The organism is Methanosarcina sp. MSH10X1 (assembly GCF_004099695.1).
Lineage (GTDB): Archaea > Halobacteriota > Methanosarcinia > Methanosarcinales > Methanosarcinaceae > Methanosarcina.
The window spans coordinates 115343-173013 of record NZ_SCHL01000005.1 but is presented as its reverse complement, the minus strand read 5'-3'; the positions used below and the strand labels follow the sequence as shown (position 1 = coordinate 173013).

The 57671-nt window shown below is 42.2% G+C and carries 47 protein-coding genes and 1 pseudogene (1 of these 48 cut by a window edge); 23 read left to right on the top strand and 25 right to left on the bottom strand.

What is annotated here, in order from left to right; all coding sequences use genetic code 11:
* Nucleotides 1-265: 265 nt before the first annotated feature.
* The 11 genes from EQO05_RS06340 to EQO05_RS06290 all read right to left on the bottom strand — a co-directional run bounded on the left by EQO05_RS06340 (nucleotide 266) and on the right by EQO05_RS06290 (nucleotide 13829).
* Entirely contained in the window at nucleotides 266-979 is a 714-nt protein-coding gene (locus EQO05_RS06340; RefSeq protein WP_240664399.1) for a winged helix-turn-helix domain-containing protein, read from the bottom strand.
* A 482-nt stretch (nucleotides 980-1461) separates the two neighbouring features.
* Nucleotides 1462-1869 carry a DUF1699 family protein gene (locus EQO05_RS06335; protein WP_095644032.1) on the bottom strand — a complete coding sequence of 136 codons (408 nt, stop codon included), beginning with the start codon at nucleotides 1867-1869 and terminating at the stop codon, nucleotides 1462-1464.
* 1138 nt (nucleotides 1870-3007) lie between these two features.
* Entirely contained in the window at nucleotides 3008-3490 is a 483-nt protein-coding gene (gene fae, locus EQO05_RS06330) for a formaldehyde-activating enzyme (RefSeq protein WP_128504813.1), read from the bottom strand.
* A 387-nt stretch (nucleotides 3491-3877) separates the two neighbouring features.
* Nucleotides 3878-4171, bottom strand: a complete 294-nt coding sequence (locus EQO05_RS06325) for a hypothetical protein (RefSeq protein WP_128504811.1) — start codon at nucleotides 4169-4171, stop codon at nucleotides 3878-3880.
* Between the two features lie 166 nt (nucleotides 4172-4337).
* Entirely contained in the window at nucleotides 4338-7196 is a 2859-nt protein-coding gene (locus tag EQO05_RS06320; protein ID WP_128504810.1) for a PKD domain-containing protein, read from the bottom strand.
* A 543-nt stretch (nucleotides 7197-7739) separates the two neighbouring features.
* Entirely contained in the window at nucleotides 7740-8504 is a 765-nt protein-coding gene (locus EQO05_RS06315; protein ID WP_240664394.1) for a winged helix-turn-helix domain-containing protein, read from the bottom strand.
* A 456-nt stretch (nucleotides 8505-8960) separates the two neighbouring features.
* Nucleotides 8961-9251, bottom strand: a complete 291-nt coding sequence (locus EQO05_RS06310) for a hypothetical protein (protein ID WP_128504806.1) — start codon at nucleotides 9249-9251, stop codon at nucleotides 8961-8963.
* 654 nt (nucleotides 9252-9905) lie between these two features.
* Complete coding sequence (locus EQO05_RS06305) at nucleotides 9906-10148, bottom strand: hypothetical protein (protein ID WP_128504804.1); 243 nt, start codon at nucleotides 10146-10148, stop codon at nucleotides 9906-9908.
* A 480-nt stretch (nucleotides 10149-10628) separates the two neighbouring features.
* The gene (locus EQO05_RS06300; protein ID WP_240664392.1) at nucleotides 10629-10847 is read right to left on the bottom strand and encodes a hypothetical protein; all 219 of its coding nucleotides are present in this window, start codon (nucleotides 10845-10847) and stop codon (nucleotides 10629-10631) included.
* 220 nt (nucleotides 10848-11067) lie between these two features.
* On the bottom strand, nucleotides 11068-12441 hold the full coding sequence (locus EQO05_RS06295) for a hypothetical protein (protein ID WP_128504802.1): 1374 nt from the start codon (nucleotides 12439-12441) through the stop codon (nucleotides 11068-11070).
* On the bottom strand, nucleotides 12438-13829 hold the full coding sequence (locus EQO05_RS06290) for an McrB family protein (RefSeq protein WP_128504800.1): 1392 nt from the start codon (nucleotides 13827-13829) through the stop codon (nucleotides 12438-12440). Before EQO05_RS06290 ends, EQO05_RS06295 begins: the two co-directional genes overlap by 4 nt.
* Nucleotides 13830-14189: 360 nt before the next feature.
* Here EQO05_RS06290 and EQO05_RS06285 point away from each other — a divergent pair, with 360 nt between their 5' ends.
* From EQO05_RS06285 to leuS, 5 genes are all read left to right on the top strand, one after another.
* On the top strand, nucleotides 14190-17057 hold the full coding sequence (locus EQO05_RS06285) for a M1 family metallopeptidase (protein ID WP_128504952.1): 2868 nt from the start codon (nucleotides 14190-14192) through the stop codon (nucleotides 17055-17057).
* 421 nt (nucleotides 17058-17478) lie between these two features.
* Nucleotides 17479-17811, top strand: coding sequence for a DUF1622 domain-containing protein (locus tag EQO05_RS06280; RefSeq protein ID WP_128504799.1), 333 nt, complete (start codon nucleotides 17479-17481; stop codon nucleotides 17809-17811).
* 35 nt (nucleotides 17812-17846) lie between these two features.
* Nucleotides 17847-18182, top strand: coding sequence for a DUF1622 domain-containing protein (locus EQO05_RS06275; protein WP_128504797.1), 336 nt, complete (start codon nucleotides 17847-17849; stop codon nucleotides 18180-18182).
* A gap of 420 nt (nucleotides 18183-18602) precedes the next feature.
* Complete coding sequence (gene thrC / locus EQO05_RS06270) at nucleotides 18603-19820, top strand: threonine synthase (RefSeq protein ID WP_128504795.1); 1218 nt, start codon at nucleotides 18603-18605, stop codon at nucleotides 19818-19820.
* A gap of 36 nt (nucleotides 19821-19856) precedes the next feature.
* Nucleotides 19857-22760 carry a leucine--tRNA ligase gene (leuS, locus tag EQO05_RS06265; protein ID WP_128504793.1) on the top strand — a complete coding sequence of 968 codons (2904 nt, stop codon included), beginning with the start codon at nucleotides 19857-19859 and terminating at the stop codon, nucleotides 22758-22760.
* Between the two features lie 186 nt (nucleotides 22761-22946).
* Here the strand turns inward: leuS and EQO05_RS06260 are convergent, their stop codons facing one another.
* Both EQO05_RS06260 and EQO05_RS06255 read right to left on the bottom strand, forming a co-directional pair.
* Complete coding sequence (locus EQO05_RS06260) at nucleotides 22947-23789, bottom strand: nitrilase-related carbon-nitrogen hydrolase (protein ID WP_128504792.1); 843 nt, start codon at nucleotides 23787-23789, stop codon at nucleotides 22947-22949.
* Nucleotides 23790-23940: 151 nt separating this feature from the next.
* Nucleotides 23941-24591 (bottom strand): hypothetical protein, encoded by a 651-nt coding sequence (locus EQO05_RS06255; protein ID WP_128504950.1) that lies wholly within the window; start codon nucleotides 24589-24591, stop codon nucleotides 23941-23943.
* A gap of 569 nt (nucleotides 24592-25160) precedes the next feature.
* Between EQO05_RS06255 and EQO05_RS06250 the strand changes: the two genes are divergently transcribed.
* From EQO05_RS06250 to EQO05_RS06225, 6 genes are all read left to right on the top strand, one after another.
* Entirely contained in the window at nucleotides 25161-25646 is a 486-nt protein-coding gene (locus EQO05_RS06250; protein WP_205793721.1) for a pyruvoyl-dependent arginine decarboxylase, read from the top strand.
* Nucleotides 25647-25952: 306 nt separating this feature from the next.
* Nucleotides 25953-26990, top strand: a complete 1038-nt coding sequence (locus EQO05_RS06245; RefSeq protein WP_128504788.1) for a deoxyhypusine synthase — start codon at nucleotides 25953-25955, stop codon at nucleotides 26988-26990.
* 63 nt (nucleotides 26991-27053) lie between these two features.
* Nucleotides 27054-27575 carry an ArsR family transcriptional regulator gene (locus EQO05_RS06240; protein ID WP_128504786.1) on the top strand — a complete coding sequence of 174 codons (522 nt, stop codon included), beginning with the start codon at nucleotides 27054-27056 and terminating at the stop codon, nucleotides 27573-27575.
* Complete coding sequence (locus EQO05_RS06235) at nucleotides 27575-28363, top strand: MarR family transcriptional regulator (protein WP_205793719.1); 789 nt, start codon at nucleotides 27575-27577, stop codon at nucleotides 28361-28363. Before EQO05_RS06240 ends, EQO05_RS06235 begins: the two co-directional genes overlap by 1 nt.
* A gap of 100 nt (nucleotides 28364-28463) precedes the next feature.
* On the top strand, nucleotides 28464-28694 hold the full coding sequence (locus EQO05_RS06230) for a hypothetical protein (protein ID WP_128504783.1): 231 nt from the start codon (nucleotides 28464-28466) through the stop codon (nucleotides 28692-28694).
* Between the two features lie 14 nt (nucleotides 28695-28708).
* Complete coding sequence (locus EQO05_RS06225) at nucleotides 28709-29245, top strand: metallophosphoesterase (protein WP_128504781.1); 537 nt, start codon at nucleotides 28709-28711, stop codon at nucleotides 29243-29245.
* Nucleotides 29246-29409: 164 nt separating this feature from the next.
* Here EQO05_RS06225 and EQO05_RS06220 read toward each other — a convergent pair whose 3' ends face one another.
* The gene (locus EQO05_RS06220; RefSeq protein ID WP_128504779.1) at nucleotides 29410-29631 is read right to left on the bottom strand and encodes a hypothetical protein; all 222 of its coding nucleotides are present in this window, start codon (nucleotides 29629-29631) and stop codon (nucleotides 29410-29412) included.
* A 954-nt stretch (nucleotides 29632-30585) separates the two neighbouring features.
* Here EQO05_RS06220 and EQO05_RS06215 point away from each other — a divergent pair.
* Nucleotides 30586-30846 (top strand): annotated as a pseudogene (locus EQO05_RS06215) (IS110 family transposase); the annotation flags it as partial.
* 50 nt (nucleotides 30847-30896) lie between these two features.
* Here EQO05_RS06215 and EQO05_RS06210 read toward each other — a convergent pair.
* Both EQO05_RS06210 and EQO05_RS06205 read right to left on the bottom strand, forming a co-directional pair.
* A complete protein-coding gene (locus EQO05_RS06210; RefSeq protein ID WP_240664390.1) occupies nucleotides 30897-31811 on the bottom strand; it encodes a YcdB/YcdC domain-containing protein in 915 nt (304 codons plus the stop codon).
* A 13-nt stretch (nucleotides 31812-31824) separates the two neighbouring features.
* Nucleotides 31825-32517 carry a hypothetical protein gene (locus EQO05_RS06205; RefSeq protein WP_128504777.1) on the bottom strand — a complete coding sequence of 231 codons (693 nt, stop codon included), beginning with the start codon at nucleotides 32515-32517 and terminating at the stop codon, nucleotides 31825-31827.
* A 1799-nt stretch (nucleotides 32518-34316) separates the two neighbouring features.
* Between EQO05_RS06205 and EQO05_RS06200 the strand changes: the two genes are divergently transcribed.
* On the top strand, nucleotides 34317-34523 hold the full coding sequence (locus EQO05_RS06200; protein WP_164888481.1) for a hypothetical protein: 207 nt from the start codon (nucleotides 34317-34319) through the stop codon (nucleotides 34521-34523).
* Nucleotides 34524-34706: 183 nt separating this feature from the next.
* Here EQO05_RS06200 and EQO05_RS06195 read toward each other — a convergent pair whose 3' ends face one another.
* The 7 genes from EQO05_RS06195 to EQO05_RS06165 all read right to left on the bottom strand — a co-directional run bounded on the left by EQO05_RS06195 (nucleotide 34707) and on the right by EQO05_RS06165 (nucleotide 42313).
* Nucleotides 34707-35276 (bottom strand): RPA family protein, encoded by a 570-nt coding sequence (locus EQO05_RS06195; protein WP_128504773.1) that lies wholly within the window; start codon nucleotides 35274-35276, stop codon nucleotides 34707-34709.
* Complete coding sequence (locus tag EQO05_RS06190; RefSeq protein ID WP_128504771.1) at nucleotides 35277-36548, bottom strand: replication protein A; 1272 nt, start codon at nucleotides 36546-36548, stop codon at nucleotides 35277-35279.
* A gap of 335 nt (nucleotides 36549-36883) precedes the next feature.
* Entirely contained in the window at nucleotides 36884-38722 is a 1839-nt protein-coding gene (locus EQO05_RS06185; RefSeq protein WP_128504769.1) for a cation:proton antiporter, read from the bottom strand.
* Between the two features lie 245 nt (nucleotides 38723-38967).
* Nucleotides 38968-39582, bottom strand: coding sequence for an ABC transporter permease (locus tag EQO05_RS06180; protein ID WP_128504767.1), 615 nt, complete (start codon nucleotides 39580-39582; stop codon nucleotides 38968-38970).
* Complete coding sequence (locus EQO05_RS06175) at nucleotides 39579-40250, bottom strand: ABC transporter permease (protein ID WP_240664388.1); 672 nt, start codon at nucleotides 40248-40250, stop codon at nucleotides 39579-39581. The genes EQO05_RS06180 and EQO05_RS06175 overlap by 4 nt, the downstream gene beginning before the upstream one ends.
* Before the next feature lie 14 nt (nucleotides 40251-40264).
* Complete coding sequence (locus tag EQO05_RS06170) at nucleotides 40265-41392, bottom strand: ABC transporter ATP-binding protein (protein ID WP_128504765.1); 1128 nt, start codon at nucleotides 41390-41392, stop codon at nucleotides 40265-40267.
* 27 nt (nucleotides 41393-41419) lie between these two features.
* Nucleotides 41420-42313 carry a glycine betaine ABC transporter substrate-binding protein gene (locus tag EQO05_RS06165; protein ID WP_240664386.1) on the bottom strand — a complete coding sequence of 298 codons (894 nt, stop codon included), beginning with the start codon at nucleotides 42311-42313 and terminating at the stop codon, nucleotides 41420-41422.
* A 922-nt stretch (nucleotides 42314-43235) separates the two neighbouring features.
* Between EQO05_RS06165 and glmU (EQO05_RS06160) the strand changes: the two genes are divergently transcribed.
* The 4 genes from glmU (EQO05_RS06160) (at nucleotide 43236) to glmU (EQO05_RS06145) (ending at nucleotide 48898) form a co-directional block, all read left to right on the top strand.
* Nucleotides 43236-44453 carry a bifunctional sugar-1-phosphate nucleotidylyltransferase/acetyltransferase gene (gene glmU, locus EQO05_RS06160; RefSeq protein WP_128504762.1) on the top strand — a complete coding sequence of 406 codons (1218 nt, stop codon included), beginning with the start codon at nucleotides 43236-43238 and terminating at the stop codon, nucleotides 44451-44453.
* Between the two features lie 18 nt (nucleotides 44454-44471).
* Nucleotides 44472-46325, top strand: a complete 1854-nt coding sequence (gene glmS / locus EQO05_RS06155; RefSeq protein WP_128504760.1) for a glutamine--fructose-6-phosphate transaminase (isomerizing) — start codon at nucleotides 44472-44474, stop codon at nucleotides 46323-46325.
* Nucleotides 46326-46403: 78 nt separating this feature from the next.
* On the top strand, nucleotides 46404-47708 hold the full coding sequence (gene glmM, locus EQO05_RS06150) for a phosphoglucosamine mutase (RefSeq protein ID WP_128504758.1): 1305 nt from the start codon (nucleotides 46404-46406) through the stop codon (nucleotides 47706-47708).
* Nucleotides 47705-48898 carry a bifunctional sugar-1-phosphate nucleotidylyltransferase/acetyltransferase gene (gene glmU, locus EQO05_RS06145; protein ID WP_128504756.1) on the top strand — a complete coding sequence of 398 codons (1194 nt, stop codon included), beginning with the start codon at nucleotides 47705-47707 and terminating at the stop codon, nucleotides 48896-48898. The genes glmM and glmU (EQO05_RS06145) overlap by 4 nt, the downstream gene beginning before the upstream one ends.
* 199 nt (nucleotides 48899-49097) lie before the next feature.
* On the opposite strand, the gene EQO05_RS06140 is transcribed toward glmU (EQO05_RS06145), so the two are convergent.
* The gene (locus EQO05_RS06140) at nucleotides 49098-49583 is read right to left on the bottom strand and encodes a hypothetical protein (protein WP_240664385.1); all 486 of its coding nucleotides are present in this window, start codon (nucleotides 49581-49583) and stop codon (nucleotides 49098-49100) included.
* 1334 nt (nucleotides 49584-50917) lie between these two features.
* Between EQO05_RS06140 and EQO05_RS06130 the strand changes: the two genes are divergently transcribed.
* Together EQO05_RS06130 and EQO05_RS06125 are read left to right on the top strand one after the other, a co-directional pair.
* Entirely contained in the window at nucleotides 50918-52036 is a 1119-nt protein-coding gene (locus tag EQO05_RS06130; protein ID WP_128504750.1) for an AAA family ATPase, read from the top strand.
* Nucleotides 52037-52417: 381 nt separating this feature from the next.
* A complete protein-coding gene (locus EQO05_RS06125) occupies nucleotides 52418-52678 on the top strand; it encodes a hypothetical protein (RefSeq protein WP_128504748.1) in 261 nt (86 codons plus the stop codon).
* Nucleotides 52679-52897: 219 nt separating this feature from the next.
* Here the strand turns inward: EQO05_RS06125 and rnz are convergent, their stop codons facing one another.
* A complete protein-coding gene (rnz, locus tag EQO05_RS06120; RefSeq protein WP_128504746.1) occupies nucleotides 52898-53815 on the bottom strand; it encodes a ribonuclease Z in 918 nt (305 codons plus the stop codon).
* Nucleotides 53816-54214: 399 nt separating this feature from the next.
* On the opposite strand from rnz, the gene cobA reads away from it, so the two are divergent.
* The 4 genes from cobA to EQO05_RS06100 all read left to right on the top strand — a co-directional run.
* Nucleotides 54215-54982 carry a uroporphyrinogen-III C-methyltransferase gene (gene cobA, locus EQO05_RS06115; protein WP_128504744.1) on the top strand — a complete coding sequence of 256 codons (768 nt, stop codon included), beginning with the start codon at nucleotides 54215-54217 and terminating at the stop codon, nucleotides 54980-54982.
* 20 nt (nucleotides 54983-55002) lie between these two features.
* Nucleotides 55003-55806, top strand: coding sequence for a uroporphyrinogen-III synthase (locus tag EQO05_RS06110; RefSeq protein ID WP_128504742.1), 804 nt, complete (start codon nucleotides 55003-55005; stop codon nucleotides 55804-55806).
* Between the two features lie 19 nt (nucleotides 55807-55825).
* On the top strand, nucleotides 55826-57025 hold the full coding sequence (ahbC, locus tag EQO05_RS06105; RefSeq protein ID WP_128504740.1) for a 12,18-didecarboxysiroheme deacetylase: 1200 nt from the start codon (nucleotides 55826-55828) through the stop codon (nucleotides 57023-57025).
* A gap of 247 nt (nucleotides 57026-57272) precedes the next feature.
* Nucleotides 57273-57671, top strand: partial view of a molybdopterin-dependent oxidoreductase gene (locus EQO05_RS06100; protein ID WP_128504739.1) — the 5' portion only. It continues 267 nt past the right edge of the window; only the first 399 of its 666 coding nucleotides appear in the window; its start codon is at nucleotides 57273-57275; its stop codon lies beyond the right edge, outside the window.

The window sequence follows — 57671 nt, the reverse complement described above, 5'->3', positions numbered from 1 at the left end:
TTGCGTTGCGCCGGTCGATCACGCTCCGGTTACACCGGTTTCGATAAAGCATTAGTTTTTGATCAAACTTTTTTGAAAAAGTTTGCGATAAAACCTTTTGAGAAAAGGTTTTCGCTCAAGCCTTTTTTGAAAAGGCTTGCGGTCAAAGATGTTTTGAAAAGGCTTGCGGTCGAGCCTCTACAAAAAGGCCTGGGACTAAATATTTGTTAGATGTTTGCGGGATTTTTGAGATGAGATTGCTGGTTCCTGATTTTTAATTACCAGTTTATTTTTGTGGTACTTGAGTAATCCGGGTAGAATTTCTGAGCAGTTCGTTAAAGAGCTCGTCTCCGAACTTAAGAGCTGAGGGATCATAGCTGATCAGGCTTTCCCTATCGAAATGCTTCTGATTTTGAGGGAAAAGGGAAATCATGACAAATCTGTCGGTTACTGTAAGATTTGCGATTCTTAGTTCTCCTGAGTAGAGGAAAAATCTTATGTTTTCAAGTGCAAGCATACTCCGGAAGTCCTCGAGATAGTCCTGGTAATAGCGTTGAAAAACAGGTTCGGACATAAGAAAAGAAAACTCCACTCCACCTTTTGCAAGTTCCTGGCACAAGGAAATAAGTGAAGGATCGAAGTAGGCTATGCATTCAAAAATACGATTCGATTTAGAGAGGTTGTCAACAATTTCCGGGTCAAGCTCAAACATCCGGTCCAGGTCGGGCTGAATCAATTTACAATTCCTTAGCTCTCCAAGCCGCTTTCGGAAAGCCGGGGGAATTCCCTGAAGGTTTCTCTCAGCCCAGTAGTCAAAATTGTCCTCAAAGACTTCAACTATACTGACAAGAGGCTGCATTTTTTCAACAAGGACTTTTCCTATCAGCGAAAGTTTATAGTTTTTATCTTCCTGAACAACAAGAGATTTTTCTTTTAGTTTTTTTATCTGAGGCAGAATAGCAGTGGATGTTACGTCAAGGGCTTCCCTGATTTCATCCATGTTTTTCGGTCCGTCCTTTAGAAAGAGTAATAGCTGCTTTCGTTTATCGGAAAGAAAAATCAGCTCTAGAAGTTCTAATTGCAACCCTTCAGTCTCCTCTTGAGTTTTTGTGGCTAAAGAGATTAGAGCCATCAAAGGTATATAAGTTACTACTGTTTCCTACTTTTTTGTTTAAATAGAGTGCTGACCTTATTTCCCGAGATTATGCTTCGGTACAGGGAATGGAGCAGGAAATGAGGAATAAGCAAAAAATTACTTATCATATAAAAGTGACAGGACAGAAAAATCTATAATTAAAAAACGTATGAAGTCTCCCTGTCCTGGGAAGCTTACGCTACTGTCCAGGGCTAGGGAGCCTTTTCAGGCTCCGTTTAATGTTTAAGCTGGAATCTGGATAATAGAGATATCTCGGAGATTTGATACTATTTATATGGTTTTACCTGCACTCAAGAGTTTAGTGGAAATCCACGTATGAGATTTATTCAGGCAGAAGCTTCCTTGGTCAAGATATAAGCAACCATTTCAGGGTTGAGTTTGCTCTCCCTTGAGACCTTTTCCTCAATTCTCTCAGCAGGTGTGCCCTCTGATTTCAGTTCCCTTATCTTCTCAATTACTGAAGAAGGAATACTGTAATACTCGTTAATATCCTTCCTGTGCCCCCATACATCGCCTTCAATGAGCTGGATTCTCTGCATTTCAAGGAACATCTCTATGGATTTTGAAACCGTGCGCCTGTAAGATTTAGGAAGCTGTATGACCTCAATTTTCGGGCAGGTTTCAACCAGTGCAAATATATCCTTGTTCGAAGGCCTGAAAGCCAGATGAACAACACGTTCATTAGGATTGAGAGTAAATATTTCCTCTCTGGAACTAACTACTCTAATTTTCATGTATGTAATTCCCCCACTGTAAAGTTCTTATGTTTTTACCTCAATATAAACTACTTATACTTATTATAAATATTTATCTGCCAGCACTTTTATTTTTTATACAGTATTTCCGCCTTCAATCTGCAGTCTGATCCTTTCAAATGCTAGAAAGAGTGCAGAAAGGATAAAACGTGCAATATTATCATAATTCAGAAATTTTAGTTCCCGCAGTAACTTTCCCGGCAAAGAAATCTAAGGAAGAAAGTATCAGGGAAAGAACGTATAAAATCTTAAGAAACTATCGTTTCTGTAATCCACTCATTCCCGGGTCTTTTTCCGAAATTCGCCTTTCAACCTGTAATAATCTTACAGTCTGCCGGTCATAGAGAATAACCCTGGCACTTAATGTGAGAAACCGATTAGATAGAGCTTACTACAGTACCCATAATCTCCTGGCAGGCAGTAATATTCTGAATTTGATAATGGGTACCCGACCTCAAGAGTGCAGAGAAATAAACCTGTCCTGAGGATACTCCTGAGCCTGTTAAAATACCGGGAAATTGAGAGATTCTGGCAATAAAGGGTAATAGGTATAACCTTCAATATCACGAACCTGGAAAGGAAAGCCCTATGCTATTATATAATACTTAACGTCAGGCCTCTGGCAGCTTTCACTTCAAAAAAAGAACCAGAAGAAAATCAGAAATTGAAACCGCGACACGGGAAATAACTTTGGAAGAGTGATGGTTTCAATTTTCGAAATTACCCCAAAGAGTACTCAAAAGAGGAAAGAATAAGTACCCGAAATCCCCCCATAATGGAAAAGCAGGGAAACATGCCTGCTGCAAGTGTCCTTTTCCGGTTAATTAGTAGCAGAGACTTTGAAAGAAACTTTACCTATAGGGCCCATTTTCACTGAAAATTTTCTTGAAGATAGTTTAATACCGGTTGCTCAAACCCGGAAACAGAAGTATAACCTGCCATCATGGCCCACATCAGAACTTTCGTGACTCTGCGACATTATCTACCCGGAAAACTCCAGTTAAAAATCCGTAACTCTTACCGTTCCGTATCTGCTACATAGAAAAGAAGAAAGGTTGAATAACATTTCAACCCAAAACAAATTCTTTTAAAATTTAAATTGTACTGAACAATAAACTCAGGCAAACGGATGCTTTGCAGAATCTTTTTTAACAAGCGCTTCTCCGACAGTCGGCCTGCCTTCCATTGCCCTTGCTATTGCAAGCTTTGTTGCTTCATAGTTGTATTCGTAAACTTTGTCTTTGTCTTTTGCATCCCATTCAATAAAAACGGAAACGATAATAAAAATATCATCAGCCTGTTCTTCAGGGAGCACGCCATCAGCCACAGAATCCATAACCGCCTTTGCGACTGCGGCCTGAGCCGGCCCGAACATGAGGGCAGCCTGTGATACATTCTTTATTGTCACCTTGTTTACGAGCAGGGTTACGGGTTTGGGCTGGAGATTCGGTTCAAGGACTGCAAGAAGTGGTGTATGACCCTGCCTGGGCATTGCAAGCGAGTTCATAAACGCTGCTTCGACTGGCCCTCCTCTGGGCCCGATGACCAGGTCTATATGTGCAATTTCCGGGCCAGAACCTATGAGAGCTTCCCCTACCATACTTTTTAGAATATTTTTAACCAGATTAAACACCTCACTTATCTTCAACGGAAAAACCGATACCCAATATCACCGGTGAGAAAGGAATTGATTTTATATTGATTTTTATATAAATAAGAGCAAATCAGGTATCAAGCACAATTGTTTCCTCTATGAAGAATTGTTTCCTCTATGAAGAATTGTTTCCTCTATGAAGAACAGTTAGCCTGTTTAATCCTTATACACACATAAATAATTTACCAGCTGTTTTGACAGTAAAGGGAAGATAGATCCGGTTAAAGGCAAAAAACATAAGTGAATCTAATAGAAAAATCGGAAATGCTCTAACAGAGCTTCCAGAGGCAAAGTTATCCGATTATGGAATAAAAGGCTGGACCTTTAAACTTGCTATTTAAAAGATACCCCCGAAAGAATTTCAAGCCTCTTGCTCCAGTGATCCAGCCCTTTTTTTGCCTCATACCAATCAAGGAAACTGCTTTCTTTAATCATCTTTTCGGTTTCGAGCTTTGTTCGAAGTTCAGCAGAACTGAGCCCGAATTTCGCCTCGAAATCCCTGCAAATTGTAGAGTAACTTTTAATCTTGTACCTGGCAACATGCTTTTCGTGCTCAATAGCCGAGCGGATAGCCTCAGTAACTTCTTCAGATGAGAAGTCAGTTTCGATATTAAGCGTGAAACTCATACCTATCCCCTTTAATACTAGACGATTATTCCATTAAATAGTTATTGTAAATAACTAATTGTTCAAGTTAGGCATTTTAAATTTGGAACGTTTATCTTTCCTGGAGCCTCAGGTGTCAATCTTTTTCATCTCTCAAACATTCCTATCTTCAAGCCTTCCTGTGTGTTTATTTTATTTTTTCTCTTATGGCAAGAGCTATGAAGAGTATTAGCATCAACCCGATAAAGGGTCCTATTGCACTTGAGAAACCTGGCCAGTCTTCTTCAGATACCAGTCCTCTGGTGATAAGATTTTCAGGTTTTTCTACCGATTCATTCTCTACCGGGGACTCAGGGCTTTCCCGGATACTTTCATTTACTTCATCAGGCTCAACTGTGGTTGTCCTGCCAAAAGTGATTGCGAATGGAGAGAAACCCGGAGTTCTGGCCCGGTAGTAGATATACCGGTTATCTTCTCCTGTTTTCTGGGTATTAAGAGCGTTCCACCCTCCATTTGAATACCTCTGAAGGAAAACAGTTGAGTTTTCGGTTTCATTTACCGGGATTTCAGCTTTGCTAATTTTGAAACCTATGACAGCGTTTTCTATATTTTCCGGGTTTGCAAAATTTTCATTACCTACCCAGATATTCATATATTTGTAAACTATTCCTCCAGGCTCTATCGGAGCCAGAACTGACCTGTCCTTTAGCTGTTCAACTATTGTTGTTGTCTTTCCCAGGGTCTTTTTTGCATCGAACTCCACAAAATCAATGCTGGTGGCGTTCTGTATAAAATCGAACCTTATGCGGTTCCCGGCTGTAACGAACTTTTGACTTAATACGCTGGTATAAATGTTGCTTGCTGGCTCAGGGGAACCACCTCCGCCAGGAGCGGAGCCGGTCTCACCGAAACTCCAGCCTTCTGTACCCGAAACCCGGCTATTGCTTCCACTGCCCTCGCCTTCCTCAGTGACAGTAATATATTCTGTCCAGGCGAAAGCATTATTCTCGTACGCATTACTGACGTTAAGTGTTACGGAGTAATTGCCGATCTCATAATACGTGTGAATCGGGTTCTGGAAAGTAGATATATTGCCGTCCCCGAAGTCCCAGAACCATGAAGTGATATTGCCTGTAGACATATCGGTGAACTGAACGGTCAAGGGAGCTTCTCCTTGTATGGGAAAAGCCGTAAAACCGGCCTGAAAGCTATCTTCTACTGTGATATAACCGGTTTTTATAATATTTCTCCAGGAGATGCCACTGCCTGCTCTGAGGGTAACGCTGTAAGTACCAGGATGTTTAAATTCGTAAACAGGGTTTCGTTCGTTTGAATCTACCTGCCCGTCCGAGTTAAAATCCCACTCCCAGGCTACCGGATTTCCACCGGAATTGTCCTTAAAATGAACCGTAAGCGGAGCTTTGCCTGAGGTTATGTCGGATTTAAAATCGATTCCTGATGTATCGTCCACAGGAGAATTGACTACAGGAGGATTTGATGGAGGGTTAACAACCGGAGGATCTACAGGGGAGTTAACAACCGGAGAATCAATTACTGGAGGATCAACCGGATCTACAGGAGGATTAACAACCGGCGGATTGACTACAGGAGGGTTAACAACCGGAGAATCTACAGGAGGATCCACCGGATCATCCGGATCAACTGGAGGATTTGCAGGTGGATTCTCCGGATCAGCTGGGGAATCGACCGGTGGGTCAACAGGATCAACTGGATCATTTGGAGGATCAGCAGGAGGATTTACAGGTGGATTCTCCGGATCAGCTGGATCATTTGGAGGATCAGCAGGAGGATTTACAGGTGGATTCTCCGGATCAGCTGGATCATTTGGAGGATCGACAGGTGGATCATTCCTGGGGAGCACGTTAATTGGAGAAGGGGCTTTCAGGGTATTCGAGCTTGACCCATCGGTTACTGTCAGCTTCACTGTATAAGTTCCTGTTCTGGAATAGATGTGATTTGGGTTCCGCGAAGTCGAGGTAGCCCCATCTCCAAAATCCCATGACCAGGCAGTTACACCTCCTGTGGAAGTATCAGTAAACTGAACGGTCAAAGGGGCTTGTCCTTTTCTGGGGGAAAACGTAAAACCTGCCCGGAGATCGGCGCCTCCAACAGTAATATAATTCTCCTTTTTAATATCGCTCCACCCATTGTCGTTGCCCGCTTTCAGGGTAACGGTATAGGTTCCGGGATTTTCAAACTCATAGACAGGGTTCCGTTCGTTCGAATCGACTTTTCCGTCAGAATTGAAATCCCACTCCCAGGCTGTAGGGCTGCCTGTAGTGAGGTCACTGAATTGAACTTTAAGCGGAGCTTTGCCTGAAGTTACGTCGGATTTAAAGTCAACGGCAGGAGCAGGACTGGAACTTACGTTAACGAAAAAGGGATTCTCCGGACTATCGGAACCATATTCATTCGATACTGTCAGGCTCACTTTATAAATTCCGGCTTCTACATATGTATGGCCCGGATTCCTGGATGCAGAGGTTTCGCCGTCTCCGAAGTCCCACAACCAGGAGGTTACATTGCCAGTCGAAGTATCAGTGAACTGAACATTAAGAGGAGCCTTTCCTTCTGTCGGGAAGGCACTAAAACTGGCATCGGGCACTTCTCCGGCAGTGTTTTCTTCGACTGTAATATAATTTGATTTTACAATATTATCCTGTACGACGCCGTTGCCTGCTCTCAGAGTAACATCGTAGTTTCCGGCGGCAGGAAATTCATAAACAGGATTCTTTTCGCTTGAGTCGATAGTCCCATCCGAATCAAAATCCCATTCCCAGGTTGTGGCATCACTGCTTGAACTGTCCTGAAAATTCACTGTAAGAGGGGCCATTCCTGACACAGGAAAAGCAGTAAAATCCGCAATGAAAGTAGCGTTCTCATCTCCTGAATTGTCCGGGTCTGCGGGTTCTTCGGATAGGTTTGTGTTATTTGTGCCTGAATCCTCAGACGGGCTTGCATAAGCTGAAGCCGAAGCCAGGAATACTAAGCCAAGAAGTATTAATATCGTAATTGTTTTTTTCAATTCATACACCCTGCTTATTTTCTGCTCTTGCTGAAATTTTGCTGAAATCTCGCTCCCCCATGTAAGATCCCGGCTCCCTTTTCAGGTTCGCTTAGCCGGATGTCTGAAAGAACGTTTTTTAAAATTATCTAACTGTTAAAGACACAGTATTTCTGTGTATTTAACTGCGGATGAAGGCAAATCTCGACAATTATTAAATTCATTTCACTTCAAACTCGTTTTAGTAAAAAGTTATAAGGTTTATAGAAAGAGATAATGTAGTCTTCTCCTACAGTATCTTATCCTTATCCTTACCTGAATGGACTATAACTGTAGAAGGGAATTGCTATAGGAAATATTAAACTTTTTGATTTGATAAAATTCGAAAGAATATTTCCTGAAGCCTGAAATCTTGAGTTATTCCGGAACTCTTCTTTTACAGAGGCATCTCAGGCAAGCAGTTTTGTCCGAAGTTTCGGTCTGATTTCTGCAGTATTTTTCAGGCTGGAATACTGCAAAATCAATAATTAAAAAGAATCTTAAAAACCTTCGAAATCCGGAAAATTAGATCTCTTTTACCTGAACAGCTTCCTTTTGTAGATGCAAAAAAAGGTCTGTACCCCATTTTAGGGCTTCAGGCCTGGAGCTAAACAGGCTTTCGTGTTCAAAAAACTTCACCTGGGGAAGAATGGTAAGCAGGAAGAATCTGTCTGTAACCGTAAAGCCTGCAAGTTTCGGGTCTTTCGGGAAAAGGGTTAGGTTGACATGTTCAAACTCTATAAGGGCCCGCAGATCTTCGGGGAAATCGGTTTTAAATCTTTTTAGCACGGGCTCGGTGAGCATTATGGAAACTTCAGCCTCTTTTTTTGCAATTTCCAGGTAAAGCGGGATAAAAGAGGGATGGAAATAAGAACTGAAGCCCAGGACCTGCCTTGAAAGGAGGAGGTTTTCCACGTATTCAGGGTCCAGTTCAAACATATGGCTCAGGTCCGGACGTATAAGTTTGCAGTTTTTCAGTTCCCCTATTCGACCTTGCAAAACCGAAGGAATTCCTTCGAGGTTTCGCCGTGACCAGTAATCAAAATTATCTTCGAGTACTTTGAGAGTTTCTAGGAGAGGTGGCATCCTGTCCACAATTGCTTTCCCCATGATCGAGAGCTCATAGGTATGGTTTTTCTGCAGGACCAATTTCCTGTCCTTAAGTTTTTTAAGCTGAGGCAGAATCGAAATGGAATCTACACGCAAATGTTCCTGGATTTCATCTATGGACCTGGGCTTATCTTTGAGAAAAATAAGAAGGTCCCTGCGCTTCTCAGACCGAAAGATCAATTCTGTTAACCCGATTTTTGTGCCTATCCTAAAACCGCCTAAAAAAGTTTACAAAGCGAAGATGGTATGGCAGTTATATATACATTTCCATTAAATATATACACTTAAGAGGTTAGCTCGAGACAAAAACAGATGCTAGTGACCTTCTTTAAGTAAATCAGATATATATAACTGTATAATAATCATATATTGGTCTTAGAATAATCTTAAAGTAATCCCGGGATATTCTGGAATAATCTTAAGATATCCTTATATTACTCTTAAAATCTTCAATAACCTGAAAAGTATATATAAGTGTGTTATAAAGAATAATAGATTCCAAAAATAGAGTTGAGAAAGGGGAAGGGGCTTCAAGCGACTTTAAGATTGCTTTTTAAATTCGTTATTAGGTTGTCTTTTCGACTAATTTTTTGACTATTTTTAGATTAATTTTTCGCATGACCATAGCCCGAGCGGTCAGAGCTTAATACATTTGAGTAGAGCCAGTTTTTTCTTCCAGTGGTCAAGCCCTCGCTTTGCAGCATACCACTCAAAATATTTATCATCGCCAAAAAGTTCGCCGGCTTCGAATTTTTGTATAAATTCCGTGGAGATCAGGTCGTACTGGTCCTCAAATTCATCGCAAATCATGGAGTAGCGATCTATCTTGTACTTCGCGAGATGTTTCTCATGTTCTAGAGCCGAGCGAATAATCTCGCTTGCTTCCTGAAGCGAGTAATCGTTATCAATCTGCAAGGTAACATCCATATGTATCCCGTAGAAGAGTTATTGCTGGTACTAAAAAATGATCCTATATTTCTTTTTCTATTTGTGAATCAGAGATTTCCTTCCGGTAAGAAAATCCCGATTAATTCTTTTTTTCGAGTCCGGAGCTTATTTTCTCCGTATGTATTCACAAACTAATAACCTTTTACCTCCTTTGAGAGAAAATACCATTAAAAGGTTTGCATTGACCTTTGTTTTAAATTAGAACCATTAAAAGCAAAGGAAAGTAAGGAACGGCAAAGAATAGCAAAAACAGTCAGGATGAAAGAGATGGAAGGGGTATAATAATCAGAAAATAATTGAATGAAAGAAATCAGGGAAATAAATTGAATGAAAGAAATCAGGGAAATAAATTGAATGAAAGAAATCAGGGAAATAAATTAAGTGAAAGAAATCGAGGGAAATAAATAGAATGAAAAAAAGCCAGTGAAATAGGAAGAATTGGCATGGTTTAAAGAGATAAAAGGAATTGAAAAGAGTTAGAATGCGCAAAAAGGAATAGGGGAGGATAAAGAAACGAGAAAGGATAAGGAAAGGAGAAAATCGAAAAAGATAAAAGAAATAAAAAAAGGAAAAAATTCAGAACAGATAGTTTTTGTAGAAGGTGTGGAACTTTAAATCAAAGCCACACAGTCATCAGTTCTCGGCTGCTACAACGGGGATTTTCCCGGAATTCTCCAGGTTCTTGTAAATGAACGCCGAAGCGTATGCAAGCAGCATGAATTTAAAGCCCTGGATAAAGTCCAGCTCTACAAACTTTAAAATCATGTACACGAAGAACGCAAACTGTACCGCACACAGGACCATTCCGGCTACTGTGAGCATTTTCTGACGGCTACTACTATCACTACTATCTGGATCATCGGATTCTTCTGACATTTCGTTTCAAACCTCGCAAATAAAGGTGCTAAAAGTACTCTTTATTTCGCTCGTTTTTCTGTTGTTTTATTTTTTAATTGCCCTAATTTGTTTTTGTGTTTTGTCAATCAGGCTTTACTGTTGGCAGCTTTCAACCGGCTCAAAATTAAATGGAGTCCCCAGCAAGAGCGTGGAAGCTGGCTTATTACGGAGCTCCTAAAATGAGACAAAAAGCTGAAAACTTCAATGGATGCATCTGAAGGTTCAGTTCTACATTGATCCCCTGGTGCAGCATTATTTGAAAAAACACTCTCCGAATTAGAGACTTTTATACAGTATTCTTATTTGTGAAGGATGGTATATATAGTTTGCGAAGGAGGGAGGGGGATTGAGGAGGATGATAGTGATTTTTAAGTTGAAGTTTTGGGTTAGATGTCAATTGCTGATGTAATTTTTAGGGTTTTGCTCGATATATTGAGGACTCATTTTGCTGCACACCAATCAAAAAAAATCGTTGTCATCTCCAAGTTCTCCGGAATTGAATTTTTCCATAAAAAGTTCTGAGTTCATCCCGTATCTTTGTTCAAAACTCTCACAAATATCCGAGTACTTTTTTATTTTGTATTTAACAACACGCTCGTTGTAAATAAGTGCTTCATGGATGACCTCACTTACCTCCTTAGGTGTGAAATCACCTTTTATACTCATAGAGAGAGTCATATTTCTGTCACCAAATACAAATTGTGCTTCATTTTATAATAAGATAATTAGGACATTGGATTTTTCTATAATAAGATAATTGGAACATTATCTTTTCCTTAATAAAGAATATCTCTGAGGTCAGAAGCTTGAAAATGCACTAGGTTTATAAACGGTGAAGATAAAAGGTTGAAGTAATTAGAAAAACAGAGATTGAGAGAAATTCAAACAAATTCTATGTTTAAATTGGACATTGTCGTTCAATTTCAGAGAGATAGGTAACAATTAATCTTCTCAGATCATTCAATTTCGTTTTATTCAAAGGAACTCCCAATAAAATTATCCTGCTTTTAGTATTTGAAAAGGGGAAAATATAATCTAATTCTGAGATATAGGGTTCACCGTAAGGATAACATAAAATTCCAATTTTGTTTTCATATTTTGTAAAAGCAGCGTATGCAAGTAACTGGTGTACGTCTTTTCTGTGTTCTTCTTTTAACTCTTCAGTACCGCTTTTTAAGTTAAAGAGATGAGATTTGTATTTAGCATCTATTACGACATCCAGGTTACTCTTCATTAAAATTATATCAGGTTCTAGATAACTGAGACCCCAGAGTGGACTAAAATGTGAAGAGCGTCTAATTTTATAATTGTTTAACTGGGTTGCTCCGATTTCTAAAGAAACTTGTTTGAACACAAATTGAACATATTTCTCAAAGAGAAGAGAAAAATCAATTCTCCATGAAGTAATCTCTTCAAAGTTTCTTTTCAGAATTTTGTTCCCTTGATCCTTTAGCCTTTTAATAAGAACGGGATCTGAAAGATGTATTTTCAGATCACTAGTCTGTTTTTCAGGAAACTCATATAATACATTATCTAAATGAGTAAGAACGTCACGATATTGATATTTAATACTCAGAGGAGTCTTGAACGAGATAATTTCTCCCTTTGCAATGCTATAAACGTATTTCAGTTCAAAAAAATCACTATGGAAACTGTTTAGAACATTGTCATGACAGGGAAAAAGCAGCCTTTTCGCAGGATCAAATTCTTTTTCAATATAGTCCTTCCAATCAACCTGAGATTTTGGATATCTATATACTCTCTTGATCGTTTGGAATTTATTCCATTTTATTTTTACTGCTTTTTCGAATAATTTTACAAACTTTATAGCCTCCAAATATAGAGGAGGCCTCATATTATTCTGCGATAAAAGAGGAATTGAATGCTTGAATTCAGGAAGTATTTCACTTTCTAGTATATTTATAATTTCAACATATTCCGAAAATTGGCCAGTTGCAGAGGTATACCGAGGTTTAACTGCAAAATCTCCTATTTGCTTTCCAGTATCTGGTGATCTTAGTGGAATCGCACCAATAAAACGATCCGTTTTAAAGCTTAAAGAAACTTCCTTTCCGCTCCCCTCAATTTTAGGGATGACCTGAAGGAAATCAAAAGAGTCTTTGTTATAATCAATAAATTTCTGTAAATATTCAGATAAATATCTCTTATCAGCTTTCTTAAACCACTTTTTAACGAGTAATATCCCTGAAATAGATGGAGATCTGTCAGCAAGGCAAGGAATCTCAAAAAAGACGTTTTCCTGAGAATTCATTCAAACAAAACCTCTTCTATTTGGTCGTAAAAATACTTGGCAAACTCATCTCTTGCATTTAAGAGTAGACCTTCAGCAAGGTACTCTCTAATAAGAGGAAGCAGTTCATACCTAATCCGATTTTTCATCTCCTCTTTGTCCTTAGCGAGAAAATAGGCTTGTCCTGGTTGTAGGGATAACTCCTCACTATTTGCATACCAATTAAAGATTTCATTGAACGCCAAAAAATCTTCTTTGAAAAACTTGTTAGTTTCTGTAGATTCAATCATATGAGGTTTTAGTGTATACCATGCAAATCTCCGTCTTAAAGCAAAATCAACAACAGCCAGACTGCGGTCCGCAGTGTTCATTGTGCAAATAACATAGTAATTAGAAGGTATGTTAGTTACCCAGTACTTACCGCCGATATCAATCTCTACTGAATTGTCATTTAACTGATATTCAAAAAGGTAAAAAATTGGACCTAAAACGTTCGATAAATTTGCCCTATTAATTTCATCTATAATAAGAGCAACTTTTATCTTAGGGTTATCCACCGCTGTTTTTAATGATTCGTAAAATATACCTCTCTGCTCTACATAAGAAACCTTCCCAGATTCTAGATCTGGTCTTATACCATAGATAAAATCACTGTAGCTCGTTTCTGCATGAAATTGTGTAAAGAAAGTTTCTGCATCAAGCTTTTGTGAAATTATCTTTGCTAATCTCGTTTTTCCAGTTCCAGGAGCCCCTTGCAGAATCACAAACTTTCTTTTTAAAACAAGATTTAATGCTTCTTCTTCATCATTTATTATTTTACCTCGTGAAATCTCAGTTATTGCTCTAGAGACGTTTTTTCTTTGTTCTGCATTTCCTGGAAAATTTCTCAATTGGGCATAAGCCGCAATAAATCCAGCTATTATCTTTTTACCTGCTTCAGACTCAGGATTCCAAATAATTTCGGTAGCCAATTGAAGTTTTGAATAGCTCTTTAAAGTTTTCCATAAGTTTGGAATTTTTGATGTTAATTGTTTTGGTAAGCTTGATTCTATATCTAAAAAAGAGGTTTTGCAGAAACCATTTTCACTTACAATTGAAGAAAATAATCTTCTCACACCGGGTAAGCTTGCAAGTTCATAGTCATTTTTAAACCCAAGCGAGCCAACGATAATTGAGATTAACCAAGGTTTATCCTCTTTATCTGGAAAAATTACCAGAGACAAATCATGATAAGGACCAGATGGTTCTTCTTCGGGGGAAATTAGACCAAAAAACGCTCCACCTTGACTGAGAGCCTCTTCTTTTGTGTTACTCCTAAATATGTAATCATTAAAATTATCTTTATTTTTTGCCCCATAATACTCGGCCAATTCTTTGACAAATTTGATAGTAGTTTCAATTTTGCTCATCATATCATCTTAGACCAAAAGCCTTGAAAGATAATTTTAAGTTTAACTATTTTTGAGTAATAAATAGTTGTCTCTTTTATCCTTTTTTAAGTTTGTAAGATAACGAAAAGGGATATAATCTAGAGTAACCGGAGAATCGAGAATTAATTATATCATAAAAACTAAAAAGCCATCAAGCAACTATTTTTAGTTCAGAAATTGATTTATTAAAACGTGTATTAATTTGCGGCAGATTGCCTAAAATAATTTTGCAAACTAGAGACAATTTTCCCTCTTCAAAACTACATCTTTAAATCCCATCCCTACCTTTTCTATCCCATACATAACTCTCATAACTTATTCGGTGACTTTTATATGGAAATGAAATGCAAGCTTTGCAAATATTATCCTGAGGATTTCGGGGAACTTACGGTTGACGTTTTGCATATGGATCTGGTGTTTGATGTTTATGATGACAGGACGAATGTGAAGTCCGTACTCAGGGTGAGGACAAAGGATAAGCCTATCGAAAGGCTGGAATTGAACTGCAGGGACCTTGAGATTCGGGCTGTGAGCTGCATACAGTGTGAGGTTTCTTACAGGTACCGGAAGGATGATGCGATTCTTGAGATTAATTTCAGGGATGAGATTCCGCCGCTTACTGAGGTTGCGGTTGTTACGGATACGGTTTGCAGGCCGACTAAAAATATCCTTGAGGGGCTGTACTATGATGAGACGCCGGCAGGGGCGCCTCCGCAGCAGATCACGCAGTGCCAGCAATGGGGGTTCCAGAGGATTGTGCCGTGCATTGACGATATGGCTGCAAAATGCACATATACAACTGCCATTATTGCGGATTCGCGGTACACGAACCTGATTACGAACGGTGATGTCGTTGTTGAGAGGCATACCGTAAAGCCGGGGCGGGACAGGATCGTTTACGACAACTCGGTCACGCCGATGGCGACATATCTCTTTTTCCTTGGAGTGGGAACTTATGCGACATTTAAGAGGGAGTTTGAGTACCCTGACGGCGGCACTTTCATGCTGGAACTGCTCGCGCCGCCGGCGTCCGAGGCAGCCGCAGCCGAAAAAGCACTTGATATCCTGCACGATGCGGTGATGTGGGTATATCTTTTCACGGGGCCCGAGCAGTTTGATGAGGACAAGCTGCCTGTCAGGAAAGAGATCTGGGAGCTTGTCCGCAGGCGGGAGAAAATGAAACTTGAGGCAAAGCCTGACGCTGCGCTGGAAGAACTTGAAGAGCTCAGGTACAGGCTTGCCGAACTTGACGGGACTATCGCTCCGGGATACAGGTACACAGGCACGGTATACAGGGAAATCGGGATGCAGAATTCGGACTTCGGAGGCATGGAAAACGTCGGGAATACCACGATTACCACGAACAAGATAATGCCCTTCCCGCAGATGACGGATTCCGCTTTCGAATATATGGTAAGGGTCAAGGTGCACGAATATCACCATAACCAGAATGGGTCCGAGGTCACAGGAAGAAGCCCCTTTGAGATCTGGCTGAATGAAGCTGTAACCGTCCATGTCGAAGAACAGCACCATGCCTTTTTCTTTGGCGAGGATTACCAGAGGCTCGGCAGGGTACTTGAACTGCTTGCGCCTGTCTCCGGCACATTTGCCCTGGATTCGGGTGCGGCTTCCATGCCGATCATTCCTGATGGTTTCAACGACCCTAACGACCTGATCACTTCAGTCACTTACGTAAAAGCCCCTGAATACGTGCGCATGGTCGAGTCCCTTATAGGGCAGCAGACCTTTGTCAGGGGTCTGGACAGGTACTTCAAAAGGTTCCAGCACTCCAACGCAAGCACTCAGGACTGGATCGAAGCTATGGAAGAAGAAAGCGGACAGCCCTTAAAAGAAATGTCCGAAACCTGGCTGAAACAGACAAAGTTCCCTGTAATCGAGGTTTCAGCCGAATATGACAGAGCTGCGCGGAGATTCAAATTCCTCCTCAAACAAAAGTTCCCAGCCGGAGGAAAACCATGGGAATTCCCATTCAGGGCAGCCCTTGTGGACGAGAACGGAAACGATCTTGCTGAAATCCTGGAACGTATCAGTGGGGAAACTGCCGAACTTGTGATTGAAAATGTGGATATGCCCGCATTCCTTTCCCTCAACAGGGGCTATACTTTCTACGGAAAACTTGTATACAGGGCAAGCCAGGACGAACTCCTGATGCAGGTTCGAAGAGACCGGGATACCATAAGCAGGTTTACGGCATTTTATACCCTGGTTGACAGGGAAAAGCTCAGGCTCCTCAAAAACCCCGAGTCAAAGCCTTCTGAAGAGTTTATCGAGCTTTACTACAGACTTCTGAACGACCGGCAGCTTCTCGAAAAAGCCGGTGGGCAGTTCCTGACCATTTTCGAGTCCGTAGAGGATGAAGAATTTGCCCACAGGTACCAGGCGCTTTATGATGTAAGGCAAACCCTCCTGAAAGCCGTTGCCTGGAAGTACAGGAACTCTGTGATCTCTGCCTACCGCTTCTTTGAAAACGTCTCGGCGTCGAGGGATTCGACTCTCGAAGAGGTAGCAAGAGCGATCAAGAGCAGGCAGGCTAAAAACGTCTGTCTTGGCATTCTTGCAACCCTCGACACTCCTGACATTCATGCCATGATAAAACAGCAGTTCGAGACCGCAACCTGTACAACGGACCGGTTGAGCGCGTTTTCTGCGTACCTGAACAGCTCGGCACCTGACAAGGTTAAGATTTTGAGAGCCTTTGAAGCGGAATCAAAGAAAAACCTTGTTGCCTGGGAAGCTTTCCTTTCCGCAATAGGAAGCAACAGCAGCATTGATGCCGTGGAACTGGTAAGGGAAATGGAAAGGTCGGAAGCTTTCAGGATCGAGCAGACAAATGACCAGCGTGCTCTTTATGGCAGCTTTGCGCGAAATAGGAAAAAATCGCTCCAGACCGAAGAGGGCAGGGCTCTCTTTGCGGAAATCTTGAAAAAGCTTGCTCCCGTAAACGAATACAGTACAGTCAACCTGCTAAATGCCTTTGCAAACATCGACCTCATGGAGACAAAATACCATATCCCACTGGTAAAAATCCTGGCAGACCTTCTAGGAGAACTTGACCCTCAAAAATACCCGAGCGTGTATAATAGAATCCGAAAACTCCTGCTTGGAGCTCCTAAAGCTGTCAAAACCTACAGTATAGAGCACGGAGAAATTTCGGGTCTGCAATTGGGAAACGCTGACAGGGAATAAACCTTAAATTAGAACCTTTTATTCAAAGCCGTTTTTCTGCTCCGGGAAGAATAAAAACCCGGAGCAAATTTCCTGCTCCGGAAACAATAAATGCCGGAAAAAGTTTTACCTCATGCGTAAACTCACATGAACCGCTTTTTCTAAATCTTTTGCATAGAGGTTCATATGCCGGGAATATTACCTGAAAAACCAGATTTCCAGAAGAATAGGCAGATATTTTATTAGAGCGAATATAAATAAAAAGCTCAGGGGAAATTCTCAAAGCTGCGTGCAGAACTTCCTTAATCGAGGCTTTTATGCTGGACCCGGGTTTAATCTTAAGCCTCTATAATGTCAGGACCCCATACCTTAAGATTCTATGATTTAAGACTCCGTACCTGAAACTCTGTAACTTAGACTCCGCATTTCTGGAAGGGGAAGTATGATACTGGAATTTATTAACGTAGTTCTGGAGATCTTCGTGCAGTACTTCGAGCTTGTCAGCGCACTCATTATAATATATGGGGGGCTGAGAACTATATTTAGAATCTTACGTATAGAGGTATTTAAAAAGCCTGGAAGTTATCAGAGAATAAGAAAGGAATTTACAGACAGGATATTGCTCGGACTTGAACTCCTTATTATTGCAGATGTGCTTGAAACCCTTAGAAGACGCTCACTGGATGATATCCTGCTGCTTGGGGCTATTATTTTAATTCGGATTCTTCTTAGCCATTTCCTCAGTAAAGAAGAAGAGGAATATAACTTTGACTGAAGCTGAAAATTGAGAAATAATGTGAGAGGTGCAAGATGGTCTCAGAACACATAGAGACATTCCTGCTGGTCTTTGAACTGTTTTTTGAGGCAATAGGAACGGTTATTATAATCTATGGAGGCTTGAAGGCAACAGTTCAGATTTTCCTTCACGAAGTATTTAAGAGGACATACAATCTGGAAAAAATTAGAAAAGAACTTACAAACAAAATTCTCTTCGGGCTTGAATTTTATATTGTAGTTGCCATTCTTGGAACTTTGAGAGACCCTTCCAGAGAGGAGCTTTTACTTCTGAGTAGTATTGTCCTTATCAGAACTGTGCTTGGCTACTTTTTGAGCAAAGAAATGAAAGAATACAGGTTTGGAGAATAATACCGGATTTTTAAGTTCCAGTTAAAAGCTAAAACTAATTGAAATTGATCTGAATTAAATTTAGCCTTTTCGGGCACTTAAACCGAATTCATGGCTGTTATTTTACTTATGGAGCAAACCTGTTCCAGAAGTCGTCTTTTGAATTTCTTTCAATACTTCAGGGCTTGAGTAATTACATAAAAAGCAGATTTTTATAATATGCTCTAAAGCCAGAAACAGTATAATTTAAAAGCAAGTAGGATGTTAAGGATACAAAATATTATTAAACTCTAATATTATACTAGTCCGAAATTCAGAATTATACTAGTCCGAAATCCAGATTATGCCGAATTAAACCTCAGGTTATGCTAACCTGAAGCGGGCGCAATATAAAGCCCGATATAGGAACAATTCTAAATTATCAGAAACAGGAGCAATTTAATGTATCACCTGAAATGTATCGAATGCGGTGCAGAGTATTCAAAAGATGAAATAATCTATACATGCAGCAAATGTGACGGGCTGCTTGATGTAATTTATGACTATTCCTCAATTGAAGTTGACATGGAAAAATTAAAGACCGAATGCCCTTCGGTCTGGAAGTATGCAAAACTTCTTCCTGTAGAAAGGGAACCCGTAACTATCAGGGAAGGCGGGACTCCTCTCTATAAATGCGACCGCCTGGCTGAGAAGATAGGGATTAAAGAGCTCTATATAAAGCACGAAGGCATGAACCCTACAGGCTCATTTAAGGACAGGGGAATGACTGTAGGAGTTACGAAAGCCCTTGAGCTTGGCATGAATACGGTTGCCTGTGCGTCTACCGGAAACACCTCTGCAGCCCTTGCAATCTATGGAGCAAAAGCCGGGATTCCCGTAGTTGTACTTTTGCCTGCAGGAAAAGTCGCTCTCGGAAAAGTGGCTCAAGCCCTTATGCATGGGGCAAAGGTGCTCAGTATTCGTGGGAATTTTGACGACGCGCTTGCCCTTGTACGCACCCTCTGCTCCCAGGAAAAAATTTATCTTCTGAACTCGATCAACCCCTACAGGCTTGAAGGCCAGAAGACTATCGGTTTTGAAATTGCAGACCAGCTCGGCTTTAAGGTACCTGACAGGATTGTGCTCCCCGTAGGAAACGCAGGAAATATTACAGCTATTTATAAGGGCTTCAGGGAGTTTAAGCTGCTCGGCATAACCGATTCGCTCCCGAAGATGACCGGAATTCAGGCCGAAGGCTCCTGCCCCATTGTAAAAGCCATAAAGGACGAAGCTCCGGAAATTACTCCCGAGGAAAACCCCGAGACCGTTGCAACTGCAATAAGGATCGGGAATCCGGTTAACGCGAAAAAAGCCCTGAGCGCGATCAGGGAATCCGGCGGGACTGCGGAATCTGTTACCGACGAAGAGATCCTTGCAGCCCAGAAAGACCTTGCAAGGCTTGAGGGCATAGGTGTCGAGCCTGCAAGTGCAGCCTCGGTTGCAGGGCTCAAGAAACTGGTTGATCTCGGCGTTATAGGCAGGGATGAAACCGTTGTCTGTATCACCACAGGACACCTGCTTAAAGACCCACAGACCGTAATTGACGTCTGCGAAGAGCCGATTGTAGTGGATGCCAGTATAGAAGCCATCCGGAAAGCTATCTTCGGAAAGGCGGAATAAAACCTGAAAAACAATAATCGATAGGCGTGAACACGAATGGAGCAGGATTATAAGCCTCACGAGGTCGAAAAGAAATGGCAGAAAAGGTGGAATGAAAGCCAGATTTTCCAGGCCGAGCCCGACAAACGAGAAAAAATTTTTATAACCATCCCCTACCCCTACCTGAACGGGAATCTGCATGCAGGACATACCCGGACCTTTACCATAGGAGATGTTGTTGCAAGACACAAGCGGATGCTCGGGTATAATGTGCTCTACCCCATGGGCTTTCACGTCACAGGCACGCCCATTGTGGGGCTTGCCGAACTGATTGCAAACCGGGATCCCCAGACTATGGACGTTTACGAACGCCTTCACGGGATTCCCGGAGACATTCTGCCAGCGCTTGATACGCCGGAAAAGATTGTTGACTACTTCAAGCGTGAATCCGAGAAAGCCATGCGTAATATCGGGTACTCTATTGACTGGAGGCGCAAATTTACCACGACTGACCCGACATATAAAAAGTTCATTGAGTGGCAGTATATCAGGCTTGAAGAAAAAGACCTCATAGTAAAAGGTTCCCATCCGGTAAAATGGTGTCCGAATGATAATAACCCCGTAGAAGATCACGATATCCTGCACGGGGAAGAAGCAACCATTGTCGAGTATACCCTGATCAAGTTCCGATGTAAAGACCTGGTTCTGCCCTGTGCAACCCTCAGGCCGGAAACGACATACGGGGTAACTAACCTGTGGGTCAACCCCGACGTGACTTATGTAAAAGCGAAAGTTACGCAGAACGGAAACGAGGAATTCTGGGTGGTCAGCAAGGAAGCTTTCAGGAAACTGACCTTTACGGACCGGACAGTAGAGTATATTGAGGACGTACCTGCAAAATCCATAATAGGAATAAAACTCACAAACCCGGTTACCGGCGATGAGGTAATCTCCCTTCCCGCAGCTTTCGTCAAGCCTGAAAACGGAAGCGGAATAGTAATGAGTGTGCCTGCCCACGCTCCTTTTGATTATCTAGCTCTTCGCGACCTTTACGATGTTGACCTGAACGAATACGGGATTACCGACGATCTAAGGAATATCAGACTGGTTTCCCTTATCAAAGTGCCTGAGTTCGGGGAGTTCCCTGCAAAGGAAATCGTTGAAAATATGGGGATTGAAAGCCAGAAAGACCCGAGAGCTGAGGAAGCTACAAAGATTGTCTACAGGCGGGAGTTCCACGGAGGGGTTCTTAAGGAGATTACAGGAAAATATGAGGGGCATCCTGTTTCCAAAATTAAGGATATTCTTACCAGGGACTTCATCAGCTCAAATTCAGGGGAGGTCTTTTACGAATTCAGCGAACCTGTAGTTTGCCGCTGCGGCACACCCTGTGTAGTAAATATGGTGAAAGGTCAGTGGTTCCTTAATTATTCGAATCCCGAATGGAAGGCAAAGGTTTACAGATGCCTGAGTGAGATGCGGATCATTCCCGCAGAGTACAGGGTAGAGTTTGAAAACAAGGTTGACTGGCTCAAGGATAAAGCCTGTGCCCGCAGGAAAGGGCTTGGAACCCGCCTTCCCTTTGATAAGGAATGGTTGATTGAATCCCTTGGGGATTCGACAATTTACATGAGCTATTATATCATTGCCAGGTTTATCGAAAGTGGTGAACTGGAGCTCGAACAGCTTACCCTCCCATTCTTCGATTACGTACTGCTTGGAAAGGGCGACCCGGCGACAGTCAGTGAAGAGACCGGGCTTAGTCCAGAGCTGCTTGAAGAAATCCGCAGGCATTTCAATTACTGGTATCCGGTTGACCTGCGCTCTTCAGGAAAAGACCTTGTCCCGAACCACCTGCTCTTTTTCCTCTTTCACCATGTAGCCCTCTTTGAAGAGGAAAAGTGGCCGAAAGCTCTTGCAGTAAACGGCTTTGTTTCCCTTGAAGGGCAGAAAATGAGCAAATCCAAAGGCCCGATCCTCACAATGGAAAGCGCAGTCAGCAATTACGGTGCGGATATAACAAGAATGTACATTCTTTCCACAGCCGAGCAGACACAGGATGCAGACTGGCAGAAGACAGGGATCGAATCTGCCAGAAGGCAGGTGGAAAGGTTCTACTCCTTTGCAAAGGATGTTATAGAAAGCGGAAAACGCGCAAGTCTCAGCACGGAGCTGAAACAAATTGACCGCTGGATACTTTCCAGAATGCAGAACTATATCCGGGAAACTAACTCTGCCCTTGACTCCATCCAGACAAGGGAAGCAATCCAGAATTCTTTCTTCCTGCTGATAAACGATGTCAAGTGGTACCAGAGAAGAGGTGGGGAAACCCTGCTTTACTATGTGCTGGACAACTGGGTCAGGCTTATGTCCCCTTTCACCCCGCACCTCTGTGAAGAAATCTGGGAAGCGATGGGGCACGAAGACCCGATCTCCCTTGCCCAGTACCCGCTCTATAATGAAGACCTGATAGATGACGGCGCGGAGCTTGCCGAAGAAATGATAAAGGGTACCCTGGAAGATGTTGAGGAAATTATAAGGGTAACAAAGATGACCCCGCAGACGGTTCATCTGTATACGGCTCCTGCCTGGAAAGCCGAAGCCATTCAGTGTGCCTGCGAGATGCAGCTTGAAGGTTCCCTTGAGGTAGGTACCCTTATAAAAACCCTGATGGCAAATCCCGAACTCAAACGTTTCGGTAAGGAGATCCCTAAATTTGTACAGAAGCTTGTCCCTGAATTCAAAAGCGGCGGCGCAGACAGGTACGAAATCTTTGCAGGTCCCGGACTTGATGAACAGGCTCTACTGAAAGAATCCGCCTCCTTCCTGGAAAAGGAAATCGGCTGTCCGGTAGAGGTTCACAGTGCCGACTCACCTGCCTTTGACCCTGAGAAGAAGTCAAGGTTTGCCGAGCCTCTGAGACCTGCAATCTATATCGAGCAGGCAAAAAAAGAAGAATGAAATAAGGAACAAACTACTTAAAAGGCCGGATGTCCCGTAAAATCGGCTTATCTTATATCGGGGGAACCTGGATAGAATCCCCCGAACAATTTTTTTCCGTTTTCAGGGCTTTTAGTGGTTACTAAAGCTTGAATGAGTTTTCTATATCCTCAGTGGCATGAAACCCGCAAAAAACAAATCCGGAAATCAATAAAGCTCAGGTCTCCTGTCGTCAAAAACAGGAATAGCTTTTCTAATCTCGTCTTTTTCGGGAAGGTCAAGATCGTAAACTATTACGCACTCTTTACTACCTGCATCGGCTTTTACCTCACCCCAGGCGTTGATTATCATTGAGTTTCCGAAATAGGTGCAGTCAGGAGCCGAACCTGTGCGGTTGCAGGCAATATGCGGGATCTGGTTTTCGATTGCTCTTGCCTTTGCAAGTATTTTCCAGTGCTCGGATCTGGGATTCGGGAAAGCTGCAGCCGTTACAAGGAGATCGGAGCCGGCAAGAGCGAGTTTTCTTGCAATTTCGGGAAAACGAAGTTCGTAACAGATCTGAAAACCGATTTTCAGGTTTCTTTTTTTCAGGGTTATGGGCTCGATTGAATCTCCCGTGGAAAAATACCTGTTTTCAGCCTTGAAAGGATGAGTTTTCCGATAGCTGCCTGCTAAGGTTCCCGATTCAAAGCAAAAGCCGAGATTGTAGTAAGATGTTGAATTCCCGGAGCCGGAAGGAGTGAATTTCTCAGAATCCGCAGGCTGCCTGCTGCAGGAAACTTCTTCCGAAAGAACTTTTTCAATTAAGGAGCCAAGGATAATGCAGTCGTTGGCTTCGGAAAAACATGCCAGGTTTTCGAGAATCGGGGAAGGAAGGGTTTCTGCTGCATGTTCAAAATGTTCGTAGCAAAAGCCCGTTGAAAAGACTTCAGGAAAAACTATAAATTCGGCTCCTTGTCTGACGGCTTCAAGAGCCATATAGAGGGCTTTTTCAAAGTTTTTCTGCTTCCTGCAGTGCAGCACATCCATCTGGATACAGGCAACTTTCATGTCGAACCACCAGCCAGTACCAGCAAACAGCTTGAGCCCTGCTGGCATAGTATTCCAAATCTAAAGCGATGAATTTACAAAATGATTTTACGGAAATGAGTTTCCAGAAATGAATTTGAGAAACTAATTACAATTAAATTAACTGAAAATTTTAGGGGAGCAGGGTAGTTTGCTTACTCTTTGCAACCAGACCCTCAAGGTCGATCCTGTTCTTAATCAGCCCTGCAAGCACTTCGTTTGCAAACCTGGTTATCTCTTCCCTGCTTTCCCGCATTTCATACGCGGGGTCATCGGCAGGGATCTCAATCTTTGTAATATCGGTTCTGGCTTTCTTCAGATGCGCATCCTGTGCTTCACAGACTATGCCGGGCTTTTCCAGGTACTGCTCAAGATGTTTTTGAGTAATCCCTATAAGCTTCAACTCCCTGCGGAAACAGGGTCTTTCAAACAATCTTGAGACAACATATACTCCCACAGGAATTCTTGAATCCAGGTTGATTTTAAGAAGCTGGATCCTGAGAATGGAATATATTTCTTCGGGATCGGAAAATCCGGGAGACCTGGGACCCCTGCTTTTTTCCGACATAGGCTCTGCGGCTTTTTCAGGCAGGGAATAAATTTTCGATGGGGGAACTTCTCTTTCTTCCAGAATTTCAAGATCCCTGAGCGCTCTCAGATAGCCTGTAAGAACCAGGCGGTGTTCATCTATGCCTCTGGCTTTCAGTTCTCTGGAAAGCCCGCTAATCGAGAGCTGCCTGCCTTCAAGTAGTTCCAGAAGTTTAAAATTGAGTTTTTCTTCCATCTGTACCGACATCACGTTTTATTACTTTTATTGCTGTTAATTAATTCACCGGAGCTCAGGCCGGAAAAACCTGCCTTTCCGGGGCAACCGGGCAAATAAGCCCTTTATTTCTCCTGAACCTTTGAAAAACCTCACCATTTTTTGTCTAAGAGGCAATTAAGCAAGAAAATTGCAGGGAGTAATACACGATGTAATTATCCTGCATAATATAAAGCTTATGAGAGAGCCTGCAAGGCGGAATACAGAGAGTTTGCGAAGTAACTGGCAGACTTAAATAAGAGAGATTAGTCAAGCTGTATAGATAAAACTCAGGAGAGTTTAGCCTGAGAAAAGTAAACAGTGAATCACGTAAAATGCAGGTGTCAGGCTAACGTAAATAGTAACTCCCTGGGAAGAAAGTGCCTGAAATAATGTAGTGAGTGTGAGCTTCTTATGCTCATTGTTATCTAAATAAAGGAAAGCTGAGAGATTTTCCAGCAGAGCTAAAGGGCAACGCTTAAAAATGATAATTGCCATCTGGATTAAGTTTAAATTGAGTAGTTTTTAAGGATGCAAAAATGATTACGAAGTTGATTCCCAGAAAAGTATTCTTTACAAGTGGAGTTGGTATACACCCCGAACATCTTGAATCATTTGAAGTTGCACTCCGGGACGCTGGTATTGAAAAATTTAATCTTGTAACTGTAAGTTCTATCCTGCCTCCTAACTGTGAGATCGTATCCAGGGAAGATGGCCTTAAAGAGTTGAGTCCCGGAGAAATCGTGTTTTGCGTAATGTCCAGGGTCTCTTCCAATGAGCCAGGGAGATTGCTTAGCGCATCGGTAGGGTGTGCACTCCCGCAAAAAATAAACACCCATGGTTATATTTCGGAGTATCACGCCTATGAAGAAACCGCACAGGACGTTGGGGATCATGCGGAGAAGCTTGCCAGAAGCATGTACAGCACATGGGCAAATGAAGCACCTCTCAGGACTCTCAGTTTTCCCAGGTCATATTCAGTAGGCGAAAGTGGAGACTGGATGACCGTGATTTCTGCAGCAGTTTTCGCTATCTGAACATAAACAGTTAGATGTAAGTCACTACCGGGATAATTACGGATACCATTGAGGGAATATTAAATTACTCTTCATGGTGTCCATTTCAGGTTCTCTGCTCCTGATCAAACCTGGCAAATTAGTTTTCCTTAAGAAAATTCACCGCTGCCGGTTATCATCCAGTGAAAGAGTCCGCATATATTGATATTTAATAAAAAATATATAATTATTTACCGCTACTTGGATTTCTTACCGCCTGTTGCCGAATGCCTTCAGGTATTGGAAATCACATGCAAACTATGTTTATCTGCTTATCAGGAGAATGGTATGCGTCTTAATGTATTCACAGATAACCCGACCGTTCCGATAGATGTAAAAGACAGGTCTGTAAGCGAACTGATGGACGGGATGCTCAAAACTGGCTTCCAGGGAAGAAAGCTGGCCGAATCCGTCCAGGCCTGGCACAACATGCTAAAAGAAAAGAATATGACCGTGCTTATGGGGCTTTCCGGAGCTATGGTACCTGCTGGTATGCGCAGAGTCATTTCCTATATGATCCGGGAAAGGATGATAGACTGCCTTGTAAGCACAGGGGCGAACCTGTTCCATGATTCACACGAAGCGCTTGGCAAGAAACATTATGTAGGCTCACATCTGGCTGATGACGAAAAGCTCTTTGATCACGGCGTGGACAGGATTTACGATGTTTTTGCAGTAGAGGAGGAGTTCAGGACCGCGGATAACCTGATTGCGGATTTTGCAGAAGAGATAGGAGAAATCTCCTGTTCATCAAGGGAGTTCATGCACCTTCTCGGAAAGGAACTGGTAAGACGCGGAGCTGCAGAGGATTCCATAATTGTAAGTGCATACAGGCACAATATACCTATCTTTGTTCCTGCGCTTTCGGATAGTTCAATTGGGATCGGACTTACAATTGCAAGAAGAAGAGGCTTGAAACTCGAGATCGACCAGATAAAAGATGTTGACGAGGTTACGCAGATTGTGGAAAAATCCGGAAAGACCGGCGTTGTTTATGTTGGAGGCGGAGTCCCGAAGAATTTCATCCAGCAGACCGAAGTAGTAGCTTCTATCCTTGGAATGGATGTAGGAGGGCATGATTATGCTATTCAGTATACTGCTGATGCTCCTCACTGGGGAGGACTTTCAGGCTGTACTTTTGACGAAGCCGTTTCCTGGGGAAAGATTGCAGCCCAGGCAAAAAAAGTCCAGGTTTTTGTGGATGCTACTATCGCTCTCCCTATTGTTGCCCATGCACTGCGTGAAAAATGTCACGGAATGAAGCGGAATTTCCCGATCTTTGACTGGGAAGGGCCCGAAGGGCTTGGTATTGATTATAAAGAATAATCAAATTACAAATGTTTATTATATTTGAAAGCTTATAACGTAAGACGAGAAGGAGAGGAGTAAATGGGTAAAAGAACTCGAATAATTAACGATCCTTCCTATTTAGTACCATTACTCAGGACTTTTGGGTCAAGAACTCACAAAAAGATATTCGATGCACTTTCAAACAAGTGGATGACCAGAGCAGAAATTGACGAGTTCATAGGTTCAGATTCGTCAAAAAGCCTTCATATTCTGAAAAAAGCCGGACTCCTTGAGAGCCAGTGGAGAGTTCCTGAGGCAGGACAAAAACCCTCCAAAGAATACCACAGCTCCTATTCCAAGGTACAGGTTAACTTCCAGTGTTCGTTTGAAGATCTGAGTGATATTATCATGCTTACCTTCAAGCCGTACGAGGAGGTTAAGGATGCAATGGAAGAACTGGAGAGGCTGGTTGAGGAAGGCAATACCTCCATGAGCAACCTCACGCGAACCCTGAATAAAAATCCGTTTTATATCTGTGCGGTTGCTCGCAGATCCGAAAGGCTTTCAGTAATGGGGCAGAGGTTAAAAGTAATTGAAGATGTAGAGGAGAACTACGATTGATGATAAAAATCCTCCAGACTAAAAGCGGAGTAACCAAGTTTCAGGTCCTTATTGAGATCGCAGCCCACCAGCCGAATGTAAGGCAAAAGGAAATTGCCGCAAAGATAGGAATAACTCCCCAGGCAGTTTCCGAATATATTAAAGAACTTGTAAATGATGGGCTGATAGTTACTGAGGGCCGGGTCCGGTACAGGATTACAAAAGAAGGCGTAGAATGGGTTCTGGAAAATGCCGCTGAAATGAAGCGGTACGCCCGCTTTGTCATGGAGGATATAATCAGCCATGTTTCAACCTGGACAGCCATCACAAAAGAGGATGTTAAGGAAGGCCAGCAGGTATACCTGAAAATGGAAAGGGGACTCCTGTACGTAAGCAGCACGGAGGTCACAGGCGCATCAGGTAATGTCATCTCCGACGCAGCCGCAGGGGAAGATGTAGGAGTAACGAGCCTTAAAGGCCTGATTGACCTGGAAAATGCGACAATTACAATCTGCAAGGTTCCCAGGATTGAGCGTGGAGGGTCAAGAAAGGTGGATATAGAACGCCTTAAGTCCCTGGCAAGCTCAAAACCCTATATAGCAGCTATAGGCGTGGAAGCGCTTATTGCCCTGCGCAAGATAGGGATAACCCCTAATGTTATGTTTGGAACCAATGAATCGGTTATTGAAGCTGCATATCACGGTTTATCCTCGCTCGTAGTCTCGGTTGATGAGCAGGTCTCTTCCCTTCTTAACAGGCTGGAGACCGAAAATCTGGAGTACGAACTAGTAGACCTGACACTCGAATAACCAATCTTATCTTTTAGATCGCAAGCGTGGTGCTGCGGCCGTTGTGCCGCGACCGTTGCGCCGGTCGATCACGCTCCGGTTACACCGGTCTAGATAAAGCATGGTTTTTGATAAAACTTTTTTTGAAAAAGTTTTCGCTCAAGCCTTTTTGCAAAAGGCTTGCGTTGCGCCGGTTGATCACGCCGTTTCCTGGGGGTTTTCGCTCAAGCCTTTTTTGAAAAGGCTTGCGATCAAGCTATTTTTTGAAAAGGCTTGCGGGCAAGCATTTTTTGAAAAGGTTGTTTTTAAAAGTTTGCGCATAGATTTATCTTTAAATGGAGATTTTATATAATCAGGTGATTTCCTATGAAGCTGATTGCACTTTCCGATACTCATCTGAAAACCGGAGAAATTCCTTTGCAACTTCAAACGCTCCTTGAGGAGTGCGATCTTATAGTCCATGCAGGAGATTTCAGTACTGTAGAGGCATATCAGGCTTTTAATGCCGGAGGCAAATTAAAGGCCGTTTTTGGCAATGATGATGCACCCGAACTAAAAAGGCTCCTTCCCGAAAGGCTGAAGTTCGAAGTTGAGGGGGTAAAAATCGGAGTTATACACGAAGGAGGGCTTTCGGTTACCGATACAACTGCGCAGGGTTACCTCGCAAAAGAAATGGAGGTAGATGTCTTGATTTTCGGGCACCTGCACCGCCCTCTGATAGAAAAAAGAGATGTCGTACTTGTCTGCCCCGGATCGCCTACCAAACCCAGAATGTCAAACCCCAGTGTTGTGGAACTCGTAATCGAAAAAGGAAATGTTAACGGCAGAGTAGTTGCGCTTGAGGGAGATACCTGTGAATATATAAAGTTCCGGGATGCGCTGAAAAATCGTACGCAGGAATAAGACGCAAAAGAAAAAAAGGCTTGAACAGGAGAGGAATAGGCTGAAGGAAGTCATAATCTGGACTATCTGTACAACAGCCCTCAATAGTCGCCTATTTGCTGCCTGAAATCCGGCACATGCCTTGCTAAGCGGGTCACTGGAATCCAGTCTCGCGAGCTCGCGGTTTACATTGTTTCAAGTTTGAACATAACACCTGTGCCCTGAAGGCTCAGGTATACCTTATCCCCGAATTCGAGAACTTTGTCGACACTGACATTGCTGTTCCAGTTGTATACGAAATCGTAGCTACCCTGCATGGGTTCGAAGCCCAGAGACATCAATCTTTGATTGACTTCTGATGGGCGGACTCCTTCACTGCTGAACCAGACCAGAAGATAGGTTTTCACAGGATCATCTCTTATCAACTTTTATCTTACCATTGAGTTTCACTCAAACACATTACTCATTTTATACCATGTCTCGTTTATTTATCTATATTTTGCCTCTTCTGGCTTTGAGACCGTTAACAATAATAAATCCTTAATTTGACAGAAACATATATTTTATAGTGTATAAATGTACTTAAGCTTCTGTTTTCTCCATAAAATTTAAATTTATCTCTTGTGTTTATTGATTTTTGGCATGTTTATTGATTTTTGGCATATTTCATTTTACCACAAGGAATGTGTCAATGAAATGTGTTTTTTGTAAGAATATATTGTATTAATTAACAGAATCTGTCAAATTAGGAATAAATGTTTATTTATTGCAATGGAAGTTTGAAATTAAATAAAAACTCAAGAAAAGAGGAAAAGAGAGAGAAAGAAGTAAAATCCTTGAAAAAAGATACATGGAGAAAGAAAAATTCCGTTAAAGGAAATAATAACCCTAAATAATTTAGTTTGAGCAGAAGCTAATAACAGAAATTTCCCTCTAAAAAATAACGATGTACAGGTTTTAAGTTAAAACCTGTGCAATTTCACCTTTTTTTTGCTCTTTCTAGTTTATTCCTTTCCTCAATCTTCAAAAATACTCATGTTTAAACATAACCTATGTATTTGATTTGATAGATAATTCTTTGGAAAAAATATCCTAGGTCAGATTACCTCAAAAATTCCTAAGCAAATCAAACAAGTTATATATTCTTTTGAAAAAAGATTATTTCTATTTTATTTCAGTCGAATACTCCGCTAGCTTGCTGCGGGGATGGAAAACTTCCCCGGTAACCATTGATGATAATGTAGTTTCTCAATTCCATGACCCCACATAAAAAGCTTAAGAATTATTGAATACGCATATTCAAGAACCCTAAGTAGCTAAAAAAGAGTAAGTTTTTACACAATAAGTTAAGAGTTTAAAAAAAGGGTTTTTTTAACAGAAAAAAGAAGACTATCGGACATGCAAGGGCAATTATTGTCTTGGCAAGGAAAAATTGCAACACTAATAAGACATCTGATCATAAACGATAGATGCACAAAATGAAACAGGATATGAAAGGGAGAAGTTAAAAAGAGGAAGATTGTGGAGGCCAGATATTCTCAGTTGATGAACGGATAACAATTATCAGCGGGATAATCTTAGTTATGGGAAAAAGAAAGAGAGAGTACGTGAAAAATAAATAATCACGTACTTTCATGCCAAAGAGGAATGGAAAGTTAGAACTCTTACGAACTTAATCTCTATAATAATCAAACAGCAACATTTCTCCTGAATGTGCGTCAATCCATACTGAAGCAGGATAGTCATCGTCCTTTGCAAAACTTGAATCCATGAATCGGATCCACCATGCCAGACGAGTTTTATCTTCATCGTCCTCTTTCCAGACAAGGTTCGACGAAATAACTTTTACAGTACTTGCTTTTTCTTCTCCTATAGAAGGTTCGTTACTCATGTATTCTCTGAGAATCTCAACTGCTTTTTCATCCGTAATGCTTGGTTCAGTATCAATGAGTGCTATCTCTTCCTCAGACATAGACCATCTTTTGCGATAGCTTGAAACTTCGCCTGTTTCTGCATTAACATCAAGCAGTATTCCATCGGAAAGAGAAGGTATTCCCCTGATAATTCTTGCGTAACTTACATGATAATTTCCTGGTAGATCATCCGCAGGAGGTTCTATATAATTGACTGATTCAAGTTTAATTTCACTAATTTTTTCAAATGAAACTTTGGATTGAATATATTTTTCTGCTATTATCAAAGCATCATCTTTGCTTATACTGTCTCTGCCCTGTACATTCTTTGATCCATCGTATACAAAAAGTTGCTCTCCATTAGAGGCATTTATTCCTGCAAAGATGCTTTTTCCATTAGTTGTTTTTGAGCTTACTCGCCAGATTATCCCGAAATTTTCATCATCAATCAATTCTCCATGGATAGATTCATTGATTACTTCCGGATTTTCTGAGATTAGCTTGTTTTTTGCATCCTCAAAACTAATATTTACGTCTGCAGTTGACGGATCAAGGTATTTTGTTTGCTTTACGTCTTCTTTCGTAAAGATTATTCCTCCCTCATCAGAAGCAAAAGCCACAAATATTGCACACGATAGTATCAAACCTAATATACAAATTAGCTTAAGTTTCATAATCTTCACCCCCTTAAGTTCTTAAACACAAGTTTGAGTTTCCTATAAACAGATTATTGCCAACGTCTGTTGCATCTCCAAACTCCTCTTTTACTTCGTCTGCTGCATATCTGGCTGCTTCAGAAACAGTGACATCGGTGAAAGTAGCCACATCAAATAATGCAGAATAGAAGCGGGCATTATGTAAGGTGTTAACACTGACTTTATACCCAAAGTAGGTATCAAAACCGTTGTTAATAAACGCGTTTCCTAAATCTGTGTATTTTGCAGATTCACATGCACCTGCAAAAATGAACCCTCCGTCTCTTTCGTCCATCCAACTGTTCACGTCCAAACTATATAGACAGCTTTCATCTTTGAATTTTAAAAAAGATGAAAGAAGAGATGTTCCACCATGAGTATGGATTAAAACAACATTCTCATCAGTTGCATCATCAAGTGAATTAATACCGTTTATAAAACCTTGATCACTCGCAGTTCCGTAGGTATAATCTGCAATTATAGTTATATCAGGAATTAAAATAAGATCATTTCTAACTTCATTACATCTTGCATTGATGTAATTAATTGAAGACGTTGAAAGATCTCCAAATTGGGTTCGGCTTCTATCTAACATAGCATCTGGATCCGCAGAAGCTGGTGCAGCAAACAAAAGTAACAATACGCAAATTATATATAATTTTAAATTCATTCTTTTTCTGCTCATTTCCTATTTACCTCATTCGATTTACTCCAGAGGCAAGATTATACAAACTTTGAACACCAAAGTCAACTATACCTTTACCTTTGGACGTTTAAGAGTTCAAACTGATTCTGCAAGTTCAGTTCAAATCTGTATTAACTTTTTTTTACTGTCATATAAGAATAGTAACTTTCTCAACATAAACTTTACTAAAAAATCATTTAATCAATAGATAAATAATATTACAACTTAATTAGAAATTAACATAATAATTTAATATTATATTGACAATGTAGCTAATGAGGCTGTTTTTACATTACTTCATATGAGAAAAGAGTAACAATTTATTTATCTAGAACCGAAATCACTAGATGTACTGAAAAATTCAATTTTCTTAAATGATTTTTTAGTTCTGTTAAAATATTATCGAATTCTTCGATTTCTTCTTTCAAAAGTGTATCAAAATTCAGGTACTTGTTAGAATTCGTCTACAGTTTTACCAATTTTTTAAGATTCGTATGTAAGTTCACATGCTCTTCTAAAGCTCGTGAAAAGCCTTTCTTTTTCCTTCAGCTTATCCTTCAGCTTAGGCTTCAAGACCTCACGAACGTGTTCCAGAACCCCAGAAAAAAAGCGTTAGAGTCTGATCTATGAGAAACCCTATACCCGGTTATTTTGCTGACAATACCTTTTAAAAAACGTTTTGTTTGTGTTTTCTTATTTTTTTTCTTTTTTGGGTAAGAAGGATAAAGAACAGGTCCAGTTCCGGCAGCCCATAGCCCAGAACATAAACCCCTCTTCGGGACTCATGCTTTTTTCAAGAATTTCCGGAGATAATCATAAGGCGCAACCTCTGTTGCTTCTTCGAGTCTACTGCGGGACCAGTGCCAGGACGAACCCCTGCGCCGTATGAATATCAAGGATTTCACCGCCCCCGTAGCCACTCCATATGTATTGAATGGCGGATTTGTGCATTAACCAAACCAATTGAGACCAAAAAAGGTTAAATGAAAATGAATTCTACCGTTTTTCTGGAATTCCCAGACGGATATATTCGACATGATCCGGAAGATGATAACGCATAGAGTCAAGGAATTTTTCAAGAGCTTCAAGGGTTTTATCGTTGCACTCCTTGAGGGACTTATAACCGTAGGAGCGGGCAGTTAAAATGAGTTCAGAGGCTACATAGTGCCGCCTGCTTGCTGCGTTCCAGGCAGATCTAAAGCCGTTGGTATTGTCCTGCTGGCGGTCTTCATCAGTAAAACGGGTCCTGGTATTTCATAGTGTAGTCTTCACGGAATACAGGACTTCCAGAGGGAGAATAGGACATTTCAAGCGCTCTTGTTTGGTGCAGGTACGGTATTCCATGCATAAGGTTTTGACTTCATCCTCAACTTTGTTGTGTTTGATCCAGTCCTGATCTTCAAAATGTCCAAAACTTTGAATTCTGTTAAGTTTAAGCAGAGCTTCAAGACGTTCAGGACCAGCACGTTTAAGGTTCTCTAAAGGTTCATACTGCCTTTCGCTCTCGTTTTTAATTCTGGCTCGGTTTTTTCGGAGTTTTGCTTATCACAAAGCAAGTCTAGGGAATTATCAGAAAAAAACTTTCTTTTGAAAAAATACGGAGAATGGGTAGAGTTTCCAAAAATAGGAAAGAAAGGAAGACCTAAGAAACCAGTAATAATACATGATAAAGATTTGAAATATGCTCAGATTGTCAAAAGCAAACAGGGAGGAAGGCTCCATAAAGTTGAAAGAAGAGTAATCTTGGTCAAAATATAGATTAAAATTAAATCTCAACAAGTTTACTTGAAAGACAAAATTTGACTTTTAGACAAGATAATAACAGAATTTCAAGAAAAACAATAGGATTTTCAAAGAAAGTTAAAGAACTATACAACCAAATGAGGCTTTACTGTACTCATTTTAACTTTTTCAGGGAGCATAGAGGATTAAAAGATGAAAAGGAAAAGGGAGTTTTGGAAAAGAAAATACCTGCACAAGAGTGTAAAATTACTAATAAGAAATAGAAATTAACAGAGTTGTTAAACTACAGGAGTCTTAAAAACGTCAACTGATTAATGAGGGAGCACCTAAAACTCTGAAAATAGAAAATAGATAGAAAGGAAAAATAAAAGCTTATTTTCTGAATAAAAAAAGATTAAGGGGCATTTACCCCCGATTTTGATAGTATGATTTCTATTATTTTTGTTTCATTTCCTTTCTTCGAGAGATTCAAGGGCTTTTTTGACCATTGTGCGGTAGGAATCCGTGTCAGTCGAGTAGTGTTCTTTTGCAAGTTTTGAGTTTTGGTCTTCCTCTGCCTCAACTGCCCTTATCCTCTCAAGCGTTTGTTTTGCGGTATCGAGTACCCAGAGATTCCGGGTAAGTTCGTCTACCTGCTGGATGGACTCGGGGCGGATGGAAGTAAGGACATTTCCGTCATCTGTAGTATAGGTGCTGGTCTTTCCCACAACTGCCACAAAAGCCGGCAGTTCGCATTCCGAAAGGAATTGGGCTGCTTCGGGCTGATACTGTCCTGCATAGACCAGGAAAGAGCCGGTCGGGTCTGAAACCCTTCCCCTCCAGTACTCGGAGTCCGTGCCGATGTCTTCCTTTTCGATAAGTGTGCCAACAAGGAAGATGCGGTTTACCTTAGCCCCTGTGGGAGTGAGGACATACTGCGGAGCATACTGGTCACTCTCATCCCTTGAGGTCAGGTTCGAATCCTTCAGTTCCTGGGCAAAAACCCTGCGGGCAGCTTCTCTGAAAAAGCCTGGCATTTACTGCACCTCCGGCTTGTTAAGTGTTTCATTAAGGGTAAGCATCTCGTCAAGCTTCTCTCTATCCAGAGAAGTCTTTTGAGTAATTGAGTCGACAAGGATATAGCGATCAAGCTTGTGACCGGTCACGGTATAGTACCTGCCTACCAGTTCGTGCTTTAGTTTATCCAGCACAACTCCCGGATCAAGGGCATCTGCAGCCATTGCAATCGCAGTATCAAGAGAAATCCCTGCAAGCTCTTCGGTAAGTTCCCTGTTAATGAGGGCATCCTGAGTGGAAGTTCCGGAATCCAGAACCGCTTTTATCCTCAGGTCATATTCCCCTTTGACTTTACCGTGTTCTGCACAGGCACCCTTAACCAGAGCCCTTTTACACTCAGGGCAGCGTTTTATGAGGCCTGAACCGGTCTGGATATCCACCATTGCTCCGAAGTATGTGGAAGTTGAGGACCCGACTTCGATATTTTCATCAAGCTCTTCTATGGAACTTGACCTGTTAAGCTGGATCTGGGCTTTGCCGCCCCATTCATTGACAACTACATTTTTCAAAAGATAGCTCTTGCCTTCTTCCATGTCAGGAAGTTCGGAACTGGCCCAGTTAGTGAATTTGATAACGCCTGTGTGGTCCCCCAGAAGCCCTGCCTGCTCAATTGACTCGTGAGAGTTTTCCCAGAGCTGAACCACTTTCCCTTTGACTGTAGCCCACTGTCCTCCTGCAAGGTCAGAGATATTCCTGAGTTCGGACTCTCTGGCAGCCGGTGTGAAATCTCCGCCTCCAACTGCAATGGGCTCATCAAGCTTTTCTACTGAACTGTTCTTGTTGAGCTGAACCTGGAACCTGCCATTGTACTCCCCTACGACAACACTCCGGAGAAGATAACTCTCTCCCTGCTCAAGCCTGGGCAGTTCGGCATTTTTCCATTCGGTAAACTTTATAATTCCTGTTTCATCCCCCAGCAGTCCTACCTGAGAGATTGACTCATGAGTGTTTTCCCAGAGCTGGACAACTTTTGCCTTAAGATTTGCCCACTGCCCGTTTTCCGAGATATCCACAATCTTCGTAAGCTGGGGCTCAGCCTGCCTTACATAAAATTCATTCTTAGGAATAGAATATTTCTTCAAAAAGTAATTGGTCACGCTGCGCTGGGCTTCGTTTGAAGGGACTTTAAATTTGTTAATCAGTTCGTCAAGTCTGCTTTCGACATCCTCTACAGGCACATCGACGCCAAGCTTCAAAAATCGATCTCGAATAGATTCGGCTGTTTGTTTCATATTTTCTACCTCAAGCCTCTGGTTTATCTTTATTATATAGAGAGGCGTTCTAAAGTACAACGCCACAGCATATAAAGTTAAGGAAAGCGGAGTGAAAGTATTCACCCCAGACCCGCAGCCAATATATGGGAGAGTCAGTCTTGAGGACTGAGAAATCCTGAAAAATTGGCTCCTGAGGTTACTCTTATGCAGGGAAATATCACTTTTTTGGAAACGTTTTTGAATTCCCGGCAAGAATAATATCTGTTTCTTGCTTGAGTTCAACTTCGAAATTACTTCAGTTTTTCATTATGATTTTTTTTTGATAGATATATCATCCAAATGTGTACTTAAACTTATTTGTTGAGAATATCAGAAGCATGCTTTCCCACATCACCCTCCCCAATAATCGTTACGATATCACCGTATTCAAGTATCAGATTACTATATGCGATAATCGATCTTGTCCCCCGCTGTACCATGACTACAAGGCTTTTTTCCGGGAAGTTAATTTCTTTAATTGCCCTTCCCATTACTCTCGGATTGGTGACCTTGACTTCCGTAATATTGCCTCCTCCACCCACTTCACACATGGAGAAAAGATGAGGTCTTCCTATCATATTGTCAATAACTGCTGCGGTTGTTATGGCAGGGCTCATGGCGCGGATTCCAAGGTCCCAGAAAGCCTGAAGGTTCTCCGTATGATTTACCCTGGCAACCATCTGATCTCCTCTAAGCCCGAAATGTGCCTTTGCAATCTGGCAGAAGAGCAAATTCGTATCATCTTTGTTTGTGGTTGCAACAACGTATTTGGTATTCTCGATCCCGGCTTTCTTCAGAGTATTTATATCTCCTGCATCTCCCTGCACAGTCCTGACCCCCAGATCCAGGCATTTGTTACACGCTTCTTCGGAATTATCTACAACCACTACGTTTTCTCCCCGCCTGTCAAAGCGTTCAGCAAGGATCCGACCTACTTTTCCCCCTCCAAGAATCAAAATTTCCATAGGAATTACCTCCAGTATATGAGCCACTTTTTTTGACATGCTTCCTGTAAGAAAGACTGTGGTAATGACAGTCAGGAATACCAGGCCCACAATAGTCTGCCCCCCCGGAACACCCAGTTCATCCAGTTTGATCGCAAAGTAAGTTGCAACCGAAGTCGGAACGACCCCTCTTGGTCCTACAAATGAGATGAATAACTTTTCATTGGTGCGGAACTTTGAATTCCACATAGAGGCAAAAACAGAGATAGGACGGATGAGAAAGATCATCAGCAAGACCAGGGCAATCCCTCTCAACCCGATCCCTAAAATATATTCGAACTTGAGCATTGCTGCTAACAGGATAAAAAGTAGAGAAATCATTACAGTCACCAGGTCACCCTTGAACTCTTTTATGGTTTCTTTGTAAGGAAACTCGGAAGTCCCTATAATAATTCCAAAGATCGCCAGCGCAAGGATTCCGGATTCATTGCCCAGAGATTCTGATAATACAAAGCAGGCAAACACCGAGGTGAGAGTAACCATTCTGGCAGTCTGTTTGCTGATAAGTATACCCCTGGTAAAGAACCAGCGAAGGGTGAACCCACAGATTCCTCCTATGAGCAGACCGATTGCAAGCCTTTGGAGGATAAAAAAGACTGCACCCATCCCCGAAAGTTCAGCCACAATCCATTCGAAAACTACCGCAGTAAGGATTACACTTGCAGCATCGTTAAGGACACTCTCAAGTTCCAGAACCTTGCCGACTTTATGGCAAACCTGGATGTTTCTTATAATTGGACCGACCACGGTTGGACCGGTTGCAGTAACCAGAGCCCCGAAAAGAGCAGCAATCTGAAGAGGTACATCTATAAGCAAATACGTAAGCGCGGTTATTCCAAAAAAGGTAATGAATACCCCGATTGTGGTTAGTTTAAGGACGCTTTCCTGATATCCTCTCAGTTGCTTCATATCAATCTGAAGCCCTCCGTCAAAAACGATCACGGATACTGAGATTGCCACTATGGTAAGCAGTGCCTCGAAATACACGGCAGGATTTAACAGGTTGAGAACTTCGGGTCCTACTATTATTCCTTCAATTAAGAGAAAAATGATAAAAGGAATCTGGAAATAACGGCTTAGAGCCTGTGCCAGAAGTGACATGACCAGTACAGTGACAGCCAGCCCCAGGAAATTTATTGAATCAAGCATGAGGTTCCCTATCAATTATGTGTCTCTTCATTAAAAAGTTTAGTGTGAGCGTCAGCTGCTTTGAACGTAAGAATTATGAAAACCTCATATGTAAAGGCTAATTTGCTGAAAAAGATGAATGAAAAGCGAGTAAATCTCCTTATTAAAATTATACAGGATATGAACCTGAAAAACGAAACTGTGTAATCGAATAAAGCCGTTTCAGGGGCATGGAACAGGTCAAAAACCATAAAAAGGTGTGCAGTTCATTTTCGAAGATATTCCGGAGTTAACCGTTGCTCTATCCTTGAGAAGGAAAAATCAAGGAAAAGTGCTATGCCTATGACAGGCAGAACTCCTGTCAAGATCTTAACCGTATTGAAATTCGTAAGCCCTTCAAAAATTATGGGTCCGAGCCCTCCACCTCCTATAAGAGCCGTCAGGACTGCAATACTGTTTGCAAGAATCGCAGCAAATTTTATTCCGGCAAATATGGCAGGATATGCGTTTGGAAGCCTTATATGTTTCAAGATCTGGAAATCGGTCAGTCCGATACCTTTTGAGGCTTCGATGAGTGTAGAATCAACATTGAAAAGCCCGATATAAGTATTTTTGATAGTCGGAAGCAGTACCCTCAGCATTATGGCAAGAACTGCAGGCATAAAACCGATTCCTATCAGAGGCACAATAAAAGCCACGACCGCAAAACTGGGAACCGCCTGGACAAGGCTTGCAAATCGCATTATCATCGAAGCTAACCGCGCACTGTACAGGGAAAGGAATATCAGCGGAATTGTAACAAGAATTCCTGCAGTAAGCGCCGTATAAGTTAGAACCAGATGTTCAAGCGTAGCCTGCAAAAGCTCTGCGGTTAAGATCATTTCCCGTACCTCACCTGGAGAATATGTTCTATTAGACCTGCAGCCCCGTCAAGAAGTACCGCAAGTATTCCTATCCAGATGCCTGTGACAAGGATTGTCCCCATATCATAGAGCTGGATTCCGTTCTGAAGGGCTGCCCCGAGACCGCCTGCGGCAATGAGCCCTCCGAGGGTTACAACTCCCATTGTAAATACCACTGCGATCCTGATGCCACCTGCGATTAGAGGCAGTGACAGAGGAAAACGGATTTTAAACAGGATTTCCCGTCGTGTCAGCCCCAGAGCCTCCGCAATTTCAATGTGCTCTCCGGGCACGTTGGAAAGGCCTGTATAGGTGTTTCGGGCAATCGGGAGAATGGAATAGAGAATAGATGCTACAATTGTTGGCGTTTTCCCGATTCCGAATACCGGAAGCAGGAGCACAAGTAGAGCAATGTCAGGAATGGTTTCCACAATATTTAAACTATTAAAGATGGGATCTGCAAATCTCGGGTTCCTGTAGGTTAAAACTCCAATAAGCACACCGGCAAGAAACGAGAAAAAAAGAGCAATTGCAAACATATAAAGATGCTCAAGTGTGCGCTGGGAGAGCAATTGGGAAGTCCAGACTCGCTGGATTTCCGCGAAAATCTCATTAAAACTCCAGGCTGTCAGTTTATCACCTTTCAAGGCTTAAAATTCGCTTAAACAAGATTCTGGAGAATTCTGTCCGAAAAAAGAATTCCTCCCGGTTTATCATTTTCAAGGACAAGCCCTATAGATCCCCCGCCGGTCTTGAGCCTTAAAAGTGCTTCAAGTAATGGAGTTTCGGGAGAAAATAACGGCAGGGGTTTTAAAGCTTCATCAAGGCTTTTTCCCGAGGATACTGCTTTCATGACATCAGTTAAGCCGACACGCCCCGAATTTTCGGGGCTGTCAAAGACAAGCGCGATTTCAAGCCCTTCAGCGGACATATGGTCAAGAACCGATGCTGCAGATAGTCCTGAATCGAGAATGTACCTTTTATCAAGGGGCTGAGCCAGATCCTTCACCTTCAGGGCATCTATATGCCTGTATTTCCGTTTTGAATCTACAATTTCGGCAACCAGGTTGCTGGATGGCGAAAAAATCAACTCCTGTGGCGTTCCTACCTGAACAAGCTCGGAGTTATCTATAATCGCGATCCTATCGCCAAGCCTGAAAGCTTCATTGATATCATGCGTAACAAATACAATGGTTCTTCCAAGTTCTTTTTTGATTCTGTAAAACTCATCCTGGAGTTGTGCCCGAAGGAGCGAGTCAAGCGCCCCGAAAGGCTCATCCATTAGAAAGAGGGGAGGGCTCATAACCATAGCTCTTGCAAGCCCGACCCTCTGTTGCTGGCCTCCACTCAGCTCATGCGGATAACGGTCCGTAAAAACCTGCGGAGGGAGGGAAACGAAATTAAGCAAATCCTGTATCCTCTCCTGAATTTTCTCTTCCTTCCAGCCTTCGAGTTTTGGAATGAGCCCGATATTTCCTGAAACCCGCAGGTGAGGGAGAAGCCCGATATTCTGAATCACATAACCTGTATTTCTTCTAAGCCGGATCGGATCAAATTTCCTGATATCTATGCCGTTTATCGAGATGCTCCCGGAATCAGGTTCTATCAGGCGATTCATCATCCTGAGAACAGTCGTTTTTCCTGAACCGCTTTTCCCAATAAGGATGAGAAGTTCCCCTCCCTTAATTTCAAGGTTCAGGTTTCTGACGGCAAAATTCTCTCCATACTTTTTCGTTACATTTTCAAGCCGGAGGGATTCGATCCGCTCGAAAAGCTTTCCGGATATCATATGCGTTAATAAATCAGCCTGGAGAGCTCAGACTGGAATCAGACTTTCATTCGCCAGAAAATCATGAGCAATATCCCTTGCTTCCCTGCCGCCCATATCATATTCTGCATTAAGGCGCCTCATGGTTTCCTGGTCAATCCTGCCATCAAGCTTTGCCAGAGCTTTCAGAGCCTGTGGGTTTTCCTGAGCAAAAGTACCGGAAACAAGAACAACAGCGTCGTAGGGAGGAAGTGCATTCCTGTCATCCTCAAGCACCTTCAGCCCGTACAGGTCATTGCGGGTGTCTGTGGTATAAGCACTGATCGCATCCACTTCCTTATTTTTGAAGGCTTCATACATGATACCAGGAGCCATCGAGTTATAGCTTTTAAATGTGAATCCGTAAACCCTGGCAAGCTGTGGAAGCCCGTCTTCCCTTGTGGCAAATTCGGGGTCGGTTCCCATTACCAGATCAGATGCATAAGGGGCTAGATCGCTGATCTTAGAAATTCCATTAGCTTCAGCCCAGTTCCTGTCAATAGCAATAGCGTAAGCGTTCTCAAAGCCAAGGCTAGCTGCAATAGCAATTCCATCGCTGTTAAGCATACCGTGTTCGGATTCATTGTACACTACAGCAGAATCCCATTCTTCTAGAGGCGGCTTTTTTAAAATCTGGCTGTATATGGTTCCCGTGTACTCGACATAGGAATGAATATCCCCTTTCTTCAGGGCTTCATAGTTTACAAGCGTACCCCCGAGATTTTCTTTTACCTCAGTTTCATATCCTTCTTCTTCAAGCAAAAGCGAAACCATATGAGCCGTAATATAGGATTCCTGAAAGAGTTTTGTTCCAATCACAACTGTTCCCTGAGCCTGTGTAGAATTTTGCCCGTTCGGAGCATTTTCAATACAGCCACTTACCACAAGCAAAGCTGCAAGCATTAAAAATCCCATAACACGAAATTTAATTTCAATCCCCCCGGAATAATCCTTACCCTTTTGACCGGTTAATGCCTTTTCTAATACATTGACTAAATTTACTATCGATACTAGTTATAACTTATTATTTTTCAACTTTTTATAAAGATCGCCGAGGACAAAAGAAGGGAGGTATCTAAATATGTCATGGGAACCCGCATTTTTACAGGATATCACTGGAAAATTAAGGTTGTAAGTGAGAATTTCAAGGCTTGCCGTAAAAGTTTCCTTCCAGAGCAGATTAAGCTATGGCAGAATAGAATAGATTAGTAAAACATGCATTGAATCACCAGTATCCTGACAATCCGTAGATCTGAACCGGCACTAAACTTCTCAAAATACAGTTATTAATAAACTATGTTTTATTTTAAAGGATTTGCGCATATACATGCAAAAAGTGTTTAAATTTTATTGTTTTGTAGCTGTATAGAAAACTATAGAGTGCTCAAAACGATTCTGAAAATGTTACCACTGTTTCCCGTGAGTCATCATAACTATCTACCAGATGTGCAACATTTAATGGAAAATTTTAATTAAGTAACTCTTCAAAATCTACCCTTAATCTCTGGCTTAAAGAAGCATAAAACATAAAAAGTAGGAAGTATATATCTGAGTTGTTAGATAAATATTTTTCTACACTTTCAAAAAGTTAAAGTACGCTATAAAAACAAAAATCCAGGTAGAATTCCATTAGAATTATCAGGTTTATATTCTCGAAAACATTTATCCTGTGAGGAGGACTTATTTATGAATTAAAGAGGGATTACTTTTTTATTGTTAGCTATCCCTTATACAGGTATAACATTTTACATATATTTAGACAAAGTTATTTTCCGTAAAACTTTCAAAGGTAATGTATAAATTCTAAAGAAGGTTCTTTAAATCTATGAAAGCCATTATCCTTGCAGCAGGAGAAGGGCTGCGTTGCAGACCTCTTACTCTTACTCGTTCAAAAGTAATGCTTCCTATCGCCAACAGGCCTATTCTGGAGCATGTAATAGATTCGCTTGAGAAGAATGGAATAACTGATATTGTATTGATTGTTGGATATAAAAAAGAACGCATAATGGACTATTTTGAAGATGGACTGAACTTTGGAGTGAGAATAAAGTACATCGAACAGAAAGCTCAGCTTGGTACTGCACATGCAATCGAGCAGGCAAAAAATTTGATCGGCCCCGAGGACTCGGAGTTTCTCGTACTGAATGGAGATAACCTGGTGGAGCCGAAAACAATAGCGGACCTTTTAAATAATTATGAGGGGGATGCAAGCCTTCTGACAGTAAGGATGGAAGAAACTGCAGGCTATGGCGTGGTTCTTAAGGAAAGGAAAAGAGTTACAAGGATTCTGGAAAAAAGACCTGGTGACCTGAGCCGTATCGTAAATACCGGAATTTATGTTTTTACGCCGCAGGTCTTTGAAACCATCGAGAAGACCCCGATATCCGAAAACGGGGAATATGCAATAACCGACACTCTCCAGCTTATGATTGACGAAGGAAAAATTGTTACTTCCGTTCCCACGGAATCAAAATGGCTCGATGCTGTCCACGCCTGGGATTTACTGAAAGCAAACGCCATAGTCTTGAATTCCGCCAGAAATCTGAATCCCGAGGGAGAAGTGGAAGAGGGAGTTGTTATGCGGGGTAAGGTAGCCATAGGAAAGAATACAAGAATCCGTTCCGGAACTTACATTGTAGGCCCTGTTGTCATAGGAGATAATTGTGATATTGGCCCCAATGTAGTTATTCTGCCCTCAACGACGATAGGAAATAATGTATCGATCAGATCATTTACAGAAATCCAGAATAGTATAATAATGAACGACTGCAGGATATACTCGCACGGGCAGATCTCGAATTCCATAATTGGAAGTAACAATACAATTGGTTCAGGTTTCTTTGTTGAGGAAAAAGAAGGCCTATCGATTATTATGAACGGAACTATTCATCGAGCCCCCAAACTGGGTACCATCTTTGGAGATGACAACCGGATTGGGAACAGCGTACTTGTGAAGGCAGGAGTTACAATAGCTGTCGACTGCCAGGTTGAATCTGGAAATACTATATACAGGGACCTGTCCCGTCATTCGGTGGTTCTTTAACCCCAGAGAGGTGAAAAAATGTGTGGAATCGTAGGGTATGCAGGGGAAAATTCTGCTGCATCTGTTATTATAGAATCCCTGAAAAAACTCGAGTATCGTGGATATGATTCTGCCGGGATTTCGGTTCTGGGCAGCGGAGTCGATACTTACAAATCAGTAGGTAAAATCGTAAACCTTGAAACCACAATCCCTAACAATATAGGTGGCAATATAGGAATAGGGCATACCCGCTGGGCAACCCACGGAAGACCAAGCACTATAAATGCTCACCCGCACAACTCAGGAAATCCGTGCAAGATCTCGGTTGTGCATAATGGAATCATAGAAAACTACATGGCGTTGAAAGAGCGACTGACTGCAGAAGGATACGAATTTAAGTCTGAAACTGATACAGAAGTGATTGCACATCTCCTGCACAAACATCTCTACGGGAAGCCCGACGGAAAAGAAGCAAAGTGCGAACTTCTTACAGGACTCAGGGAAGCGCTAAAAGAGATTGAAGGTTCTTATGCCCTTGCAATTCTCTGTTCTGACGAACAGGGAAAACTCGTACTTGCGCGGAAAGACAGCCCGCTTGTTATTGGACTAGGAAAAGGGGAAAACTTTGCCGCATCGGATGTAACTGCTTTTTTGAATTATACAAGGGATGTTATTTTTGTAAATGATTTTGAAACCGCAGTTATGACTCCTACAAGTGTGGAGATCTTCGACAGAGAAGGAAAAGCCCGCGAAAAGAAGATAGAAAAGATCGAGTGGGATTTTGAAGCTGCTGAAAAAGCCGGCTACGAACATTTCATGCTAAAGGAAATTCACGAGCAGGTGAGTGCGATTCATAACACACTTGCAGGTAAGGTCTCTGAGCTTGAAGGAACCATATCTCTAAACGAATTTAATATGACTGAGGATGAGATAAGAAAGCTTTCAAGGGTTCAGATTCTGGCATGTGGAACTTCCTGGCATGCAGGGCTGCTTGGAAAATATCTTTTTGAGCAGCTGGCAGGAATCCATTGCGATATAGATATCTGCTCGGAATACAGGTACAGAAGTCCGGTTATGAGTGAGGGGACTTTTGCCATTGCGATTACCCAGTCAGGAGAAACTGCGGATACCCTCGCAGCTGTGAGGGAAGTCATGTCTTATAACTGCCCTACGCTTGCGATTACAAACGTTGTAGGAAGCACCATTACAAGAGAAGCTAACTGTGTACTATATACAAGAGCAGGGCCTGAGATAGGGGTTGCCGCAACCAAGACTTTCAGTACCCAGCTCACACTACTGTATCTGCTTGCCGTAAAGTTTGCTCTGGCAAGAGGCAAGCTAAGCCCTAATTATGTCAAAGGATTCATCACGGATTTAAGAAAGGTACCGGGCCAGATTCAGCAGATCCTTAACCAGAAGGAGACAGTGAAGGAATGTGCAGAGCTTTTTGCTCATGCAAAGAGCTATTTTTTCCTCGGCAGGCACCTTAATTATCCGATTGCCCTTGAAGGGGCTCTCAAGCTAAAAGAGATTTCATACCTGCACGCTGAAGGTTTCGCTGCAGGCGAACTTAAACACGGGCCGATTGCCCTGCTTGAGAAAGGAACTCCTGTAGTTACCATTGCAACAAGAGGGCAGACCTACGATAAGGTACTGAGCAATATAAAAGAAGTGAAAGCCAGGGATGCGACGGTTATAGCAGTAGCCGATAATAAAGACACCGAGATCGGAAAGTATGCGGATGTTGTCCTTACGGTTCCCCAGAGTAGCGAACTTCTTTCTCCGCTGCTCAGTGTTGTAGTCCTCCAATTGCTTGCTTATTATACTGCTCTTGCTCGGGGCTGCTCGATTGACAAACCTCGTAATCTTGCAAAAAGTGTCACCGTGGAATAATTGAAAGACTGAAAATTTAAAATAAAGAATCAAGAGAACTAAAGAAAATACACTTCAGGAAATTTCGGAGTGGGATATATGAAACTCTTCGGATCTTCAGGAATAAGAGGAATAGCAAACAAAGAAGTCACGCCCGAGCTTGCGCTGAATGTAGGGCTTGTATTGGGAAGTCGGAAGAAGACTGCAGTTATCGGGAGGGACCCAAGAGTTTCGGCCCCTATGATTGAGCATGCCCTGATTGCAGGAATGACTGCAGCAGGCTGTACTGTCACGGAGATCGGTCTTGTTACTACCCCGACCCTGGCATACGCAGCCAGAGAATACGAATGCGGTGTAATGGTTACGGCTTCCCACAACCCATCCGAGTACGTGGGGATCAAACTCTGGAATCCTGACGGCATGGCCTTCGACTCGGCGCAGCAGGATGAAATTGAGAGAGCCATTGAGGATGCGGATTTTTCCAGAGTTCCCTGGAACAAGATAGGAAAATTCGAAGAGGACGGAAGCGCTATCCGTGCCCATATAAATATGATTAAAAAGCTTGTAGGAAGTTCCAGCCTGAAGGTAGTACTGGACTGCGGATGCGGAGCAGGAGGGACAATTAGCCCTTATCTTCTTCAGGAGCTGGGCTGTGAGGTGATAACCCTGAATGCCCAGCCTGACGGCCACTTCCCTGCGAGAAACCCGGAGCCGAACGATGAAAACCTTTCCATGCTCAAAAAAGCTGTTGTGGATTTCGGAGCCGATCTCGGGATAGCGCACGATGGTGACGCAGACAGGATGATGGCAGTGGACGAAAAAGGCAATTTTGTCTCTGGCGACGAATTGCTTGCAATCTTCGGGCTCTATGAATGCAACGGCAGCAAAGGTACGGTTGTCGTGCCTGTTGACACCTCTTTGATGGTTGATGATTGTCTTAAGGGATCGAAAATCGTGAGGACAAGAGTGGGAGATGTCTATGTCGCAGAGGGCATAAAACAGTGCGGCGCTATTTACGGAGGCGAGCCATCAGGAAGCTGGATTTTCCCGAAGATCTCCTACTGCCCGGATGGAATCTACGCAGCTGCAAAGCTTGTGGAGATCGTGAAGGAAAAGAAATTAAGCGAGCTTCGAGAAGAGCTTCCCAGATATGCCACAAAGAGAGGAGCTCTCGCCTGTGCAAACGAAAAGAAAGCAGAGTTTATGGAAAATGTAAAGGTTAAACTCGAGCCTCTGGGAAAAGTCCTTGATATCGACGGCATTCGTGTGGAAATGAATAACGGTTGGGTACTTGTCCGCCCTTCGGGAACGGAGGCAAAAGTGAGAATCACGGCTGAAGCCCGGGAAAATGTTGATGAGATTTTCGAGATGGCTGAAAAGATAGTAAAGGAGGCGCTTGAATGAAGGCTGTTGTCCTTGTGGCAGGCAAAGGCACAAGGATGGAACCTCTGACTTCCGACTGCCCCAAGGTCATGCTCCAGGTTGCGAATAAGCCCATTCTTGAACATATACTCAATTCAGCCATAGAAGCAGGCATTGAAGGCTTTGTTTTCATTACCGGTTATCTTGAAGAGCAGATAAAGGAGTATTTCGAGGACGGAAGCAAATGGGGGACGAGCGTAGAATACGTACGGCAAAAAGAGCAACTAGGAACTGCAAATGCTATAGGCTGTGCTAAAGGCTATGTTGATGGAGCCTTCCTTGTACTTAATGGGGATATGCTGATAGGACAGGAAGACCTGAAAGCCCTTGTCTCAAGGACAGAGGAAGCAGTCATTTGCGTAAAGGAAGTAGAAAACCCTTCGGATTTCGGAGTGCTTGAAACTGAGAATAATAGAGTTGTCAGGATAATAGAAAAACCTAAAAATCCTCCCACTAACCTTGCAAACGCCGGAGTATACCTCTTCAGGGAATCCATTTTTGACCTCATTGATAGAACAGGGGCATCCGTGAGAAACGAATTTGAGATTACGGATTCACTCCAGATGCTGATCGACAATGGATCAGCTGTGGGTTACAGCCCTCTTGACGGCAGGTGGATAGATATAGGGTATCCCTGGGACCTCCTAAAAGCAGAGGAACATCTCCTTAAAGGTCTTCAGGGCAGGTGTGAGGGTACCGTGGAACCGAATGCAACCATAAAAGGGGAGGTTGTAATCGGAAAAGGCACTCTTATCAGGAGCGGTTCTTATATAGAAGGCCCTGTGATAATAGGGGAGAACTGTGATATCGGGCCTAACTGTTTTATCCGCCCTTTCTCTGCAATCGGGAACCATGTCAGGGTAGGAAACGCCGTCGAAATAAAAAATACTATCATCATGGAACATACCCATGTGGGTCATCTGAGTTATATAGGAGACAGCATTATCGGGCGCCGCTGCAACTTCGGGGCGGGTACGAAAGTTGCAAATCTCCGACATGATGGAAAAAATATAAAAGTAATGGTAAAAGGCAGGATTCTTGACTCAGGCAGGAGAAAACTCGGAGTTATTATGGGAGATGACGTGCACACCGGTATCAATTCAAGCATTAATACCGGCGTGATTATGGAAAAAGGAAGATTTACGTATCCAGGGGATATCGTCAAACATTAATACCGGCTCCAGCCTTACATCCCGACTCCAGGCTTATGAAAAATAAAATAATTCCAGAAACAAAATCAAGGTTTTCTGAGAACGAATAAGGAATTCTTAAAGATAAAGTCAGGAACTCAGAAATTAAAATTGGAACCCCTTTCCGGGAAAGGGAGTTTCAAGCCTGCTTTATACAATCAAGTTCAGAATAAAGCTGCTTTTATGCGTAAAGTTTCTGTAGTGTCCAGAGCATTGTATCCCGGAAGAATCCTTCGGTTTCCACCTGTAGAGAGCCGTCATTCATGTTTTTTACAGCTTCTTTTAAGGGCTCTTTAGATTCAAGAATTTTTCTTACGGTTTTCTCATCGGTTTCCACTGTTATAGAAGGCCCGAATTTAGAGTTAGGGTCGGTAGGGGTGTCATAAGTGTAGAAGTCTCCTATTGCTCCTCCTCTCATGAGTAAAGTCACGTAAAGCATTTCGCCGTTCTCAAGTTCAATTATCCCGGCAATTTCCTCACTGGCTACAAGCTTCTTGAGGGCTGCGGGAACTTTCTCAAACCCCTGGTTATAAAGCTCGGCTTTTGTACTCAGTTCCGCAAAGAGATCGTTTTCAATAGTAGAATTCTCAGGAGCTTTATAAAGCTCGGCTTTTTTGATGTCGCCTGCACTTGAGGCTGCACTTGCTATAGGGACAAATAAAAGCATAATAAGAAGGAAAAAACTCAGAGCTCTGGTTTTACTGCAAGAAAACATAATTGAAAATAAGAGAGAGGAATATAAAAAAGTTATTGATACAACTAAAATCCAGAACAGGATAAAATGAATGGAAATGCAGATAAAAAAGATTGAGTAGCGAGAGATACAGTCAGTAAAGGGTATCGATAACAAAATACGTACATAACGGAAAAAATACAGATAACAAAGTACATAACGAAAATAAATAACGAAAATAAATAACGAAAATAAATAACGAAAATAAATAACGGAAATAAATAACGGAAATAAATAACGGAAATAAATAACGGAAATAAATAACGGAAACACATAACGAAAATACATAACGAAAAATGAAGATAATCAAGAATACAGAGAAAAAATAACGACAAAGCCAAATTGGAAGAATAGAAATTTAATAAAAAATGAAAAGTAAATAAGGAATAAATTTACCGATATTGCATTTACCAGCGGTAAATCCTTAACGGTAAATTATTAAAGTTTAAGAGAGGGCCTGAACACCTCGGAACAATATTTGTCGAAGACCTGATCTTCAACCTGTTCAAATAATTTTTTATAATCCTTTGATTTCGGATCTTGCTTGCTCATCGTTTTCTTGACTTCAGCATTCATCTTATCAAGAGTTTTTTGGTCGAAACCTTCCGTATTCTCCATAGTAAACATAAAAATCATACTCTGAAATTACCTTATTTAGGCACTGGAATTTTTAAGTCGTTAGGCTGCAGTATTACCGACTTAATATCACTGTACAATTTAAGAATTATACATAAATATATTAGTCAGGTAATTGATTCAACGTTCCTGGCAAATTTTCAAACAAGTTTGAAAATAACTTCTGATTCAATAATTAAGAGTTTTATATTATTTATCTAATATATTAGCTTTCTCTTTCAGATCAGACCTTCGTATGCACTGCAAAGGTCCGCAATTCCAAAATTCTTGCATGAGAACCTCTAAAAGCCTGTTACTTTGCGCAGTCGATAATTCAAGTCTCTTCGAAATAATAAATCACTTATTTGCTTACTCATATAAATATTTTACACTCATGGATATGTCCTGTAAGACATATACATTGTTACATTGAAGATCTGGATATTTAATTATTACCTGAATCTCTGGAGAACAGACCCGGTCTGAAAATTACCCGGAAGTTGCTTAGTGAAAAGCTTTTAGAAGACCGTCTATCAGTCCCAATGAGAATGTGAGCCTTTCGCAATCGAATATTCTGCGTGGTTTATGGGTTAATTTTATTAGCTCTTCGGATTACTATAGGGGTATAGAAAAGTATTCGAGTTGATAACAAAGTGCGACCAGTCTCACAAAGAGTGAACGCGAAAAAGACTCATGAAAATAATACCGAGTTTGGAAAATCTACCTCCGAGCTTCTTATCCTGAAGCCTGAAGGTTATCCGTTAAGCGGCATGATGGACGAATATCCTGTTATTGAAAATCGGGATGTTTTTGAATTCTATGCCCGAGAACAGTGGAACGGATATGTTGCCCGCAAGGGAGATTATCTTTTTGACCGGCGGATGTTCCCGGATTTTGCTTACCGCATTATAGATGTGGAACCTGCAGAATCCATAATAGGAAGTTCAACCTCAATTATCGTAACGGAAGAGGAAAACGGTCTTCCTTCCTCGGCAGAAATAAAGAGCAGCGTTAAATTTGAAGATGTAATCGGGCAGGAGCTTGCAAAGCAAAAGTGCAGGCTGATTGAACGCTTCCTCGAAGAGCCCGAACGCTTCGGGAAATGGGCGCCAAGAAATATCCTTTTTTACGGACCTTCGGGCACCGGAAAAACCATGCTTGCAAAAGCTCTTGCAAATAAAACCGATGTGCCTATCATTCCTGTCAAGGCTACACAGCTAATAGGAGAATATGTGGGAGACGGAGCTCGCCAGATTCACCAGCTTTATGATAGAGCGGAAGAAATGGCTCCCTGTATAATCTTTATCGACGAACTTGATGCCATAGCCCTGGACCGAAAATTCCAGGAGTTGAGAGGAGACGTAAGCGAAATTGTAAATGCCCTACTGACTGAAATGGATGGTATAGTGGAACGCGATGGAGTATGCACCATCTGCTCTACCAACAGGATTAACACCCTTGATTCAGCTATAAGGAGCCGATTCGAGGAAGAAATTGAGTTCGTTCTTCCCGGAGCAGAAGAGGTCTTCAGGATATTCGAATCAAATGTAAAAACCTTCCCACTACAGGTAGAGGAGTGTAACTTCCGGGCTCTTGCGAAGAAAGCAAATGGGCTTTCGGGCAGAGATCTTGTTGAAAAGGTTTTAAAGACCGCTCTTCACCAGGCAATTATAGAAGACCGGGAAATAGTTGCAAGCAAAGATTTCGAAAATGCGCTTGCAAAACTTGGCAGAAAAGACCCCCTTCAGGGACCTTCCGAACTTTACATTTAAGCCAGAAGACAGGTACGTTACTGTTAAGTAAGGTATTTTTAAAGTACTTTTATAAGTACTTATTTTCAATACCATATTTTCTGAGGGCTCATTTCTTAGAAGGATTAATATTTAAATTAATCTTTACCTGTTTCAATATAGTTTTTACCCGCTTCAGTAGAATGTTTTATTTGAGCTTCAGTAGAATGTTTTATTTGAGCTTCAGTAGAATTTTTTATTTGATTCAGTATAAAGTTTACTTATCTCAGTGTGGTATTTTTACATGTTTTTCTCCTCTCTTAAAGAGCAGGAATAATTTTATGTATAAAAATAGTTATTTTCTAGCAGGAACGATTTGAAATAAAGCCTTAACAAAAATAAGTAAAAATAAAAGGGATCCCTATGAATGAAATACGTGAAGTTGACAGGTTTGAGTGCAGAGTTGTAAACGTAATTCAGAACTTGATGTGGAAGGGTGTAACAGTAGAAGAAAAAAATACAAAAGGCAGAGTATATTTCAGTAGAGTTAACGGTGAACTAAATATCAATTATGGTGATACTCTTTATTTCGGTATCAAGCCAGTTTATGAAGTAGAAGACAAGACTATGCAGGTTACACTTTACGATGCTGAAAACAAAAAACTGGACTGGACTCTTGTTTGAGTTGCCCGGTCCTGCTTCGATGCAGATTATATCTGCTACAGTTTCTTTCCGCTAATATGCCCGGATACAGAACCCAATACTTTTAATCTTTTTTAAGAACTATCTCGAATTCCTTGAAGAATTTTAGAGCTTTTATGCTTGCTTTAAGCCGGTTCTAAGAATAACCTGGAATAACCTGTATTCGCTTTTTATGAGTGCTCGAAATAAAAATTTGAGGTTTTATTCCGACCTGTAGGGAACCTCGATTTCCAGCAGGTCTTCGGCAATAATCACGTTTTCAAAAACTTTCTTCGAATCATTAAGTAAAGGCTCAGCATCGTCGGTATATCGGGAGCTTATATGGGTAAGAATAAGCTTCCTGACTCCGGCTTCCTTTGCCAGGGCTGCAACTTCTCCTGCTGTCGAATGTTTGGACTCTTCCGCCCAGTCTGCCATCTCGTCCGCGAAACTGCTGTCATGAATCAGCACATCTGCATCCCTGCTGGCTTCGAGAATGGGCTCACAGGGTCTGGTATCCCCGCTATATACGATGGTCCTTCCGGGCCTCAAGGCTCCCATTACATCTTCCGGTTTTACGATTATTCCATTGACTTCTACCGGATTTCCTTTTTGCAATTTTGCAAAAAGAGGGCCGGGAGGAATCCCCAGTTCGATTGCCTTTTCCCGGTTAAAACGCCCCGGACGGGGATTTTCTATAAGGGCGTATCCGAGGCTTGAAATACTATGTTCGGTTTTTAAAGCCCGGATTACATATCCCTCCTTTTCCACAATATCCCCTGGCTTCAAAGGAATGCCACACACTTCGTATTTAAGATTGAAATAGCCAAGAGCTTTAAAAAGCTCGGTAAATTCCCTTGTTCCCTCAGGTCCGTAGATAAGAAGAGGCTCCTTTCTCCCCAAGAAGGACATCGTCTGGATCAGCCCGGGGATTCCCAGGAAGTGATCTGCATGGAAATGACTGATAAAAATAGAGGACAGGCTCATCATCCCTGTTTTTGCCCTCATCATTTGCTGCTGAGTGCCTTCTCCGCAGTCAAACATGATAAGCTCTCCTTCCCGGTTGACCATTACTGCGGACGGATTTCTGTTGCGGGTAGGCAGAGAGCCTCCAGTGCCTAGAAAGATTACGCGAAGCATATCGAATTTACTAAGTACTTAAGAGGTATTTATTAATTACTATGAGTTAACACAAACTTTTTCCCAAAAAAGTTTGATCAAAAGCCCACTGACAACAGTGCGGTTAAGTAAGAGACAGGGACGCGGGCGAGATGTATAAGACTTGATATATAGAAGTTAAGTAAATAAAACTATGTTAAGATGGGATATTATTTATTATAAAAGCCCTTTAAACCCTACAGATTTACATTTCTATCAATCTTTCCTCTTAGAAGACATACTTTCTTCCCTGAAGATAATAGTCATTTCAACCGGGCTTCCCCAGCAAGAGTGAAAGTCATCTGTTGAGACCCGGAAGAAGCAGGCGAAGAGAGAGGATTATCTATCAGGAATATAAAGGAAAAAAGGAACCGTCATTATATGTCAGGAAATTACGGAAAAGTTTACCTTGTAGGTTCGGGCCCAGGAGACCCTGAACTTCTTACCCTGAAAGCCCGCCGTCTGATTGACAGTGCTGAAGTAATTATCTATGACCAGCTCCCTGGAAAAGCTATTCTGGACTCAATGCCTGCAGGTGCGGAAAAGATCGATGTCGGCAAATACGCCGGCAACCATACTATGACACAGGCTGAGATTAATGAGGTGCTCGTGCAGAAGGCAAAAGAAGGAAAGAAGGTGGTCAGGCTTAAAGGAGGCGATCCCTATGTCTTCGGAAGAGGTGGAGAAGAAGCCGAGGTACTTGTAGCCGAAGGCATCGAGTTTGAAGTAGTACCTGGGATCACTTCTGCGATTGCAGTGCCTGCTTATGCCGGAATTCCGGTAACCCACAGGGAAAGCACTTCTATGGTCACTTTCATAACCGGGCACGAAGACCCCACAAAGCCTGAAAGCTGGCTCGACTGGGCAACCCTGGCAAAATTCGGGGGAACAATTGTTATCCTTATGGGCGTGAAAATGCTCGGCCGGAACGCAGATGAGCTAATTAAACACGGCAAGGACCCTGAAACACCTGTTGCAGTCATCGAGAGAGGGACCAGGGCTGACCAGAGAGTTACCGTAGGGACTCTTGCGAATATCGCAGAACTTGCGAATGAGCGTAAAGTAAAGGCCCCTGCCATAACAGTCGTAGGAGATGTGGTCAGGCTTCATGAGATCCTTGGAGAGCAGCGTACAGGGACCGAATTTTGACAAATGCGAAGGGATCAGATATGACAGGAGAATATGAGAAGACAAAAATTCCGGTCCTTGCAATCATGAGGCCGGAAAACTACAGGGAAAAATCAGAGGCCCTTGCCAGGGATTACGGCTTTAATCCGTTATATGCTCCCATGATAAAGCTCGAAGACGTAAAAGATGAAGGTTTTGAGCCATTTGTACAGAGAGTCCTTTCCGGAGCTTCCGATTACGTGGTTTTTACCAGTGCAAACGGAATAACGTTTACCCTTGAAAAGCTCTCTGAGACCGAAAAGGAAAACTTTGTCCTGGGACTTAAGAACACCAGGGTAATCGCAATCGGGCCTAATACGGAAAAGGAGCTTGTAAAAATCGGAATTGACAACTCTTTCCTGCCAGCTGACTACAGCTCTGAAGGAATTGTGGAGGCTCTTTGCCCTGAAGTAAAAGGAAAAATAGTTGATCTCGCAAGGAGCGCATTTGGGGCTAAAGTCTTAATAGAAGGGCTCGAGAAGTGCGGAGCTACGGTTTATGAGACCCATGTGTACACTCTCAGTATTCCTGAAGGAGCAGTCCAGAAAGAGCTGATCGAGCGCACGCTTGCAGGGGAAGTGGATGCTTTTGCTTTTACAAGCTCGATGATGGTAAAAGGTTTTATGAAGCATGCAAAAGGGCTGGGAGCAGAGGAAACCATAAAAGAGACTCTTAACGGGGTTGTGATAGGAGCTATAGGAACGCCTACAGGAAATACCCTGAAAAAATATGGAATTAACACAAACGTAATTCCCGACGAGTTTACCTTTGAAGCCCTGCTAAAAGCTATAAAGAACCAGCTTTAAGAATTTGAAAAGGATCAATATGATAGGTATTTCAAAACTTTACTGCGGAACCGTGGAGCCTTCCGATGCACTGCGCTATGGAAGGGAATCAAAGAGGCTCCCCTCTCACCTTCTGCAGTTCTCAAAAGATAAAAAGCCAGTTGTGGTCTGGAATATGACCCGCCGCTGCAACCTGAAGTGCGTTCATTGTTATGCCCAGGCAAAGGATATCGAATTTCAAAACGAGCTTTCGACCGGGGAAGGCAAAGCTCTAATCGATGACCTTGCACAATTCGGAAGTCCGGTAATCCTCTTTTCCGGAGGGGAACCGACTCTAAGAAAAGATCTGCCAGAACTTGCAGCCTATGCCCGCGAGAAAGGGATGAGGGCAGTAATTTCTACAAATGGTACCCGGATTGATAAGGAGCTGGCTAAAAAGCTAAGGGAGGTCGGGCTTTCTTATGTGGGGATCTCCCTTGATGGCATAAGAGAGACAAACGATAAATTCAGGGGCATGCCCGGAGCTTTTGATGCAGCTCTCAGGGGACTGCACAATTGCCAGGAAGAAGGCATAAAAGTAGGGCTTCGCTTTACTATCAACAAACAAAATGTAAAGGATATCCCTGCGATCTTTGACCTTCTTGAAAAAGAAAATATCCCCAGGATCTGCTTTTACCACCTGGTTTATGCAGGCAGGGGCTCCAAAATGGTGGACGAAGATCTCTCCCTTGAAGAGTCCAGGCAAGCCGTGGACCTGATTATGCAAAGGACAAAAGAACTGCACGAAAAAGGCTTCCCTGCAGAAGTCCTTACCGTGGACAACCACTGCGACGGCCCCTATATCTACCTGAAAATGCTGACAGAAAATCCGGAAAGGGCTGCTGAAGTATTTGAACTTCTCTCCATGAACCAGGGCAATTCCTCAGGAATAGGAATCGGATGCGTATCCTGGGACGGTGCAGTCCATGCCGACCAGTTCTGGAGGCATTACTCCTTTGGGAATGTGCGTGAACGCCCGTTCAGTGAGATCTGGAACGACCTGAGCGATGAACTCATGGCAGGGCTCAAGCACAGAAAACCGCTTATCCAGGCTCATGGAGACCGCTGTGCCAAATGCAAATGGTTTGATGTATGCAACGGAAACTTCAGAGTACGAGCCGAAGCCGTATATGGGAATGTCTGGGCAGATGACCCTGCATGCTACCTTACAAAAGAAGAAATCGGATACGATGAGACCTGAGAATTCTCAGGTTCCATTAACACTTTTTTATTTTCAGTTTTTTCTTTATACCCATTATTTACTCCTCTGTTAGTTTTTACTTTACAGATTTTTCTTATCCTGATCAGGGCTCCTATATTAGATTCTTAAAACTAACTTATTCAAACTGTGCACATATTTTAAAGAGAATAATAAGAATATAATAAATGAACTATAAGATAATAAATGAGTTGATTTCAAGAAAAGGCTCGGGGGGCGGAATAAATACATGAAGTTAATTCTTTTATTCCTGATCATTTCATTAATAATTTCCATTACTTCGGGTTGTGTCTCGGAAAGAGGAGAGCCGGATACCTATAACAACGAAACTGAAAATCTTTCCTACGAAGGAAAAACACTGACTCCAATCGCACAGCAACGAAATAATGCCATAAGGGGAACCCAATATATTGACAGGGAGGACTACAGGCTGCAGGTTAACGGGCTGGTGGAGAAGCCTTTAAACCTTACTTATGAAGAAATAACAGCACTGCCTCAGGTTTCGAAAGTCGTGGAGCTGAACTGTGTGGAAGGCTGGAGTTTCACTGCAAAATGGACAGGTGTAAGAGTAGCTGACCTTTTCGGAGAATCCGGAGCCATGAAAAATGCAACCACCGTGATCTTTTAC

What these genes read in the sequence shown, in the direction of transcription:
- EQO05_RS06280 (WP_128504799.1), top strand. Translation starts at nt 17,479, where the DNA reads ATGATACTGGAATTTATTAACGTAGTTCTGGAGATCTTCGTGCAGTAC.
- glmS (WP_128504760.1), top strand. Translation starts at nt 44,472, where the DNA reads ATGTGTGGAATCGTAGGGTATGCAGGGGAAAATTCTGCTGCATCTGTT.
- EQO05_RS06305 (WP_128504804.1), bottom strand. Translation starts at nt 10,148, where the DNA reads ATGTCAGAAGAATCCGATGATCCAGATAGTAGTGATAGTAGTAGCCGT.
- EQO05_RS06340 (WP_240664399.1), bottom strand. Translation starts at nt 979, where the DNA reads ATGGATGAAATCAGGGAAGCCCTTGACGTAACATCCACTGCTATTCTG.
- EQO05_RS06255 (WP_128504950.1), bottom strand. Translation starts at nt 24,591, where the DNA reads ATGGAAGAAAAACTCAATTTTAAACTTCTGGAACTACTTGAAGGCAGG.
- fae (WP_128504813.1), bottom strand. Translation starts at nt 3,490, where the DNA reads ATGGTAGGGGAAGCTCTCATAGGTTCTGGCCCGGAAATTGCACATATA.
- EQO05_RS06310 (WP_128504806.1), bottom strand. Translation starts at nt 9,251, where the DNA reads ATGGATGTTACCTTGCAGATTGATAACGATTACTCGCTTCAGGAAGCA.
- EQO05_RS06300 (WP_240664392.1), bottom strand. Translation starts at nt 10,847, where the DNA reads ATGACTCTCTCTATGAGTATAAAAGGTGATTTCACACCTAAGGAGGTA.
- EQO05_RS06165 (WP_240664386.1), bottom strand. Translation starts at nt 42,313, where the DNA reads ATGCTTGCAGCTTTGCTTGTGGTAAGTGGCTGTATTGAAAATGCTCCG.
- leuS (WP_128504793.1), top strand. Translation starts at nt 19,857, where the DNA reads ATGGAGCAGGATTATAAGCCTCACGAGGTCGAAAAGAAATGGCAGAAA.
- glmM (WP_128504758.1), top strand. Translation starts at nt 46,404, where the DNA reads ATGAAACTCTTCGGATCTTCAGGAATAAGAGGAATAGCAAACAAAGAA.
- rnz (WP_128504746.1), bottom strand. Translation starts at nt 53,815, where the DNA reads ATGCTTCGCGTAATCTTTCTAGGCACTGGAGGCTCTCTGCCTACCCGC.
- EQO05_RS06180 (WP_128504767.1), bottom strand. Translation starts at nt 39,582, where the DNA reads ATGATCTTAACCGCAGAGCTTTTGCAGGCTACGCTTGAACATCTGGTT.
- EQO05_RS06275 (WP_128504797.1), top strand. Translation starts at nt 17,847, where the DNA reads ATGGTCTCAGAACACATAGAGACATTCCTGCTGGTCTTTGAACTGTTT.
- EQO05_RS06195 (WP_128504773.1), bottom strand. Translation starts at nt 35,276, where the DNA reads ATGCCAGGCTTTTTCAGAGAAGCTGCCCGCAGGGTTTTTGCCCAGGAA.
- EQO05_RS06335 (WP_095644032.1), bottom strand. Translation starts at nt 1,869, where the DNA reads ATGAAAATTAGAGTAGTTAGTTCCAGAGAGGAAATATTTACTCTCAAT.
- EQO05_RS06170 (WP_128504765.1), bottom strand. Translation starts at nt 41,392, where the DNA reads ATGATATCCGGAAAGCTTTTCGAGCGGATCGAATCCCTCCGGCTTGAA.
- EQO05_RS06185 (WP_128504769.1), bottom strand. Translation starts at nt 38,722, where the DNA reads ATGCTTGATTCAATAAATTTCCTGGGGCTGGCTGTCACTGTACTGGTC.
- EQO05_RS06245 (WP_128504788.1), top strand. Translation starts at nt 25,953, where the DNA reads ATGCGTCTTAATGTATTCACAGATAACCCGACCGTTCCGATAGATGTA.
- EQO05_RS06295 (WP_128504802.1), bottom strand. Translation starts at nt 12,441, where the DNA reads ATGAATTCTCAGGAAAACGTCTTTTTTGAGATTCCTTGCCTTGCTGAC.
- cobA (WP_128504744.1), top strand. Translation starts at nt 54,215, where the DNA reads ATGTCAGGAAATTACGGAAAAGTTTACCTTGTAGGTTCGGGCCCAGGA.
- EQO05_RS06290 (WP_128504800.1), bottom strand. Translation starts at nt 13,829, where the DNA reads ATGAGCAAAATTGAAACTACTATCAAATTTGTCAAAGAATTGGCCGAG.
- thrC (WP_128504795.1), top strand. Translation starts at nt 18,603, where the DNA reads ATGTATCACCTGAAATGTATCGAATGCGGTGCAGAGTATTCAAAAGAT.
- EQO05_RS06140 (WP_240664385.1), bottom strand. Translation starts at nt 49,583, where the DNA reads ATGCTTTTATTTGTCCCTATAGCAAGTGCAGCCTCAAGTGCAGGCGAC.
- EQO05_RS06205 (WP_128504777.1), bottom strand. Translation starts at nt 32,517, where the DNA reads ATGAGCAGAAAAAGAATGAATTTAAAATTATATATAATTTGCGTATTG.
- EQO05_RS06285 (WP_128504952.1), top strand. Translation starts at nt 14,190, where the DNA reads ATGAAATGCAAGCTTTGCAAATATTATCCTGAGGATTTCGGGGAACTT.
- EQO05_RS06125 (WP_128504748.1), top strand. Translation starts at nt 52,418, where the DNA reads ATGAATGAAATACGTGAAGTTGACAGGTTTGAGTGCAGAGTTGTAAAC.
- EQO05_RS06230 (WP_128504783.1), top strand. Translation starts at nt 28,464, where the DNA reads ATGGTTTTTGATAAAACTTTTTTTGAAAAAGTTTTCGCTCAAGCCTTT.
- EQO05_RS06325 (WP_128504811.1), bottom strand. Translation starts at nt 4,171, where the DNA reads ATGAGTTTCACGCTTAATATCGAAACTGACTTCTCATCTGAAGAAGTT.
- EQO05_RS06240 (WP_128504786.1), top strand. Translation starts at nt 27,054, where the DNA reads ATGGGTAAAAGAACTCGAATAATTAACGATCCTTCCTATTTAGTACCA.
- EQO05_RS06110 (WP_128504742.1), top strand. Translation starts at nt 55,003, where the DNA reads ATGACAGGAGAATATGAGAAGACAAAAATTCCGGTCCTTGCAATCATG.
- EQO05_RS06210 (WP_240664390.1), bottom strand. Translation starts at nt 31,811, where the DNA reads ATGAAACTTAAGCTAATTTGTATATTAGGTTTGATACTATCGTGTGCA.
- glmU (WP_128504762.1), top strand. Translation starts at nt 43,236, where the DNA reads ATGAAAGCCATTATCCTTGCAGCAGGAGAAGGGCTGCGTTGCAGACCT.
- glmU (WP_128504756.1), top strand. Translation starts at nt 47,705, where the DNA reads ATGAAGGCTGTTGTCCTTGTGGCAGGCAAAGGCACAAGGATGGAACCT.
- EQO05_RS06190 (WP_128504771.1), bottom strand. Translation starts at nt 36,548, where the DNA reads ATGAAACAAACAGCCGAATCTATTCGAGATCGATTTTTGAAGCTTGGC.
- ahbC (WP_128504740.1), top strand. Translation starts at nt 55,826, where the DNA reads ATGATAGGTATTTCAAAACTTTACTGCGGAACCGTGGAGCCTTCCGAT.
- EQO05_RS06225 (WP_128504781.1), top strand. Translation starts at nt 28,709, where the DNA reads ATGAAGCTGATTGCACTTTCCGATACTCATCTGAAAACCGGAGAAATT.
- EQO05_RS06260 (WP_128504792.1), bottom strand. Translation starts at nt 23,789, where the DNA reads ATGAAAGTTGCCTGTATCCAGATGGATGTGCTGCACTGCAGGAAGCAG.
- EQO05_RS06235 (WP_205793719.1), top strand. Translation starts at nt 27,575, where the DNA reads ATGATAAAAATCCTCCAGACTAAAAGCGGAGTAACCAAGTTTCAGGTC.